41 protein-coding genes (2 of these 41 cut by a window edge) are annotated in these 57671 nt (G+C 60.3%); 14 read left to right on the forward strand and 27 right to left on the reverse strand.

The window, feature by feature from the left end; genetic code table 11:
* The 3 genes from F8N44_RS15720 to F8N44_RS15730 form a co-directional block, all read left to right on the forward strand.
* Nucleotides 1-634, forward strand: partial view of an NADP-dependent oxidoreductase gene (locus F8N44_RS15720; protein ID WP_150650941.1) — the 3' portion only. Its footprint begins 401 nt before the window's first position; only the last 634 of its 1035 coding nucleotides appear in the window; the start codon falls outside the window, past its left edge; its stop codon occupies nt 632-634.
* A gap of 66 nt (nt 635-700) precedes the next feature.
* Nucleotides 701-1303 (forward strand): recombination mediator RecR, encoded by a 603-nt coding sequence (gene recR / locus F8N44_RS15725; protein WP_150650942.1) that lies wholly within the window; start codon nt 701-703, stop codon nt 1301-1303.
* Nucleotides 1304-1495: 192 nt separating this feature from the next.
* Nucleotides 1496-2644: an acyl-CoA dehydrogenase family protein gene (locus tag F8N44_RS15730; protein WP_150650943.1), complete on the forward strand. Its 1149-nt coding sequence runs from the start codon at nt 1496-1498 to the stop codon at nt 2642-2644.
* A 110-nt stretch (nt 2645-2754) separates the two neighbouring features.
* On the opposite strand, the gene F8N44_RS15735 is transcribed toward F8N44_RS15730, so the two are convergent.
* Together F8N44_RS15735 and fnr are read right to left on the reverse strand one after the other, a co-directional pair.
* A complete protein-coding gene (locus tag F8N44_RS15735) occupies nt 2755-3303 on the reverse strand; it encodes an adenine phosphoribosyltransferase (protein ID WP_064116891.1) in 549 nt (182 codons plus the stop codon).
* A gap of 78 nt (nt 3304-3381) precedes the next feature.
* Nucleotides 3382-4116: a fumarate/nitrate reduction transcriptional regulator Fnr gene (gene fnr / locus F8N44_RS15740; protein ID WP_003223347.1), complete on the reverse strand. Its 735-nt coding sequence runs from the start codon at nt 4114-4116 to the stop codon at nt 3382-3384.
* Between the two features lie 154 nt (nt 4117-4270).
* Here fnr and F8N44_RS15745 point away from each other — a divergent pair, with 154 nt between their 5' ends.
* Entirely contained in the window at nt 4271-4753 is a 483-nt protein-coding gene (locus F8N44_RS15745) for a hypothetical protein (protein WP_150650944.1), read from the forward strand.
* On the opposite strand, the gene hemN is transcribed toward F8N44_RS15745, so the two are convergent.
* The 6 genes from hemN to ccoG form a co-directional block, all read right to left on the reverse strand.
* The gene (gene hemN / locus F8N44_RS15750; protein WP_150650945.1) at nt 4750-6132 is read right to left on the reverse strand and encodes an oxygen-independent coproporphyrinogen III oxidase; all 1383 of its coding nucleotides are present in this window, start codon (nt 6130-6132) and stop codon (nt 4750-4752) included. The two genes, F8N44_RS15745 and hemN, sit on opposite strands and share 4 nt — an antisense overlap.
* Before the next feature lie 201 nt (nt 6133-6333).
* Nucleotides 6334-7017: a sulfite exporter TauE/SafE family protein gene (locus F8N44_RS15755; protein WP_150650946.1), complete on the reverse strand. Its 684-nt coding sequence runs from the start codon at nt 7015-7017 to the stop codon at nt 6334-6336.
* Nucleotides 7010-7222, reverse strand: a complete 213-nt coding sequence (ccoS, locus tag F8N44_RS15760; protein ID WP_016984738.1) for a cbb3-type cytochrome oxidase assembly protein CcoS — start codon at nt 7220-7222, stop codon at nt 7010-7012. The genes F8N44_RS15755 and ccoS overlap by 8 nt, the downstream gene beginning before the upstream one ends.
* A gap of 22 nt (nt 7223-7244) precedes the next feature.
* On the reverse strand, nt 7245-9695 hold the full coding sequence (locus F8N44_RS15765) for a heavy metal translocating P-type ATPase (RefSeq protein WP_150650947.1): 2451 nt from the start codon (nt 9693-9695) through the stop codon (nt 7245-7247).
* Nucleotides 9696-9886: 191 nt separating this feature from the next.
* Nucleotides 9887-10426, reverse strand: a complete 540-nt coding sequence (locus F8N44_RS15770) for a FixH family protein (RefSeq protein WP_110719742.1) — start codon at nt 10424-10426, stop codon at nt 9887-9889.
* 11 nt (nt 10427-10437) lie between these two features.
* Complete coding sequence (gene ccoG / locus F8N44_RS15775; RefSeq protein WP_150650948.1) at nt 10438-11853, reverse strand: cytochrome c oxidase accessory protein CcoG; 1416 nt, start codon at nt 11851-11853, stop codon at nt 10438-10440.
* A 248-nt stretch (nt 11854-12101) separates the two neighbouring features.
* Here ccoG and F8N44_RS15780 point away from each other — a divergent pair, with 248 nt between their 5' ends.
* Nucleotides 12102-12308: a hypothetical protein gene (locus tag F8N44_RS15780; RefSeq protein WP_150650949.1), complete on the forward strand. Its 207-nt coding sequence runs from the start codon at nt 12102-12104 to the stop codon at nt 12306-12308.
* Between the two features lie 81 nt (nt 12309-12389).
* Entirely contained in the window at nt 12390-13394 is a 1005-nt protein-coding gene (locus F8N44_RS15785; protein ID WP_150650950.1) for a metallophosphoesterase family protein, read from the forward strand.
* A 37-nt stretch (nt 13395-13431) separates the two neighbouring features.
* On the opposite strand, the gene F8N44_RS15790 is transcribed toward F8N44_RS15785, so the two are convergent.
* The 10 genes from F8N44_RS15790 to ccoN (F8N44_RS15835) all read right to left on the reverse strand — a co-directional run bounded on the left by F8N44_RS15790 (nt 13432) and on the right by ccoN (F8N44_RS15835) (nt 21534).
* Nucleotides 13432-13851, reverse strand: coding sequence for a type II toxin-antitoxin system VapC family toxin (locus F8N44_RS15790; RefSeq protein WP_150650951.1), 420 nt, complete (start codon nt 13849-13851; stop codon nt 13432-13434).
* Nucleotides 13851-14105 (reverse strand): type II toxin-antitoxin system Phd/YefM family antitoxin, encoded by a 255-nt coding sequence (locus F8N44_RS15795; RefSeq protein WP_191630901.1) that lies wholly within the window; start codon nt 14103-14105, stop codon nt 13851-13853. Before F8N44_RS15795 ends, F8N44_RS15790 begins: the two co-directional genes overlap by 1 nt.
* A 528-nt stretch (nt 14106-14633) precedes the next feature.
* Nucleotides 14634-15617, reverse strand: coding sequence for a cytochrome-c oxidase, cbb3-type subunit III (ccoP, locus tag F8N44_RS15800; RefSeq protein ID WP_150650953.1), 984 nt, complete (start codon nt 15615-15617; stop codon nt 14634-14636).
* Nucleotides 15614-15799, reverse strand: a complete 186-nt coding sequence (locus tag F8N44_RS15805) for a CcoQ/FixQ family Cbb3-type cytochrome c oxidase assembly chaperone (protein WP_003175465.1) — start codon at nt 15797-15799, stop codon at nt 15614-15616. The genes ccoP (F8N44_RS15800) and F8N44_RS15805 overlap by 4 nt, the downstream gene beginning before the upstream one ends.
* A gap of 5 nt (nt 15800-15804) precedes the next feature.
* Nucleotides 15805-16413 (reverse strand): cytochrome-c oxidase, cbb3-type subunit II, encoded by a 609-nt coding sequence (ccoO, locus tag F8N44_RS15810; protein ID WP_007917161.1) that lies wholly within the window; start codon nt 16411-16413, stop codon nt 15805-15807.
* The gene (ccoN, locus tag F8N44_RS15815; protein WP_034152833.1) at nt 16413-17855 is read right to left on the reverse strand and encodes a cytochrome-c oxidase, cbb3-type subunit I; all 1443 of its coding nucleotides are present in this window, start codon (nt 17853-17855) and stop codon (nt 16413-16415) included. The genes ccoO (F8N44_RS15810) and ccoN (F8N44_RS15815) overlap by 1 nt, the downstream gene beginning before the upstream one ends.
* Before the next feature lie 482 nt (nt 17856-18337).
* Nucleotides 18338-19291 (reverse strand): cytochrome-c oxidase, cbb3-type subunit III, encoded by a 954-nt coding sequence (ccoP, locus tag F8N44_RS15820; protein WP_150650954.1) that lies wholly within the window; start codon nt 19289-19291, stop codon nt 18338-18340.
* Entirely contained in the window at nt 19288-19485 is a 198-nt protein-coding gene (locus F8N44_RS15825) for a cbb3-type cytochrome oxidase subunit 3 (RefSeq protein ID WP_123592872.1), read from the reverse strand. The genes ccoP (F8N44_RS15820) and F8N44_RS15825 overlap by 4 nt, the downstream gene beginning before the upstream one ends.
* Before the next feature lie 5 nt (nt 19486-19490).
* Nucleotides 19491-20099, reverse strand: coding sequence for a cytochrome-c oxidase, cbb3-type subunit II (gene ccoO / locus F8N44_RS15830; RefSeq protein WP_003223389.1), 609 nt, complete (start codon nt 20097-20099; stop codon nt 19491-19493).
* 10 nt (nt 20100-20109) lie between these two features.
* Nucleotides 20110-21534: a cytochrome-c oxidase, cbb3-type subunit I gene (ccoN, locus tag F8N44_RS15835; protein ID WP_008082029.1), complete on the reverse strand. Its 1425-nt coding sequence runs from the start codon at nt 21532-21534 to the stop codon at nt 20110-20112.
* A gap of 95 nt (nt 21535-21629) precedes the next feature.
* Between ccoN (F8N44_RS15835) and F8N44_RS15840 the strand changes: the two genes are divergently transcribed.
* From F8N44_RS15840 to F8N44_RS15850, 3 genes are all read left to right on the forward strand, one after another.
* Complete coding sequence (locus tag F8N44_RS15840; protein WP_150650955.1) at nt 21630-22310, forward strand: alpha/beta family hydrolase; 681 nt, start codon at nt 21630-21632, stop codon at nt 22308-22310.
* 1171 nt (nt 22311-23481) lie between these two features.
* On the forward strand, nt 23482-23850 hold the full coding sequence (locus F8N44_RS15845; RefSeq protein WP_150650956.1) for a DUF6124 family protein: 369 nt from the start codon (nt 23482-23484) through the stop codon (nt 23848-23850).
* A 605-nt stretch (nt 23851-24455) separates the two neighbouring features.
* Nucleotides 24456-24824, forward strand: coding sequence for a DUF6124 family protein (locus tag F8N44_RS15850; RefSeq protein ID WP_150650957.1), 369 nt, complete (start codon nt 24456-24458; stop codon nt 24822-24824).
* A gap of 208 nt (nt 24825-25032) precedes the next feature.
* Here F8N44_RS15850 and F8N44_RS15855 read toward each other — a convergent pair whose 3' ends face one another.
* From F8N44_RS15855 to inhA, 4 genes are all read right to left on the reverse strand, one after another.
* Entirely contained in the window at nt 25033-25503 is a 471-nt protein-coding gene (locus F8N44_RS15855; RefSeq protein WP_150650958.1) for a hypothetical protein, read from the reverse strand.
* Between the two features lie 331 nt (nt 25504-25834).
* Complete coding sequence (locus tag F8N44_RS15860; RefSeq protein ID WP_150650959.1) at nt 25835-27400, reverse strand: methyl-accepting chemotaxis protein; 1566 nt, start codon at nt 27398-27400, stop codon at nt 25835-25837.
* A 102-nt stretch (nt 27401-27502) separates the two neighbouring features.
* Nucleotides 27503-28294 carry a CPBP family intramembrane glutamic endopeptidase gene (locus F8N44_RS15865; RefSeq protein ID WP_150650960.1) on the reverse strand — a complete coding sequence of 264 codons (792 nt, stop codon included), beginning with the start codon at nt 28292-28294 and terminating at the stop codon, nt 27503-27505.
* Between the two features lie 253 nt (nt 28295-28547).
* Nucleotides 28548-29234, reverse strand: a complete 687-nt coding sequence (gene inhA / locus F8N44_RS15875; RefSeq protein ID WP_150650962.1) for an isonitrile hydratase — start codon at nt 29232-29234, stop codon at nt 28548-28550.
* Between the two features lie 89 nt (nt 29235-29323).
* On the opposite strand from inhA, the gene F8N44_RS15880 reads away from it, so the two are divergent.
* Nucleotides 29324-30307, forward strand: a complete 984-nt coding sequence (locus F8N44_RS15880; RefSeq protein WP_150650963.1) for a GlxA family transcriptional regulator — start codon at nt 29324-29326, stop codon at nt 30305-30307.
* Here F8N44_RS15880 and F8N44_RS15885 read toward each other — a convergent pair.
* From F8N44_RS15885 to F8N44_RS15900, 4 genes are all read right to left on the reverse strand, one after another.
* Nucleotides 30282-31175, reverse strand: a complete 894-nt coding sequence (locus F8N44_RS15885; RefSeq protein WP_150650964.1) for an alpha/beta fold hydrolase — start codon at nt 31173-31175, stop codon at nt 30282-30284. The genes F8N44_RS15880 and F8N44_RS15885 overlap by 26 nt on opposite strands.
* 68 nt (nt 31176-31243) lie before the next feature.
* Entirely contained in the window at nt 31244-31633 is a 390-nt protein-coding gene (locus F8N44_RS15890) for a hypothetical protein (RefSeq protein ID WP_150650965.1), read from the reverse strand.
* Nucleotides 31634-32027: 394 nt separating this feature from the next.
* On the reverse strand, nt 32028-33854 hold the full coding sequence (locus tag F8N44_RS15895; RefSeq protein ID WP_150650966.1) for a glycoside hydrolase family 15 protein: 1827 nt from the start codon (nt 33852-33854) through the stop codon (nt 32028-32030).
* Entirely contained in the window at nt 33847-34647 is an 801-nt protein-coding gene (locus F8N44_RS15900; RefSeq protein ID WP_150650967.1) for a glucose 1-dehydrogenase, read from the reverse strand. The genes F8N44_RS15895 and F8N44_RS15900 overlap by 8 nt, the downstream gene beginning before the upstream one ends.
* A 250-nt stretch (nt 34648-34897) precedes the next feature.
* Between F8N44_RS15900 and F8N44_RS15905 the strand changes: the two genes are divergently transcribed.
* On the forward strand, nt 34898-36070 hold the full coding sequence (locus F8N44_RS15905) for an MFS transporter (protein ID WP_150650968.1): 1173 nt from the start codon (nt 34898-34900) through the stop codon (nt 36068-36070).
* 111 nt (nt 36071-36181) lie between these two features.
* On the opposite strand, the gene F8N44_RS15910 is transcribed toward F8N44_RS15905, so the two are convergent.
* Nucleotides 36182-37315 carry a cupin-like domain-containing protein gene (locus F8N44_RS15910; RefSeq protein WP_150650969.1) on the reverse strand — a complete coding sequence of 378 codons (1134 nt, stop codon included), beginning with the start codon at nt 37313-37315 and terminating at the stop codon, nt 36182-36184.
* Between the two features lie 130 nt (nt 37316-37445).
* On the opposite strand from F8N44_RS15910, the gene F8N44_RS15915 reads away from it, so the two are divergent.
* The 3 genes from F8N44_RS15915 to F8N44_RS15925 all read left to right on the forward strand — a co-directional run.
* Nucleotides 37446-38183, forward strand: coding sequence for a thioesterase II family protein (locus F8N44_RS15915; RefSeq protein WP_150651051.1), 738 nt, complete (start codon nt 37446-37448; stop codon nt 38181-38183).
* A gap of 182 nt (nt 38184-38365) precedes the next feature.
* Nucleotides 38366-50779 carry a non-ribosomal peptide synthetase gene (locus tag F8N44_RS15920; RefSeq protein WP_150650970.1) on the forward strand — a complete coding sequence of 4138 codons (12414 nt, stop codon included), beginning with the start codon at nt 38366-38368 and terminating at the stop codon, nt 50777-50779.
* Nucleotides 50779-57671, forward strand: the 5' portion of a protein-coding gene (locus tag F8N44_RS15925; protein ID WP_150650971.1) for a non-ribosomal peptide synthase/polyketide synthase. The gene runs 6700 nt beyond the window's last position; only the first 6893 of its 13593 coding nucleotides appear in the window; the start codon lies at nt 50779-50781; its stop codon lies beyond the right edge, outside the window. The genes F8N44_RS15920 and F8N44_RS15925 overlap by 1 nt, the downstream gene beginning before the upstream one ends.

The raw sequence follows: 57671 nt of genomic DNA on the forward strand, positions 1-57671 counted from the left end.
GATGACCGCGTATATGGGCCTGATGGACATCGGTCAGCCGAAAGAGGGCGAGACACTGGTTGTTGCCGCCGCTTCCGGTGCGGTGGGCTCGGTGGTCGGCCAAGTGGCGAAGATCAAAGGCCTGCGCGCGGTCGGCGTGGCCGGCGGTGCCGAGAAGTGCAAATACGTGGTCGAGGAACTGGGCTTTGACGCCTGCATCGATCACAAGGCGGCGGATTTTGCTGAACAGTTGGCCAAGGCCTGTCCTGATGGCATCGACATCTATTACGAGAACGTCGGTGGTCATGTGTTCGATGCGGTGGTGCCGCTGCTCAATCCCAAGGCGCGCATTCCGTTGTGCGGTCTGATCGCCGGTTACAACGCCTCCGAGGCGCCGCAAGGCCCGGATCGTCTGCCGATGCTGCAACGTACTCTGCTGACCAAGCGCGTGCGGATCCAGGGTTTCATCGTGTTCGACGATTACGGCGATCGTCAGCCGGAGTTCATCAGCCACATGGTGCCGTGGGTGCGCGACGGCAAGGTCAAATTCCGCGAAGACGTGGTGGAAGGTCTGGAGCAGGCGCCCGAGGCGTTTATCGGTCTGCTCGAGGGGCGCAACTTCGGCAAACTGGTGGTGAAGGTCGCCCAGGACTGAGTATTTGACGCTGGCCAGAGGCGCGGGTATAAACCGCGTCTCGTTGTTTTGTCGGACTTTTTACCCATGAGCTTCAGCCCTTTGATTCGCCAACTGATCGACGCCTTGCGCACTTTGCCGGGCGTGGGTCAGAAAACCGCCCAGCGCATGGCGTTGCAGATGCTTGAGCGGGACCGCAGCGGCGGTTTGCGCTTGGCCCAGGCCCTGAGCCAGGCCATGGAAGGGGTCGGTCACTGCCGCCAGTGCCGCACGCTGACCGAAGACGATCTGTGCCCGCAATGCGCCGATACCCGCCGCGACGACACGCTGTTATGTGTAGTGGAAGGGCCGATGGACGTGTATGCGGTCGAGCAGACCGGTTTCCGTGGGCGCTACTTTGTGCTCAAGGGGCATTTGTCGCCTCTCGATGGCCTGGGGCCTGAGGCGATCGGTATTCCGCAGTTGATGACGCGGATCGAAGAAGCGGGGACGTTTACCGAGGTCATTCTGGCCACCAACCCGACCGTGGAAGGTGAGGCGACGGCGCATTACATCGCGCAGTTGCTGAACAACAAAGGCCTGATCGCCTCGCGGATTGCCCACGGCGTGCCGTTGGGTGGGGAGCTGGAGCTGGTGGATGGCGGCACGCTGGCGCATTCGTTTGCCGGGCGTAAACCGATCGCGCTCTGAATTTGCGGTGTCTGAAATGACGCCTTCGCGAGCAAGCTCGCTCCCACATTGGTTTTGTGTCTTTTACAAATCCCCTGTGGGAGCGAGCTTGCTCGCGAATGGTGCACCTCGGTCTATCTGATTCACACAATTGAGTTGAAAACCAAGCAAGCGCTCGGTTAACTTCGGCGAACCCTTCCGTGGAGCTTGCCGATGTCTGCCTTTCAGGAATACTTCGACCCCAGCCACCAATTGATCCGCGACAGCGTCAGACGTTTCGTCGAACGCGAGATCCTGCCGGACATTGATCAATGGGAAGAAGCCGAAAGCTTTCCCCGCGAGCTATACCTGAAGGCTGGCGCGGCAGGCATCCTTGGCATCGGTTACCCGGAAGCGCTGGGAGGTAGCCATGAAGGCGATCTGTTCGCCAAGGTCGCCGCCAGTGAGGAACTGATGCGCTGTGGCTCTGGCGGTCTGGTAGCGGGGCTGGGATCGCTGGATATCGGCCTGCCACCGATCGTCAAATGGGCGCGTCCCGAAGTCCGCGACCGCGTTGTGCCGTCAGTGCTCAGCGGGGAAAGGATCAGCGCCCTGGCGGTCACCGAACCCGGCGGCGGCTCCGACGTCGCCAATCTGCAAACCCGCGCCGTGCGCGACGGCGATTTCTATCGTGTCAGCGGCAGCAAAACCTTTATCACCAGTGGCGTGCGCGCCGACTTCTATACCGTTGCGGTGCGCACCGGTGCGCCGGGTTTCGGCGGTATCAGCCTGTTGTTGATCGAAAAGGGCACGCCGGGCTTCACCGTCGGCCGGCAGTTGAAGAAAATGGGTTGGTGGGCGTCGGACACTGCTGAATTGTTCTTCGACGATTGCCGCGTGCCTGTAGGAAACCTGATCGGCGCCGAGAACACGGGCTTCGCCTGCATCATGGGCAACTTTCAGAGTGAACGGCTGGCGTTGGCGCTGATGGCCAACATGACTTCACAGTTAGCGTTGGAAGAGAGCCTGAAGTGGGCGAGTGAGCGTGAGGCGTTTGGCAAGCCGATCGGCAAGTTTCAGGTGATCAAACATCGCCTCGCGGAGATGGCCACGGCGCTGGAGGTCTCGCGGGAATTCACTTACCGGCAAGCGGCGAAAATGGCGGCGGGGCAGAGTGTGATCAAAGAGATTTCCATGGCGAAGAACTTTGCCACGGACACCTCGGACCGGATCACCACCGAAGCGGTGCAGATTCTTGGCGGGCTTGGTTACATGCGCGAGAGTCCGGTGGAACGGCTGTATCGGGATAACCGCATCTTGTCGATTGGCGGCGGGACGCGAGAGGTGATGAACGAGATCATCAGTAAGCAGATGGGGCTCTAGGTTTTGCAGTCAGGCTGCCGGCCCCTTCGCGAGCAAGCTCGCTCCCACAGTTGGAATGCGTTCTCCTGTGGGAGCGAGCTTGCTCGCGAAAGCGGTTTAGCAGGCGCTACTTATTTATCAGTCAACGCAAACTGCGTCAGGCAGAAGGTAGGAATCCCCATGTCTTCCAAACGCTGCGACCCGTTCAACTCAGGCAAATCAATAATCGCCGCCGCCTCATGCACCCGCGCGCCCATGCGGCGAATCAGGTTGGCCGCTGCGATCAGCGTGCCGCCAGTGGCAATCAAGTCATCGAACATCACCACCGAGTCGCCTTCACACAGGCTGTCGGCGTGCACTTCCAGAAACGCTTCGCCGTACTCGGTCGCGTAACCTTCGGCCAGTACGTCCGCCGGTAGTTTGCCTTGTTTGCGAAACAGCACCAGCGGCTTGTTCAACTGATAGGCCAGTACCGAGCCGATCAGAAAACCGCGCGCATCCATCGCACCGATGTGGGTGAAATCGGCTTCCACATAGCGGTGGGCGAAGCTGTCCATCACCAGACGCAGGGCCTTTGGCGATTGAAACAGCGGGGTGATGTCGCGAAAGATCACGCCCGGTTTCGGGAAGTCGATCACTGGGCGGATAAGCGATTTGATGTCGAAGGAGTCGAAGACCATCGTCGAGGTGTCCTGGCAGGGCTGCAAACGGCGCAGTATACCCGCGGCTGAAACGGTTCGCTCAACCGCGGATCGACATTAACCTTCGAGTGAGCCACCGGCCAGCGCGCAGAGCTGGATCGGGTCGAGGATATGAATCTCTTTGCCCTCGGCGGCGATCAGTTCGTTCTGCTGGAAGCGGGTGAAGACCCGGGACACGGTTTCCACCGCCAGACCGAGGTAGTTGCCGATTTCATTGCGCGACATGCTCAGGCGGAACTGATTGGCCGAGAAGCCGCGAGCGCGGAAGCGTGCGGACAGGTTGACCAGGAAGGTAGCGATGCGCTCGTCGGCGGTTTTCTTCGACAGCAACAACATCATTTGTTGGTCATCACGGATTTCCCGGCTCATGACGCGCATCAACTGGCGGCGCAGCTGCGGCAGTTGCAGGGCCAGTTCATCGAGGCGTTCAAAGGGGATTTCGCAGACCGAGGTGGTTTCCAGCGCCTGGGCCGACACCGGATGTTTCTCGGTATCCATGCCGGACAGACCGACCAGTTCGCTCGGCAGGTGGAAACCGGTGAGCTGTTCTTCGCCGCTGTCGCTCAGGCTGAAGGTCTTCAGGGCGCCGGAGCGTACTGCATAAACGGAATCGAACGTGTCGCCCTGGCGGAACAGGAACTCGCCTTTTTTCAACGGGCGGCCGCGTTTAACGATTTCGTCCAGCGCATCCATGTCTTCCAGATTCAGAGAAAGTGGCAGGCAGAGAGGGGCCAGGCTGCAATCCTTGCAATGGGCCTGGTTGTGAGCGCGCAGTTTAACTGGCTCGGACATTTCTTTAATCCTTGTGGGAAAACACACATAAGCCGTAAGGGTAACCCACGGGAGGACATTCAGGCCAGTCTGGGGCGACTTTGCCCTACAGGCGTAAAGCCGCAGCGCCAGCAGCCGATAAACAGGTATCAGAACGCATACAAGGAACGCTTCGATGGCCGCCATTGGCACGCTGAACCCCGGTAGCAGCGACGTTGCCGCATTGCCGGAAACGTTTAAAGCTTCGTCGGGCAATGCACGCGAACCAGACTCGACCGAAGAGGCAACCCCGACCTTGGTCGAGGGCGTCAAAGTGTCGCTGTCCGGTGCATCGATTGAAAAGTCCGCCAGTGTCGGTGGCGAAAACAGCGACATCGAAGACAGCGGATTGCCGGAAAACATCCAGCAATTGCTGAAGATGATCCGCAAGTTGCAAAAACAGATTGCCGAGAAAAAGGCGCTTATCGAAGCGGTCATGGCCGATAAGCGCCTTTCCAACGAAGAAAAGATCAACAAGGTTGCCGCTCTGCGCGGTGCTATCGCCGCGTTGAATACAGGTTTGATCACGGCCAATCTGGCTTTGTCCAAAGTGGTCGGGCAGTCGGGTCTGACCGCGGATAAGAACTTTGAAGTCGGTTCGCTGCTGATGAAAAACTAGATCACCCGCGAAAAACGCTGGCGGTTCTGCTGTTCCAGATACGCATCGAACACCATGCACACCGAGCGCACCAGCAGACGCCCCGCCGGCAACACGGCGATCCGCTCGCGATCCAGCTCAATCAGGCCATCGCTGGCCATGCCTTGTAGCTGCGGCCACAGCGCGCCGAAGTAACCCTGAAAATCGATGTTGAACTGCTGCTCGATCTCGGCGAATTCCAGACTGAAGTTGCAGATCAGTTGCTGGATCACCGCGCGGCGCAAGCGATCATCGGCGTTGCACACCAAGCCACGGCTGGTCGCCAGTTGCGCGGCGGCAAGGGTGTTCTGGTATTCGTTGAGATCGCTGCTGTTCTGGCAATACAGGTCGCCGATCTGGCTGATGGCCGACACCCCCAGACCAATCAGATCGCAGTGACCGTGCGTGGTGTAACCCTGGAAGTTGCGTTGCAGGGTCTGCTCTTCCTGAGCAATCGCCAGCTCATCGTCGGGCAGGGCGAAGTGATCCATGCCGATGTAACGATAGCCCGCGGCGGTCAGTTGTTCGATGGTGCGTTCGAGCATTTCCAGTTTCTGCGCAGGCGCCGGCAACTCATTGCCATTGATCCGCCGCTGCGGCATGAAGCGCTCCGGCAGGTGCGCATAGTTGAACACCGAGAGCCGGTCCGGTTGCAGGCTGATGACTTCCTCGACCGTACGAGCGAAGTTTTCCGGGGTCTGCTTGGGTAAGCCGTAGATCAAATCGATATTGATCGAGCGGAACTGCAGGGTGCGCGCGGCATCGATGACCGCGCGGGTTTCTTCCAGGCTTTGCAGGCGATTGACCGCGCGCTGTACCGCCGGATCGAGGTCTTGCAGGCCAATGCTGACACGGTTGAAGCCCAGTTCACGCAGCAGGCCCATGGTCGACCAGTCGGCTTCGCGCGGGTCGATCTCGATGCCGTAATCGCCGGAGTCATCCTCCAGCAGATTGAAATGCTTGCGCAGGTGCGCCATCAACTGACGCAGTTCGTCGTGGCTGAGAAAGGTCGGCGTGCCGCCGCCAAAGTGCAGTTGCTCGACTTTTTGCGCGGGGTCGAGGTGGCAGGCAATCAACTGGATCTCCTGCTCCAGCCGTTGTAGATATGGCGCCGCGCGACCTCGGTCCTTGGTGATGACCTTGTTGCAGGCGCAGTAGTAGCAAATGTTCGCGCAAAACGGCACATGCACGTACAGCGACAACGGGCGCAGGGCTTTGCGGCTGTCGCGCAGGGCATGGAACAGGTCGAAGGTGCCGACCTGACCGTGAAATTGCACGGCCGTCGGATAGGAGGTGTAGCGCGGCCCCGCCAGGTCATAGCGGCGGATCAGATCAGAGTCCCAACGAATGGCGTCGAGCATGCGGGCGTTCCCCCGGATAGGCTGGCAGTGTGGGCGAGTCTATCGGGGGGCGGCGAAGGGCCTCTTGATTTGCATCAACGGGGAGGAGGTGTGTTGATCATGCAGGCCTCTTCGCGAGCAAGCTCGCTCCCACAAGGGATTTGTGTACCACCACCGATCCAGTGTGGGAGCAAGCTTGCTCGCGAAGGCCGCGCCGCCGATTTAATGGCCCATCAACCAATGCTGATGCGGACCAGGCAGGGTCCAGATGCCGAACAGAATCACCAGCAAACCACCGGCCATGCGCACGCTGCGTTTGCGCAAAATGGCGGTGACGCGTTCTGCCGCAAGCCCCGTGGCGAGCAATACCGGCCAGGTACCGAGGCCAAACGCAAGCATCAACAACGCGCTGTCCAGTGCATTGCCCTGACTCGCCGACCACAACAACGTGCTGTAAACCAGCCCACAGGGTAGCCAGCCCCACAATGCGCCAAGCAATAGCGCACGAGGCAGACTCGACACCGGCAACAAGCGATTGGCGACCGGCTGAATGTAGCGCCACAAACCGCGTCCGAGACTTTCAATGTGCGTCAGCCCGCTCCACCAGCCGGCCAGATACAAACCCATGGCAATCAGCAACAACCCGGCCAACACACGCATGAACAGCGCCGCCGGACTGTTCGCCACCGCCCACCCCGCGAGCCCGATCAGCAAGCCCGCCGTGGCATAACTGAGAATCCGCCCAAGGTTATACGCCAGCAGCAAACGAAAGCGCCGACTGCGCTGTTCCTTGGGGATCGCCAGGGTCAGCGCGCCCATCAAGCCGCCGCACATGCCCAGGCAGTGGCCGCCGCCGAGCAGGCCGAGGATCAATGCAGACACCAACAGGGGCGCCAGTTCAAGCATGGGGTGGGGCCTTGTCGTCCGGTTTGTTGGGGTTGGCTTCATCCACGGCGGCGGTGTGGTTCGGATCCTGATCATCGAACAGGATGCTGTGAGCCGGGCCGTCAAGGTCGTCGTACTGACCGCTGTCCACCGCCCAGAAGAAGATGTAAACGGCGATGGCCACGATCAGCAGGGCGGCCGGGATCATCACGTAGAGAGCTGGCATCTGTACTCCAGGCCCGCGCGGCTCAGGCCGGCAGCGGGCGGGTTTGCGAGCGGGTGCTGGCGGGCGGCGAACTCGGCAGGCGAGTCAGGCGCAGCGCGTTGAGCACCACGGTCAACGAACTGATCGACATACCGACGGCGGCCCACACCGGAGTTATCCAGCCGAGGGCGGCGAACGGCAACATGAGGCCATTGTACAGCGCCGCCCACAGCAGATTCTCGATGATTACCCGGCGGGTGCGCCGTGCGAGTGTGAAGGCTTGGACCAAGGCGTCGAGGCGGTTGGACAGCAGCACGGCATCGGCGCTGGTTTTTGCCAGATCGGTGGCCGAACCCATGGCCACGCTGATGTCCGCCGCTGCGAGTACTGGCACGTCATTGACGCCGTCGCCAAGCATCAACACCTTGCGACCTTCCTTGTGCAGTTGCTGCAACACTTGCAGTTTGTCGTCCGGGCGCAAGCCGCCACGGGCCTCGTCGATGCCCAATTCGGCGGCAACGCTGGCGACCATCGGTGAGCTGTCGCCGGACAACAGCAATGTGCGCCAGCCGCGTGCCTTGCAGGCAGCGAGCAGGGCGGGGGCGTCGTCACGCAAGCGGTCGTCGAGGACGAACCATGCCAGCGGGCCGTTTTCGTCCGCGAGCAGCAGCCATTGGCCGGCCTCGTTCGGCATTGTCGGCACGGGCGCACCGCTGAGAGCACAGACAAACGCTGCCTGGCCAATGCGCAAACGCTGTCCATCGACCAAGCCTTCAAGGCCAAGCCCCGGGCTGCTGTGGACTTCTTCGGCGGCAAGCGGCGCGCGGCCGAACGCGCGGGCGATCGGGTGTTCCGAACGGTTTTCCAGCGCGGCGGCAAGGCTCAGGCATTGATCACTGTCGAGCGCCGCGAGTGGACGAATCGAGCGCAGCACCAGTCGACCTTCGGTAAGGGTGCCGGTTTTGTCGAAGATCACTGTGTCGATCTGATTCAAGCCTTCCAGCACATGGCCGCGAGTCAGCAGCAAACCCAGTTTGTGCAAGGTGCCGGTGGCGGCCGTGAGCGCGGTCGGCGTCGCCAGCGACAGGGCGCACGGGCAGGTGGCGACGAGCATGGCGAGGACAATCCAGAACGCGCGCGACGAATCCAGTTGCCACCACAACAGACCGATGGCCGCTGCGGCGATCAGCGACAGCAGCAGGAACCATTGCGCGGCGCGGTCGGCGATTTCCGCCAGTCGCGGTTTTTCCGCCTGGGCGCGGTCGAGCAGGCGGACGATGGCCGACAGACGCGTGTCCTGGCCCAGCGCCTGAACTTCCACGGTCAACGCGCCTTCGACGTTGAGCGTACCGGCGGTGACCGTATCGCCTCGCGTGCGCGGTTGCGGCAGGTACTCGCCGGTGAGCAGCGATTCGTCGATGCTTGACTGGCCGTCAATGATTTTGCCGTCCGCTGGCAGGATGGAACCGGCTTGCACCAGAATCTGCTCGCCGAGACGCAGCTCGCTGAGCAGGATGCGTTCGCTCTGGCCGTTGTTGTCCAGCCGCAGACACGAGGCCGGCAATAGATTCACAAGTTGTGCCGTGGCGGCAGCGGTGCGCTCGCGGGCACGGCGTTCCAGATAACGCCCGGCAAGCAGGAACAGCGCAAACATGCCGACCGCATCGAAATACAACTCACCGACCCCGGTGATCGACGTCCAGATCCCGGCAATGTAGGCACTGCCGATCGCCAGCGACACCGAAACATCCATGGTCAGGTGGCGCGTGCGCAGATCGCGCATCGCGCCTTTGAAGAAGGGCGCGCAGCTGTAGAACACAATCGGCGTCGTCAGGAATAGCGCCACCCAGCGCAGGATCGTGTGCAGTTCGGGGCTGAGGTCGATATTGAATTCCGGCCAGGTGGCCATGGTCGCCATCATTGCCTGAAACCACAGCAGACCGGCGACGCCGAGCTGGCGCAGGGCCAGGCGGTTTTCGCTGGCCAGTTGTTCGCTGGCGCGGTCGGCCTGATAGGGGTGGGCGGCGTAGCCGATGTGGCGCAGTTCGGCGAGGATCTGGCTCAGTGGCAGTTGCGCGTCGGCCCAACTCACGTGCAAGCGATGGTTGGACAGGTTCAGCCGCGCCTCGGCCACGGCGGGCAAAGTGCGCAAATGTTTCTCGATCAGCCAGCCGCAGGCGGCGCAACTGATGCCTTCCATCAACAGCGTGGTTTCGGCCAGTTCGCCTTGGTGGCGTACGAAGGGTTGCTGGACATCGGCGCGGTCATACAGCGCCAGTTCGTCGGTCAGTTGCACCGGCAGCGCTTCGGGGTTGGCTGAGGCTTCGCTGCGATGTTGGTAATAGCTTTCCAGACCGCCGGCGACGATGGCTTCGGCCACGGCCTGACAGCCCGGGCAGCAGAATTCGCGGGACTCCCCGAGTACGACAGCGGTGAAGCGGCTGCCGGACGGGACGGGCAGGGCGCAGTGGTAGCAGGGTAGTGGGCTGGTCATGGCATCGTTGAGGGGGTAAGCCCTTGCATTGGGGTTGTCCGCTTGCCCTCACCCCAGCCCTCTCCCGGAGGGAGAGGGAGCCGATCGGTGTGAGCCTGGATTCTCACTGTCATACACAAAACGTGCAAACGCTCGAGATCAGTTCCCTCTCCTGGGGGAGAGGGCTAGGGTGAGGGGGCTTTTGAAGTTGTTTACTTCTTCAAGTCTTCGGCACCTTGCAGCGGTTCATCACCCAGCAGCAGATCCTTGTCATGGCTGACCAGTTCTTCTTCGAACATGCGCCACACATGGTCATCCTGACTGCCGAGCAATTCAACAAACCGGCGACCTTCAACCTTGTCGCCCAACTGGCCGATGTAACGGCCGGTTTCGCTTTCGCTGCGGGTCAACACGATCTTGCGATCCTTCTCCGGCTGCGTCGGCGAGATCAAATTCAATTCCAGCGTCTTCGGCTGACTGTCACCGCTCAAGCGCAGATCGACCTCGCCAGTGACGCCATCAAGATGCACAGCAGCGCGCATCTTCAGATTTTGCGCCAACAATTCACGGTCCAGCGAACGGTTGATGCCTTTACCCGCCTCGTAGTAGTTGTCGTTGACCAGGTTGTCCGGATTGTTCACCGCGATGGTCACCATCGACAGGGTCAGAGTCACCGAACAGGCCAGAATCCCGATGATGATCCATGGCCAGAGGTGCTTGTACCAGGGACTTGCGGCGTTTGCTGCGGGCATGTTCAGTTCTCTCAACGGATTTGTGGGCCGATGAATCGGCTCTTGGCTTCAACGTGGATGCTGTCGTCATCGGCATCCTTGAGGATGAATTTCACCTCGTTGGTGCTCGACGGCAGTTGTTCCGGCGCGCTCGACAACTCGACCGGCATGCTGACGATGTCGCCGGCCGCGACCTTGATCTCGCGCTTGCCCTGCAGGCGCAGGTCCGGCAAACCGCTGGCTTCCAGCACGTAGGTGTGGTCGCGCTGATCCTTGTTCATGATTTTCAGGCTGTAAACGTTTTCGATCCGGCCTTCGGCGTTTTCGCGGTACAGCACACGGTCCTTGCTGACATCGAAACCGACCAGCGAGCGCATGAAGAACGCGGTCACCAGCAGGCTGATCATCGCTAGCAGCACCACGGCGTAACCGATCAGGCGTGGCCGCAGTTTATGGGTTTTCTGCCCGGACAGGTTGTGTTCGGTGGTGTAGCTGATCAGCCCGCGCGGGTAGTCCATTTTGTCCATGATGCTGTCGCAGGCGTCGATGCACGCGGCGCAGCCGATGCACTCGATCTGCAGGCCGTCGCGGATGTCGATGCCGGTCGGGCAGACCTGCACGCACATCGTGCAATCGATGCAATCGCCCAGGCCCTGGGCTTTGTAGTCAATACCTTTCTTGCGCGGGCCACGGCTTTCGCCGCGACGCGGGTCGTAAGAGACGATCAGCGTGTCCTTGTCGAACATCACGCTCTGGAAGCGCGCATACGGACACATGTAGATGCACACCTGCTCGCGCAGCCAACCGGCGTTGCCGTAGGTGGCGAGGGTGAAGAAGCCCACCCAGAAGTACGACCAGCCATCGGCCTGGCCGGTGAAAAATTCGAAGACCAGTTCGCGGATCGGCGAGAAGTAGCCGACGAAGGTCATGCCGGTGACAAAACCGATCAACAGCCACATCGAGTGTTTGGCGGCTTTGCGCAGCAACTTGTTGGCGCTCATCGGCGCCTTGTCGAGCTTGATGCGCTGGTTACGGTCGCCTTCGGTGACCTTCTCGCACCACATGAAAATCCACGTCCAGACACTTTGCGGGCAGGTGTAGCCGCACCAGACGCGGCCGGCGTACACCGTGATGAAGAACAGGCCGAACGCGGCAATGATCAACAAGCCCGAGAGCAGAATGAAATCCTGTGGCCAGAAGGTCGCGCCGAAGATGAAGAACTTGCGCTCAGGCAGGTTCCACCACACGGCCTGATGGCCGCCCCAGTTCAGCCACACCGTGCCGAAATACAACAGGAACAAGGCCGCACCGCCCATCATCCGCAGATTGCGGAACAGGCCGGTGAAAGCACGGGTGTAGATTTTTTCTCGAGAGGCGTAAAGATCAACGCTGTTATTCGCGTTTTTGCTCGGTGGTGTGACGTCGTGTACCGGAATCTGGTTGCTCATCATTGCATCCCACGGCAGTGGAAAAATGCCTTGGTCGATACGTGCCAACCAAGGTCAGAAAGGGGCGTTGCAGTGGCGCAATGATACGCCGGTCGCTCTGGCTCAAGGGTGCGACCTTTGGTCGCGTTGGGTAAAAAACCTGAATGGTGTAGCGAATGCAGTAAAGCCTGATGCAGGTCAATTGACTTGTTGAGTATGGACGGTTTTGGCGTAGCGGCTAATCCATTGTTGTTCGGAGGATCGGTTCGATGCGATTGCCACTGCAAGCCTTGAAAAACCGGACTGAGTTGAGGGCGGCGAGCACGGACGATGTCATCTTCAGGTTTTCAAATGCAGAGTTGCCGAATGAATATTTCAAGGCGAAACTTCAAGCATTGCTTTTTGTATCAGACGTTGTTGTAAGTTTTTTTATTTCTGAAATATATCTACTTGATTGTTCTGGCTCGATGTTTTGATGTTTTCTGTTTTTTCTAATAAGTTCTGTTTTTGCAAAAAATTGTTCGCGTGTGATTGATTAAATTAAATGGAATTCAAGTATGGCTTTCAATAAGTTTACAAGCGTTGTGCTGGGGGTTTGTTTATGGGCTTCGGTTGCCTCCGCTCAGGCGATAACGGGAACGCCGAAACACATGGTTTTTGCCTCGGATACTCAATATCCCTGGACCGACAAGACCGATAGCCGGCATCCTGAATCCGACGCCGAATTCGATGTTCGTTCGAAATGGCTGGTTGATACTCAGCTTTCGAGCATTGCCGATTTCAGGCGGCAACATGGCTCGCAAGCCGAGGTGCCGTTGATGATTAATGGCGATATAACTGCCTTTGGTCATGGCTGGCAACGATCCTTTATGAAGGAGATGCTGAGCAAGCATTTCAAGGGTGAGTACTTGTACGGCTTGGGTAATCACGATTATGAAAATAATGTCGATGACTGTTTTACCAATAGCTGTGCGGCTGGAAGTATCGTCGACTTTAAAGAGCATCATGAAGGCAAGGTGGACAGCTTTGATCTGAACATCACTGACGGGTTTCTTGGTAAGACTTATTCTGGCAGCCTCGCTTATTCAAAAAAAATCGGCGAAGTTCACATGGTTCAACTTAATAACGAGCCGACGTATACCACCCGGATTTCTCACCCGTTGAACCCGACGACATTTGAAATCAACGATGCGCTGGATTGGCTTGAGAAGGACCTCAGACTGGCCCGGGTCGGTGGTTACGCCATCATCATCAATATGCATAAACCGTTCAGCGACAAAGTTAACCCAGCGCAGAATCAGCGTTTCCTTGACATGATCAGCAAATATCAAGTGACCGCCGTTTTTGCCGGCCATTTACATGAGGAAGGAGGTAATGCCTACTGGAAGGGGAAGGTGCCGATGTACCTGAGTGGCAGTACGTCTCAGCAAACTTATCTGATCGCCAGTTTTACCGAGGACCGCAAACAGTTGGAGGTCTATCTGGTGAAGGACAATCAGTGGCGCAATCGGACGCTGATCGAAACCACGCCGGTGCATTCGATCTTCGCCCGACGCCCATGAAAAAGCCCCGTCAGTGATCTGGCGGGGCTTTTTATGATCAATTGTTGGCAGCGATCCATGGGTTGATCAGATGAACGCCGCTGAGTTGAAAGTCAGCTACGTTTCGGGTGACCAGCGTCAGCCCATGTACCAGTGCAGTAGCGGCGATCAAAGCGTCGCATTCATTGCTGCGATCAGGGACGTGCAACTGAGCGCATCGGCTGGCGACGACGGTATCAACCGAGAGGATTCTTCCGGAGAATGCTGGTTTGACGTGACGCTCGAGCCAGTGACGCAGCATCCCGCCTTGTGGCGGATCACGGCGTTCGATGCGCAGAATGCCGGTTTCCAGCTCCAGCACCGTGATAGCCGATAAATAGAGACTGGCCGGGACGACGCTGTTTGCCCAAGTCACCACCTGCTTGTCCGCCTGAGGTTTTCGCAGTTCGGAGACCACATTGGTATCAAGTAGAAACATTAGGACAGATCCACGCTACGAGGGGTGATGACGGCGCGCTCGGGTTCGAATTCGATGTCCGGCGCATTCGGCATGACCAGCAGATCAACGATGCTGGTCTGGCTACCGGTCAGTTTCTGGTACTCCTCGATACTCAGCAGTACATGAGCAGGCTTGCCACGATCGGTAATGATGACAGGACCCTGATGCGCGGCTTTTTTTGCAGCACTGGTGTCCTGGTTGAATTCGCGGCTGGAAATGGTCGTGATGGCCATCATGTTTGGCCTCCAGATATTCGGGTGTAGAAACGTTACTACCTTGGAGTTTGCACGGCAATCGAAAAGGTGGATTGCGGACGATCGGTTTATTACTGTCATAACGGCACCGGCGAAAGCGCCCCTGCCAAACGGCAGGGGCGCAGGGTATTGGGCAAATGTTCGCTGTGTTTTGCTGCCCCGTGTCAGGGTAATCGCCCGCCGCCGAGACCGTCCAGACCGCCCCCGTTACCTGGATGGCTCACGGTGTCTGGCGATGTTGAGCGTGCGGGCGCAACAGGCGTTTTAACCGGCGTTGCGTGATCAGGGCGGGGCTGCAAACGTTCTGGCAGTGTGTTTTCGTCATTTTTTGACATGTAGGCTTCATCCTTGAAGGTTGCCCCGATGCTGCTCATCGGGGTGGGAAAAACCTACAGGGGACTACGGTTCAGGTCTATTGAGCAAACGTTTCAAGTCGTGAATGCCAGCATGAAAAAAGGCCCCGCCAATCAACATTGGCGGGGCCTTTTTTTGCTTCAGACGTTGGCTTTACTCGGCGTTCGCTTCCGGTGCTTTTTCACCGTGGGACAGGCTGTAAACATACGCCGCCAGCAGGTGCACCTTATCGTTGCCTTGCAGTTGTTCCTGCGCAGGCATCTGGCCCTGACGGCCGTAACGAATGGTCTGCTGCAGTTGCGCGAAGCTTGAACCGTAGATGAACGCACCCGGGTGGGTCAGGTCAGGCGCGCCCATGGCGGGAGTGCCTTTGCCGGCCGGACCGTGGCAGGCCACGCAGTTGGCGGCGAACAGTTTGCCGCCGTTGGCCGGATCAGCCTTGGTGCCTTCCGGCAGTTTGCGGCCATCCAGATTGGTCACGACAAACGCTGCCACGTCGGCAACGCCTTGCTCACCAATGACTTCAGCCCAGGCCGGCATCACCGCGTGACGACCGCCCATGATGGTGGTCTTGATGGTTTCCGGCTCGCCGCCCCAGCGCCAGTCGGCGTCGGTCAGGTTAGGGAAACCGTAAGCGCCCTTGGCGTCGGAACCGTGGCACACCGAGCAGTTGGAGGCGAACAGACGGCCACCCATTTTCAGTGCTTGCGGATCCTTGGCCACTTCTTCGATTGGCATCGCGGCGAACTTGGCGAAGATCGGACCGAACCTGGCGTCCGAACGGGCCATTTCCTTTTCCCACTCGTGCACGCCGGTCCAGCCGGTCTGGCCGTTGGCGAATGCGGTCTGCTTGTCGTTATCGAGGTAGTTGTAGCCCGGCAGCAGGCCTTTCCAGTTGCCCAGGCCCGGGTACAGCACCAGGTAACCCAGGGCAAAAATGATGGTGCCGACGAACAGCATGAACCACCATTTTGGCAGTGGGTTGTCGTACTCCTCGATCCCGTCGAAGGAGTGCCCGACCGTCTCGTCCGTCTGTTCGCTGCGCTGGCCCTTGCGGGTCGACAGCAACAGCCAGGTCAGGGCGAAGATCGTACCGAGACTGAGGACTGTGACGTACAGACTCCAGAATGTAGTCATTCTTTGTTACTCCTAGAAGCTTGCTCGACGTGCTTGATGGCTTCGGGATCATCCGCAAAAGGCAACAAGGTCGCGTCTTCAAACTCCGACTTGCGCTTGGGGCTGAACACCCACAGCGCCAGACCGATGAAGGCCACCATCACGACAACGGTGCCCAGGCCACGAATCATCCCGATATCCATCTAATTCACCGTTTGCTTTTGATGATGGTGCCCAGGCCTTGCAGATAGGCCACCAGCGCGTCCATTTCGGTTTTGCCCTTCACGGCATCCTGTGCACCGGCGATGTCTTCGTCGGTGTAAGGGACGCCGAGGGTGCGCAAAACCTCCATTTTCTTGGCGGTTTCCTTGCCGTCGAGCTTGTTTTCCACGAGGAACGGGTAAGCCGGCATTTTCGACTCAGGCACCACGTTGCGCGGGTTGTACAAGTGCGCACGTTGCCAGTCATCGGAGTAACGACCGCCGACACGGGCCAGATCCGGCCCGGTACGCTTGGAACCCCACAGGAACGGGTGATCCCAGACGCTTTCACCGGCGACGGAGTAGTGGCCATAGCGTTCGGTTTCGGCGCGGAACGGACGGATCATCTGCGAGTGGCAGCCGACACAGCCGTTGGCGATGTAGACGTCGCGGCCTTCCAGTTCCAGCGCCGAACGCGGCTTCATGCCTTCGACCGGCTTGTTGGTGACGTCCTGGAAAAACAGCGGAACGATTTGGGTCAGGCCGCCAACGCTGACGGCGATAACCATGAAGAAGGCCAGCAGGCCAATATTCTTCTCGACAGCTTCATGCTTCATCAGTGAGCTCCAACGACAGCGATCTGGGCAGCGGCTTCGGCTTCAACCGGGTTCGAGGCGCGCACCGTGCGCCAGACGTTGTAAGCCATCAGGAACATGCCGCTGGCGAAGAATGCACCGCCCAGCGCACGGACGATGTAGCCCGGGTGGCTGGCTTGCAGCGCTTCAACGAACGAGTAGGTGAGGGTGCCGTCGTCGTTGATGGCTCGCCACATCAGGCCCTGAGTGATGCCGTTGACCCACATCGACGCGATGTACAGCACGGTGCCGATGGTCGCGAGCCAGAAGTGTGCGTTGATCAGGCCGACACTGTGCATCTGCGCACGGCCAAACAGGCGCGGGATCATGTGATAGATCGCGCCGATCGAGATCATCGCCACCCAACCGAGAGCCCCGGCGTGTACGTGGCCGATGGTCCAGTCGGTGTAGTGCGAGAGCGAGTTGACGGTCTTGATCGCCATCATCGGACCTTCGAAGGTCGACATGCCGTAGAACGCCAGGGAGACCACGAGGAAGCGCAGGATCGGATCGGTGCGCAGCTTATGCCAGGCGCCGGACAGGGTCATCATGCCGTTGATCATGCCGCCCCAGCTTGGCGCCAGGAGAATGATCGACATTGCCATGCCCAGCGATTGTGCCCAGTCCGGCAGTGCGGTGTAGTGCAAGTGGTGCGGGCCGGCCCAGATGTATAGGGTGATCAGGGCCCAGAAGTGCACGATCGACAAGCGATAGGAGTAAATCGGACGCTCGGCCTGTTTCGGCACAAAGTAGTACATCATCCCGAGGAAACCGGTGGTCAGGAAGAAGCCGACCGCGTTGTGGCCGTACCACCACTGAATCATCGCATCGGTCGCGCCCGAATAGGCGGAGTACGACTTGAACAGGTTCACCGGCAGCGACATGTGGTTGACGATGTGCAGCATCGCCGTGACGACGATGAACGCGCCGTAGAACCAGTTACCCACGTAGATATGCTTGGTTTTGCGCTTGGTGATGGTGCCGAAGAACACCAGACCGTAGGTGACCCAGACAATGGCCAGCAAAATGGCGATCGGCCATTCCAGTTCCGCGTATTCCTTGGTGGTGGTGTAACCCAGCGGCAAGGTGATGATTGCGCCGACGATCACCGCTTGCCAGCCCCAGAAGGTGAAGGCGGCGAGGCTGTCGGAGATCAGTCGCGTCTGGCAGGTTCGCTGCACGACATAATAGGAAGTGGCAAATAGTGCACAACCACCGAAGGCGAAAATCACCAGGTTTGTGTGCAACGGGCGCAGGCGTCCAAAGCTCGTCCACGGCAGACCGAAGTTCAATTCCGGCCAGACCAGTTGCGAGGCGATGAAGACACCGAGCCCCATGCCAAGGATCCCCCAGACCACCGTCATGATGGCGAACTGGCGGACTACCTTATAGTTATAAGCAGTCGGACTGATTGCTGTGCTCATTCTAAGGTTCCACGGTTTGGGTGTTTTATTAGGATTAAAATCGGCCGCAAGTATGCAGAGAGCAGGGGGTCATTGCAACGCGCCATGACCTGGGTCAATGCTTTCCAACGCTGATTCTGCGGCCTTTCCATGCGCCGCGTAAGGACAAAATCGGCCTCGGACAAAATGTCGCAGCGGACGAAAAAAGCGAGGGGTTCAGGTCGCTTGTAACGGGGTGTGTTCAAACGCTCGGTTCGGGTGACGGACGGTAAATCGCACGACAGCCGGTATCTACCGGCGTTTGCGGCCACATCAGTCAGCCGGTTCGCAGAACACAGCAGTCAGCGTTGACCTGGAACCGGCACAAGCCAGTCCGCATCGAGCAAGCGTAGACCCGAATCAGAGGAACCGAAAGGAGAGGGTGTGAAGGGGTGCGACAATGCGTCGCAAAGGGGCTGGATGCTGCCGCACCGAGAATGGTGCGGCAGGGGTGTACGCAATGATTACTTCTTGCTGTCTTCAGTAATCAGTTTTTCTGTATTCAATCCGTGCGATAGGCTGTACACATAAGCGGCCAGCAATTGCACTTTATCGTTACCCAGCAGCTCGTTTTGCGCCGGCATATGACCCTGGCGACCATGGCGAATGGTCTGTTCCAGTTGCGTCAGGCTGGTGCCGTAGATAAACCCGGCCGGGTGCGTCAGATTCGGCGCGCCCATGGCTTCAGTGCCTTGGCCGGTTGCCCCATGACAGGCAACGCAAGTGGTGCTGAACGCTTGCTGTCCCGCTTGCAGGTCAGCCTTGTTGTCGGCAGGTAGTGGCAGACCGGCCAGCTCGTGACGCACATAAGCGGCCACGTTTTTCACTCCGGCCTCGCCGAGCACTTCGCCCCAGGCCGGCATCGCCGCCATCCGGCCACCCATGATGGTGGTCTTGATAGTGTCGGCGTCGCCGCCCCAGCGCCAGTCGCTGTCGGCAAGGTTAGGGAAGCCGAACGCACCTTTGGCGTCGGAGCCGTGGCACACCGAGCAGTTGGAGGCGAACAGACGGCCACCCATTTTCAGCGCCTGAGGGTCCTTCGCCACTTCTTCCACCGGCATGGCGGCGAACTTGGCGAAGATCGGGCCGAATTTGGCATCGGCTTTGTTCATCTCCTTTTCCCACTCGTGCACGCCGGTCCAGCCATCCTCGTAACCCGGCAGGATGCCTTTCCAGTTGCCCAGGCCAGGATAGAGGATCAGATAGCCCACGGAAAACACCAGCGTGCCGGCGAACAGCATGAACCACCACTGCGGCAGCGGGTTGTCGTACTCCTCGATGCCGTCGAAGCTGTGGCCCATGGTCTGGTCGACGCTGCCCTTGGTTTCGCCCCGGCGGGTGCCGATCAGCAGCCACGTCAGGCCGATCAGGCTGCCGATGGTCAGTACGCAGATCCACGTACTCCAGAAGGTGGTCATGGCCGGGTACTCCTTGTCTCATTTGCTTGGGTTATTTCGGCTTGCGGCTCGTCGGCGAACGGCAGCAGACGTGCTTCGGCGAATTCCGGAGTGCGCTTGCGGTTGAACACCCACAAGGTCAAACCGACGAAGGCGACGAACACCACGACCGTGCCGAGGCCACGAATCAGGCCTGCACTCATTTCAATGATCATCGTGCTCACCTCTTGCTCTTGATCGCAGTGCCGAGCACTTGCAGGTAGGAGACTAGGGCGTCCATTTCGGTCTTGCCCTTGAGGCTGGCCACCGCGCCGCTGATGTCGTCGTCGGTGTACGGCACGCCGAGGGTGCGCATGGTCTTGAGCTTGGTTTCGGTGTGGCTGCTGTCGACCGCCTGCGTGACCAACCACGGGTAGGCCGGCATTTTCGATTCCGGTACGACGTTGCGCGGGTTGTACAAGTGCGCGCGGTGCCAGTCATCCGAGTAGCGCGCGCCGACCCGGGCCAGATCCGGCCCGGTACGTTTCGAACCCCACAGGAACGGGTGATCCCACACGCTTTCACCGGCGACCGAGTAATGCCCGTAGCGCTCGGTTTCGGCGCGGAACGGCCGGATCATCTGCGAGTGGCAACCGACGCAGCCTTCGCGGATATAAATGTCGCGGCCTTCCAGTTGCAGCGCGGTGTAGGGCTTCATGCCTTCCACCGGTTTATTGGTGACGTCCTGGAAGAACAGCGGGACGATCTGGGTCAGGCCTCCGATGCTCACGGCAAAGACCATGAGCAACATCAGCAGGCCGACGTTCTTTTCAATTGTTTCGTGTTTCATGGCGGACTCCTCAGGCCATCTGCGCGGCAGCGACGACGTCAGCAGGCTGCGAGGCCCGCACGGTGCGCCAGGTGTTGTAAGCCATCAGGAACATGCCGCTGAGGAAGATCGCCCCACCAATCAGCCGCACGACGAAGCCTGGGTGGCTGGCCACCAGGGTTTCGACGAAGGAGTAGGTCAGCGTGCCGTCCTCGTTCACCGCGCGCCACATCAGGCCTTGGGCGATGCCGTTGACCCACATCGAAGCGATGTAGAGCACGGTGCCGATGGTCGCGAGCCAGAAGTGCGCGTTGATCAAACCGACGCTGTGCATCTGCGCCTTGCCGAAGATTTTCGGGATCATGTGGTACAGCGCGCCGATCGAGATCATCGCTACCCAACCGAGGGCGCCGGCGTGTACGTGGCCGATGGTCCAGTCGGTGTAGTGGGAGAGGGCGTTGACGGTTTTGATCGCCATCATCGGACCTTCGAAGGTCGACATGCCGTAGAACGCCAGCGAGACCACAAGGAAGCGCAGGATCGGGTCGCTGCGCAACTTATGCCAGGCGCCCGAGAGGGTCATCATGCCGTTGATCATGCCGCCCCAGCTCGGCGCCAGCAGAATCAGCGACATCACCATGCCCAGCGACTGTGCCCAGTCCGGCAGCGCGGTGTAGTGCAAGTGGTGCGGGCCGGCCCAGATGTACAGGGTGATCAAAGCCCAGAAGTGCACGATCGACAGGCGATACGAGTACACCGGGCGCTCGGCCTGTTTCGGCACGAAGTAGTACATCATCCCGAGGAAACCGGCGGTGAGGAAAAAGCCTACGGCGTTGTGGCCGTACCACCACTGCACCATCGCGTCGGTTGCACCGGCGTACACCGAGTACGACTTGGTGAAACTCACCGGCAACTCAAGGTTGTTGACGATGTGCAGAATCGCCACGGTGATGATGAACGCGCCGAAGAACCAGTTGCCCACATAAATGTGTTTGGTTTTGCGCTGCATGATCGTGCCGAAGAACACGATGGCGTAGGCGACCCAGACGATGGTGATCAGGATATCGATTGGCCATTCCAGCTCGGCGTATTCCTTGGAACTGGTGTAACCCAGTGGCAGGCTGATCGCCGCCAACAGGATCACCAGTTGCCAGCCCCAAAAACAGAACGCGGCGATTTTTGGTGCAAACAACTGGGTCTGGCAGGTGCGTTGCACCGAGTAGAACGAACTGGCGAACAGCGCACAGCCACCGAACGCGAAGATCACCGCGTTGGTGTGCAGCGGGCGCAGACGGCCGAAACTGGTCCAGGGCAAATTGAAGTTGAGTTCGGGCCAGACCAATTGGGCCGCGAGAAAAACCCCGAGCCCCATGCCGACGATGCCCCACACCACCGTCATAATGGCGAATTGGCGGACCACCTTGTAGTTGTAGGCGGTACTGATAGAAGTGTTCATGGTTCCCCATCCACGGTTCAGCCGAAGTGAGCGCGCGCAAGACACGCGGCGAATCCTTCGTCTGGAGTTATAGGCAGACTAAAAGCGAGGCAAGCATGGACAAACAGCACAAGGCCAGTATTGACGGGGATCAATGGGCGCAGTGCGTGCGTGATCGTGGGTGGTTTTGGGATGCCGCCTCGGGTGAGGTTTCGGCGACGTTGATCCTGGCCCATGGTGCCGGGGCGCCGATGGACAGTGACTGGATGAACGATATGGCTGCGCGCCTTGCCGGGCTTGGGGTGAATGTGTTGCGGTTTGAGTTTCCTTATATGGCGCAGCGGCGGGTGGATGGGGTGAAGCGGCCGCCGAATCCTGCTGCGAAATTGCAGGAATGTTGGCGTGAGGTTTATGCCGAGGTGCGGCGTCATGTCACTGGGGTTTTGGCCATTGGGGGCAAGTCCATGGGCGGGCGGATGGCTAGTCTTTTGGCTGACGAATTGGGTGCCGATGCGTTGGTGTGTTTGGGCTATCCGTTTTATGCAGTGGGTAAACCGGAGAAACCTCGGGTTGAGCATTTGGCTGGTTTGAAGACGCGGACGTTGATTGTGCAAGGCGAGCGGGATGCGCTGGGTAATCGTGAGGCTGTCGAGGCTTACACCTTGTCACCGAGTATTGAGGTGGCGTGGTTAGCTGCCGGCGATCATGATCTCAAGCCATTAAAGGTTTCCGGGTTTACCCATGAACAGCATTTGGCCAGCGCTGCGCAGAAAGTAGCCGAGTTTCTCAGCAGCTGACCGGGCTGGTCTGAGATTTTGAACTGCATGAAGATCTGCTCCCTTCCCCCTCGCCCCCATGGGGGAGAGGGTTGGGGTTGAGGGGGATGGATTTCAGCTACGACATATTTTTTTGGGTACATATCCGTCGCTGCGGTAACGGCCACTCAGGGTTCCGCCCTTACGGCGGGTCACTTTTTCCAGGCGCCGAAAAAGTAACCAAAAAGGCTTGCTCCTACGTGCGGCCCGCTCGCTGGGGCTCGGGGTTCCTTCGCTGCGGAATCGATCCGGGCGCAGCGCCTACGGTTTGCTTCGCTGCACCTACTCCCGCTGTGTTCGACTGCGTCGAACGGTCGCTGCGCTCCCACCCCCGGATCAATCCCTCCACTCAGCCTTCCGACGTCGCCCTCGAATCAAGATCAAAAGCAGGCGAGCTGACACTCGGCCTATTGAGTGGTGAAAAGCACGGTGTTTCAGCTTTTGATTTGTGTTGGATTTGCCCCTCATCGGAACGCCGCCCGCCCAGCCCTCTCCCGAGGGAGAGGGAGCCGATTTGTGGGCTTTTCAGAATTTGCGTTCAACGCGGTATCGCACGTCGGCGTACCTCATCCAAACACCTCGATCAGTCCCCTCTCCCTCTGGGAGAGGGCTAGGGTGAGGGGCTTTTGATCTGTTTCAGAATCTAAGTTCGACTTGGTATTGCACGTCGGCGTAGCTCTCCCAAACACCTCGGTTCAGTCCCCTCTCCCTCTGGGAGAGGGTTAGGGTGAGGGGCTATTTCGCTGACACGATAAAAAACTGGAAGCGCTCACTGCCCAGCATTTCCTGCGCGTAAACATGATTCCGTGAGCGCGTTTAAAGTACACGAACCGTTACGCCATAACGGCTACAACACCTTGCGCCGTTACCTACGCGTACGCCAGAATCCGCCGGCTTACACGACCATGGCTCGGGCTATATCGTTTCCCTGCCACTGCCCATCAGTGGTCGGGTTTAGTAGCCCGTATGGTTTTAGTAAGTGCATAGGTCCCATTAAGTCAGGCGTATTTGCCTGCACTCAATGGTGGCTGTGCTCAGGGCGCTTTCGAGCGCGCCGGTCTTGCTAATTCCTCCGGTCTACTAACCTGCGCACAGCCGCCACCCTTCTTTTAGTAGAGAACGGTCGCGGCCCTTGTTCAGGAATTAGATATTTATGTTCAAAGCCACACCAAACCCTCCGGGCACAGACCCAATCCCTCACGACCCAACGCTTGAGTCTCAAAAGACAAAAGAAGCAATCGACCGCGCCCTCGACTACTACCTCCGACCCGAAGCCCTGGGGGCTCCACCAAGCTCGCCAAAATTTCGCCCCGTCTATCTCGTCGACCCCACGCTGGACGACGAAACCCTGCTGGTCGAGGCGAGCGAGTCGCTTTCATACGCCCACGCTATGGCCGGTAACATCGCCAACTCAATCGGCGGCCCGGAACGCAAACCGCTGCTGGCGCTGCAACAGGTGATCATGCTCAACGAGCTGTTGGTCAATCGACTGCTGGATAAGCTGAAGTTGCCTCCTCAATAAAGTCGTTGGCCGTTTCGGCCGCATCGCGAGCAGGCTCACTCCTACAGGGGATTGTCGTCGGGCACATAATCGGTGACCACCGCAGATCCAATGTAGGAGTGAGCCTGCTCGCGATGACGGCCTGACGACTGACCAACCTCTTACTGATGCACCCGGTCCAAATGTGGGAGCGAGCTTGCTCGCGAAAGCGGCATCACAGACAACATTTAAATCACAGGCCGACTTCCCGCTTTTTCTGCCTGCAAACGCAATCCTGAGCGCTCGTTTAAATTACACAACCCGTTACGCCGCAGGGCCTACAACACCTTGCGCCGTTACCTACGCGTACGCCAGAATCCACCGGCTTACGCGGCTATGAGGTGGGTTGTATCGTTCCCTGTCACTGCAAATCAGTGATCGGGTTTGGTAGCCCGTCTGTAATGGCTGTGTGGCAACACCTTATGGAGCTTCTTTCTTGAGGCTCGGCTTTATGGTGGTCATGCGTGGGGCTCACTCGTGAGCGCCGGGTTCCTATTGCAGCCGGTCTACCAACCCGCGTATGGCCACCACCCACTCGTTTGGTAGCGAGGGTGATGGCTCCTTAAACTGCGATAGGAGTTTCATCCATGTTCAAAATCACGCCAAATCCACCGCCCACCGATCCAATCCCTCACGACCCCGCGCTTGACCCGCAAAAGGTCAAAGAGGCAACCAACCGCGCCCTCGACTACTACCTCCGACCCGAAGCCCTGGGGGCTCCACCAAGCTCGCCAAAATTTCGCCCCGTCTATCTCGTCGACCCCACGCTGGATGACGAAACCCTGCTGGTCGAGGCGAGCGAGTCGCTTTCATACGCCCATGCCATGGCCGGCAATATCGCCAACTCAATCGGCGGCCCGGAGCGCAAACCGCTGCTGGCGCTGCAACAGGTGATCATGCTCAACGAACTGTTGGTCAATCGACTGCTGGATAAGCTGAAGTTGCCTCCTCAATAAAGTCGTTGGCCGTTTCGGCCGCATCGCGAGCAGGCTCACTCCTACAGGGGATTGTCGTCGGGCACATAATCGGTGACCACCGCAGATCCAATGTAGGAGTGAGACTCTTCGCGAAAACGTTACACGGCTATAAGGTGTGCTATATCGATTGCCTGTCACTGAAGCATTTTTTTATGGCAGAGCGGGTCGAAGCGTTGTTCGAAGAAGATTACAAATCATCTCTTAACAAGTTGAAAGTTCCTTTCGGCTGTGTGCGGTACCCATGACTTTTAAACTTTGCTTCAAATGTACCTTTAGCAATCCCCTTGGTGGGATGGATGTCGATATTGACTGTGGCCTCATCAGCATCAACGTAGGTGAATCCATAAAATCCAGACGGCCCAGGCGATGAGTGGCCGTGCTGGAATCTCAGTCCATCGTTCAACGTATAGGTTTTATTGAACGGGGCGTCATTGGTATAGGGGATCGAGAAAAGGTAAAGAAAGATATTTTCGTCCTCCAGCGTTCCTGTCGATCCTGAGATTGACCAGTTCTTTTCGCCTGTCGGAATAAAATGGTGTAGATCAAAAAACGTTTTTACGGCCGTCGTTTCGGGATTGGTGCCGAATTGCCAAGTGAGGACATTTCCCTGCTTCTGAGTAAGATCTGTTTTCGGTATGTAAATAAGTTGTGCAGTCATCTTCAACTCCTTGGTCTTATCGTGTGAACAATTGCGAGTGTTTGTTCGACGATTTATAAATAAACCCATGAAAGTTGACTGTCTACTGTCAGGTCTGACAGTAGACAGTTGCAATATTTTGTGGGTTGATTTTGGAATGTCCAACACAGGATTTATTAAAGAAGTGCACCTTGGGTATTAGATTCCTCGGGTCGGCGGTTGTGGCGAAATGAGTGACTGAGCTCTTCATGCGCAGCTCAACTCAAACCGAACCCCGGGTTGGGTAATTTCACTGACACAACAAAAAACCCGGAAGCTCTCGCTGTCCGGGTTTTTGTCATCACCACATCAATCAGCGGTTAAACCGCTCCACCAACGAGTACTGCGTATTCGCCGTTTTCGTCAGCTCTTCACTCAACAACGCCGAGTTATGCGCTTGCTCCGACGTTTGATCCGCCAACTCCGAAATATTGCTGATGTTGCGGCTGATCTCTTCAGCCACCGCACTTTGCTCTTCCGTCGCCGCAGCGATCTGCGTGGTCATGTCGGTGATGTTGGCTACCGCTTGACTGATGCCGACCAATGCCTGATCCGCTTCCAGCACTCGCGCCACACCTTCCTCGGCCTGACGATGCCCGGCTTCCATGGTCTGCACGGCACTCGAAGCTGTCTGCTGCAACTTGGCGATCAGGGCGTGAATCTGCCCGGTCGATTCACTGGTGCGCTGTGCCAGTTGACGAACTTCATCAGCCACCACGGCAAATCCACGGCCCATCTCGCCGGCACGGGCCGCTTCGATGGCGGCGTTGAGTGCCAGCAGGTTGGTCTGGTCGGCGATACCTTTGATCACGTCGACCACGCCGCCGATTTCATCGCTGTCCTTGGCCAGTTGGGTGACGGTCAAACCGGTTTCCCCAACCACCACGGACAAACGCTGAATGGCTTCGCGGGTTTCCCCGGCGATGTCACGACCGCGACCGGTCAGACGATTGGCTTCCTGAGTGGCGTCAGCAGTGCGCTGTACGTGGCTCGCCACTTCCTGAGTGGTCGCGGCCATCTGGTTGACGGCGGTGGCGACCTGTTCGGTTTCCACGCGCTGACGTTCCAGACCGGTGGAGCTTTTGTGCGCCAGGGCGTCGGACTGTTTGGCCTGATCTGTCAGGTGTTCGGCGGTGTCCTGCAGGCGGGTCAGGCAGGTTTTCAGGCGTGCTTCCTGGCTGAGGATCGACATTTCCAGACGCGCCTGGGCGCCACGGCTGTCGGTGTACATCTGCGCGATCAGCGGGTCGGAGGTGGTCTGCTCGGCCAGGCGCAGCAGGCGTTTGAGCCCGCGTTGCTGCCATTGCAGGCCCATCAGGCCCAGCGGTACCGACAGACCGGCGGCGAGGGCGAAGCCCCACTGCGAGTTCAGGGTCACGCCGATCACGAAGCTCAGTTGGCTGACCAGAATGAACGGCAGCCAGTCTTGCAGCACCGGCAGCCATTTATCGCTGGAAGGGATCGCCGACTTGCCTTGGTTGATGCGTTGGTAGAGCGCTTCGGCACGGCGGATCTGTTCAGCGGTGGGTTTGATCCGCACCGACTCGTAACCGACCACCTGATTGCCGTCGAACACCGGTGTGACATAGGCGTTAACCCAGTAATGGTCACCGGTCTTGCAGCGATTCTTGACAATGCCCATCCATGGCAAGCCTTGTTTCAGTGTGCCCCACATATGCGAAAACACCGCCGCCGGTACGTCGGGGTGACGGACCAGGTTGTGCGGCGCACGGATCAGCTCTTCACGCGAAAACCCGCTGATTTCGACGAAAGCGTCGTTGCAGTAGGTGATCACGCCCTTGGCGTCGGTTGTGGAGATCAACCGCTGCTGAGCCGGGAAAGTCCGTTCGCGTTGTGTAATGGGCTGGTTGTTACGCATGGTTTTTCAATCCGCAAGGCTTTGAAAGGTTGTCGGCGGTGACAGCTTTTTATTGAAATTTTTTTTCAATAATCAGCACGCCGTCGCAAAACGGCGCTTGCTTCAGCCGGCGAGCATCGGATAGGTGAACAAACCGAAATGCAGCAGGTTCAGGCCGAAATGTGTGGCGATCGCCGCACCGAGCCCGCCAAAACGATAGGCCAGACCATAGCCGACCCCGGCCAGGCCTGCCAGCAACACCCAAGTCCAGCCCGCACCGGCGTGCACCAGACCAAACAGCAACGAGGCCAGCAGCAGGGCGAGGTTTTCACCGTACGGCAGGTGTTTGAAGCGTTGACTGAGGCCACCCTGTATATAGCCGCGAAACAAAGCTTCTTCGACCAAGGTCACCAGCAGCAGGTTGTTCAGCACCCACAGCCATGCCTGATCCGGCCACTTCGGCGCCCAGGCAATCACACCCAGCAACAGCGCGCCGCCGAGGGCCATAATCGCGCTCAGCGTCAGGGCGAGGGCGGTGGCGTACACGCTGAGGCGCAACGAACGTCGCCCGACAATCCATGGGCAAACCAGCAACAGCCAGAAGCCAACCAGCGGTTTATCAAGATTCAGGTACATCGCGAACGGCACGGCGTTGTCGGTAAAGCGCTGCGGATCGATGGCGCGCCCGTTGGCGAAACCCGGTAGCCAGTGCAGAGCCAGCGCCAAAGCCAGCACGATAAACAGGCCATGACCGAGAAAACGTGCGACCGGCACCTGTTGCTGGCGAACGGCAAAACCGGCGAACACCAGCAGCCCGATGGAAGTCAACGCCAGCCAGCCGAGGTGACCGTAGCTCAGCGCCCATCCATAACCGAGGCTGAGAAGCGCCAGATAGAGCCATGGCAATGCCTTCATCGAAAGTCCCTGTGCAGAATTTGTGGAAGGGCTTTCTACACGGGTGGGGGCGTGGGGACAAGTGAAGGTGTGGCGGCAAACCGGGACAACTCCAATACCGTTGGCCAAACATAAATCCCAATGTGGGAGCGAGCTTGCTCGCGAAAGCGGTGTGACAGGCAATAGTTGTTTCGACTGATACACCGCATTCGCGAGCAAGCTCGCTCCCACAGGGGATTAGTATTCCAGAAAGGGTTTTGCGTTTGGCGTGGGATCAACCCAAGTTCAGTTTGGCGGCAGCACGCTCGGTGATTTCCGTGCGCAGCTTCAGCGATGGCGCTGCACGTAAACGTGCTTCATCGACAATCGCACCCGGCGCAGTTTCCGGGCTGCCCGAGTTGAACGGCGGCGCCGGGGCATATTCCAATTGCAACTGGATCAGTTGTGCCGCGTCAGCACTCACCAACTCTTCAGCCAGTACCAAGGCAAAATCAATCCCCGCCGTTATCCCGCCACCGGTAAACAGATTGCCGTCACGCACCACCCGATCCTTCACCGCAATCGCCCCCAAGGTCGACAGCAAATCGTGATACGCCCAATGCGTGGTCGCGCGCTTGCCTTGCAGCAGGCCCGCCGCACCGAGCACCAGCGAGCCGGTGCATACCGATGTCACGTACTTCGCCTGCGCAGCCTGACGCTTGATGAAGTTCAGCGTCACCTCGTCTTCCATCAACGCGCCAACGCCACCACCGCCGGGCACACAGATCACATCCAGATCCGGGCAATCCTCGAACGTGGTGCTCGGTTTCAGCAGCAGACCGGTGCTGGCGGTCACCGGCATCAGATGCTTCCAGATCAGATGCACCTGCACGCCCGGCAGCGAGGCGAGCACGTCATAGGGCCCGGTCAAATCAAGTTGCTGAACTTGCGGAAACAACAGAAAACCGATCTGCAGCGTCATCGTGCTTACTCCATGAAAAGGGGTGGACGGCTTCACTGTAGGCGCGTAGGTTCTGGCGCATACGCCAATAACCCCACGAATTACGCCAAATGCCCAAAGCCATCCACGTACTTGCGTTCGCCAACATGCAGATTCTCGACGTCACCGGGCCGTTGCAAGTATTCGCTTCTGCCAACGACATCGCCCGTCAGCGCGGCATGGCGATCCCTTATGCGCCGAGCGTGATCGCCAGCGGTGGCGGGGCGGTGATGTCGTCGGCCGGGTTGGCAGTGTTGGCCGAGCCCTTGCCGAAAGCGGCCAGCGACACATTGATCATCGCCGGCGGCTGGGGCATTTATCCGGCGGCCGAAGATGTGCTGTTGGTGGATTGGGTGCGCGAGCATGCCGGCAAATGTCGGCGCGTGGCCTCGGTCTGCACCGGCGCATTTCTCCTCGCCGCCAGTGGCTGGCTCGATGGTCGCCGTGTGGTTACGCACTGGACCCGCTGCGAGCAACTGGCGCAGCAGCACCCGAATTTGCACGTCGAGGCCAATCCGATCTTCATCAATGACGGCCCGGTGTGGACCTCGGCAGGCGTCACCGCCGGCATCGACCTGGCATTGGCAATGGTCGAAGAAGATCTGGGCAGCGACATCGCACTGGACGTCGCCCGCCATCTGGTGGTGTTCCTCAAGCGCCCGGGTGGGCAATCGCAGTTCAGCGTGACTTTGTCGTTGCAGAATCAGGGCAATCGGTTTGATGAGTTGCACGCGTGGATCGCCGAAAACCTCACCTGCGACCTCGGCATCCCGACCCTCGCCGAACAAGCCGGGATGAGCGAACGCAGCTTCGTCCGCCACTACCGCGCCGACACCGGCCAGACCCCGGCGCGAGCGATTGAACTGATCCGCGTCGAGACGGCCCGCCGATTGCTCAGCGACACTGGTTTACCGGTCAAACGCATCGCCGCCAATTGCGGGTTTGGCAGCGAAGAAACCTTGCGCCGCAGTTTTCTGCGGGCGATTGGCGTGACACCGCAGGCCTATCGCGAGCGCTTTTCGGTCAGCGCTACAACAGATCCAGCAATGCCTTGAGGGTTTCCTGCGGCGCTTCTTCAGGAATGTTGTGGCCGACCCCGGCCAGCACGCGCCGCTCATAGAAACCGGTGAAGTGCTCTGCGTCTTCATCGTCTTCCGGTGCCGGGCCAACGCCGTCGTCAGCGCCGCACAGGGAAATGGTCGGCACGCTGATCGAGGGTTGCCGAGTCAGTGCCTTCTCCATCGATTCAAGCCCCGGATCGCCCGCGACATACATGAACCGATGTCGATAGGAGTGGGTCACCACGTCGACGAAATCAGGGTTGTCGAAGGCCGGCGCAGTCAGGGGATACCGCTCGGCATTGCGCGACCAGGTCGGTGACCACAGCTTCCAGAGCCACTCACAGAACTCCCGACGATTTTGCCTCAGGCCTGCAACGCCACGCGGCGTATGGAAGTAATACTGATACCAGAGCCGATGCTCAGTCTCTGGATCGAGCGGTCGCGTCGAGTTTGGGATGTCCTGCAGGTTGTAGCCATCGCCGGTCACCAGACCACGCACCCGCTCGGGAAACAACGCCGCAACGATGCACGCCGCGCGACCGCCCCAATCGTAACCGCAGAGGGTGGCCTGTTCGATGGACAGTGCATCCATCAAGTCCAGCAGATCCTGGGCCAACGCCGCTTGCTGGCCAGATCGCAATGTTTGTGGGTGGTTGAACCGGGTCGGCCCGTAGCCGCGCAAGTACGGCACGATGACGTGGTAACCCGCTGCGGCGAGCGCCGGGGCGATCTCGTCATACGCGCGAGGGGAGTAAGGAAAGCCGTGGAGCAAAATCACCGAACCGCCGCTGGCCGGGCCGTGCTGTTCGTAGGCAATGGTCAGACTGGCAGTTTTGCAGGACAGAATCGCTTTACCGCTCATACCGGGTTCCCTTTATTCGAACAGCACCTTCTGCCAGTGATCTTCACTGATGGCAATCGGCACGCCGCTTACGCCTCAGCTTCCGCCACCTGATTGAAATACTTGCTCCGATCCGGGGTAAACGTCACTACCATTTTCGTGTGTGAACAGGTCAGCGAACGCTCTTCACTCAGATCGATATTCAGATCCTCACCGCGCAGGCCTTGCCACTGCGCCAGATATTTCAGCGAGCCATATTTTTCGTTTTTCTTCAGGCTGCGGCTCACGCCACCTTTCCAGCCGAGCACGGGCAGTTCGCCGGCGAGACATTTTTGCGCGAGGTCGGGGAAGCGGTTCGCGCGCTGGCGGCCGATTTCCCAGCACTTGATCAGGCCTTTGTCCGCGGCTTCCCAGAGTTGGGTGCGGGTCAGGCCGCTGCGAAGGGGCGTTTCGATGGTGCGCTGGACGTGCTGGGACATTCTGGTTCCTTGAATTCGGGTTTTATTGGACAGCTCCGCTGTGCCCGTTGCGGTGGATGGTAGGGGGGGATGTAACAGCTGGCAACAGGGTATTTCCGGGTGTGACTGCGAGTTGCAGGGCAGGCACGGTTCAGGGGATGTTGACCATTTGTAGTCTTATGGCCGTTGAAAGCTGTGCTGAGGGAGTTTGCTCCCGCTTGGCTGCACAGCAGGCGCAAAGTCAGGCAATCCGGTGCTTCAATGGGATTGGAGAGTCAGGTTTCAGGGCTGCTTCGCGACCCGGCGGGAGCAAGCTCCCTCGCCATAGGGGGTAGAAGTGAGCCTGCTTTTGCGTAGGTGTCAGTCCTACAATTGGCTGTTGATGCGGACTATTTCCTACAGCCTTTGGTGACAATTACGGCTGCCACTCACTCTTTTCCCCGCTCAAGCGCCGATCCAGAAAACTCGCCGCACTGATCAGCGCCAGATGTGTCAGCGCTTGCGGCGTATTGCCCAGATGCCGCCCATGGCTGTCGAACTCCTCGGCGTACAGGCCCAGCGGATTGGCGTACCTCAGCAATTGTTCAAACTCCAGATGCGCTTTTTCCACCTGCCCGGCGCGGGCCAGGCATTCGACGTACCAGAACGAACACGCCGCAAACGCGCCTTCGGTGCCGGCCAGGCCATCGATATTGCTGTCGTCATTGCGATAGCGATAAACCATCCCATCACGGACCAAGGTCTTTTCGATGGCTTCGAGGGTCGAGAGCCAACGCGGATCCTTGGCACTGACGAAACGCACCAGCGGCATCAACAACATCGAGCCATCCAGCGCCGTGCCGCCCTTGTACTGGACGAAATGCCCGCGCTCCTCATTCCAGAAGTTGTTCCAGATGTCGGCGTAAATCGCTTGCCGAGTCTGGTCCCATTGCGCGAACGGTGCGGGCAGCGAACGTTTCGAGGCCAGTCGGATCGCCCGGTCCAGTGCCACCCAGCACATCAGCCGTGAGTGCAGAAAATGGTGCTGCTCACCGCGCATTTCCCAAATGCCGACATCGGTGGTCTGCCAGGTCTCACAGACTTGGTCGACCACTTCGCGCACGTGTTGCCAGCCTTCGTGAGAAATCGCATCGCCATACTTGTTGACCAGATACACCGCGTCCATCAGTTCGCCAAAGATGTCGAGCTGGATCTGGTCATACGCGCCATTGCCGATGCGCACCGGTTTTGCGCCGCCGTGGCCGGACAAATGAGCCAGTTCGGTTTCCGGCAATTCTTGCTGTCCATCGATGGCGTACAAAATATTCAACTTCATCGGCTTGCCGCAGCAATCGCTGACCCTGCCGCGCAGCCAGCCCATATAGGCATTGGCTTCGCCGACGAAACCCAGACGCATGAACGCGTACACGGTGAACGAGGCGTCGCGAATCCACGTGTAGCGGTAGTCCCAATTGCGCTCGCCGCCCGGCGTTTCCGGCAGACCGAAAGTGGCGGCGGCGAGAATGGCGCCGTGTTTGCGCGAGGTCAGCAGTTTGAGCGCGAGGGCCGAGCGGTTGACCATTTCGCGCCAGCGTCCGCGGTAAATCGACTGACCGATCCAGTCGCGCCAGAACTTCAGCGTGCGTTCCATGCACAAGTGTCCGGCGCCTTCGGCGAATCGCGGATCATCGGTCGCACCGAGCATGAACGCCGCCGTTTCATCTTGCTTGAGTGTGAATTGCGCCACCGCCGCTTGCGCGTCGATCTGCATCGGCTGGTCCGAAGCCAGGCGCAGTGTCGGTTGGCCAGAAGCGCTGAACGTCACGTCTTGTTGATCCATCTGTGCTCGGGTGTCGGCTCGGGCGTAATCGTGGCGCACGGCGCAGCGCATCGTGAAAGTCGCCGAGCCGCTCACTACGCGAACCCGACGCATCAGCAGCGGCAGGGCATCATCACTGTCTCCGATGGGCAGCAGATCGGTGACTTCCACCACCGCCCGCTCGCTCAGCCAGCGGGTTTGCAGGACATTGGTGTCAGGCAGGTAAATCTGCTCGCGGCGCGCGTCGGGCAAGTCCGGGGCCAGTTGGAAAATCCCCGCGTCGGGAGTATCCAGCAGCGAACAGAAAATTGACGGGCTGTCGAACTCCGGCCAGCAGAAAAAATCCACGCTGCCTCGGTCGTTGATCAGCGCCGCACTGCGCATGTCGCCGATGATGCCGTGGGCGTCGATCGGGCTTTGTCGTTCCAGGTGATGCTCAGCCATTGCCGCGAAACTCCGGATAGAGGCTCATGCCGCCGTCGATAAACAGGGTGGTGCCGACGATGTAATCGGAGGCGTCCGATGCGAGAAAGACCACCGCGTTGGCGACGTCCTCAGCATCGCCGATGCGCCCGTAGGGAATCAGTTCGAGGAGCTTTTCAGCGGCCGCGCCTTCGGTGGCGTCTTGATTGATCGCCGTGCGAATCGCCCCCGGCGCGATACCGTTGATGCGGATGCGTTGGTGGCTGACTTCCTGCGCGAGCGTCTGCATCAACTGATCGACGCCACCCTTGGATGCGGCGTAATTGACGTGCCCTGCCCAGGGGATGCGCTGGTGCACCGAACTCATGTGGATGATCTTGCCGGCCGCGCGGGACACGTCCTCGCGAATGCCCTGGCGATTGAAGATCCGCAGGGCGGCGCGGGCGCAGAGAAACTGGCCGGTGAGGTTGACGCCGATCACCGCGTTCCAGTCGTCCACGGTCATGTCCACGGCGGCCGCGTCTTTTTGCATACCCGAGTTGGCCACAAGAATATCCAGCGAGCCGAAGGCGTCGAGGGTTTCGGCGAACAGTCGTTCAACTTCGTCTTCCTTTGACACGTCGGCGCCGATGGCCAGCGCCTGACCGCCCTCGGCAATGATCTGCCGGGCCAGTGCTTCGGCCGGTTCGGCCTGGCGGTTGTAGTTGATGACCACCGCCGCGCCGGCTGCGGCCAGGGCTTTGGCGGCCGCGTGACCGATGCCGGAGCTGGCGCCGGTGATCAGGGCTACTTGTCCGGTGAGGGAGATGTGCATGCAATGGCGCGCCTTGAGTGGGGGCTTATTTAGCTGACCGGCGGCTGACGCTGAGAGTTCATTCGGGGGATGCGGTGATTGCGTTGGCCCCTTCGCGAGCAAGCTCGCTCCCACACTGGATCTGCGGCGTACACAAATCCTGTGGGAGCGAGCCTGCTCGCGAAAGGGCCTTCACATTCCACCAACAATTCCCCGCTTCCACGCCATCCGACCCTATGGCAACTTGGCGGCCCTTGATGAGGCTGCACCCATGGCAAACCCCTACCGCGAATTGTTCAACGCTCCCGGCGCACGAAATTTTGTGCTGGCCGGGATGATCGCGCGCATGCCGATCTCCATGACCGGTATCGGTGTGATCACCATGCTCTCGCAGTTGAAGGGCGGCTATGCCTTGGCCGGTGCGGTGGCGGCGACGTTCGCACTGGCAACGGCGTTTTGCGCGCCACAGGTGTCGCGGCTGGTTGACCGTTATGGCCAGCGAAGAATCCTCCCGGTATCGGCGTTGATCGGCGGCGGGGCGCTGTTGATGCTGCTGCTCTGCACGCGTTTGCAGGCGCCGACCTGGACGTTGTTTGTTTTCGCCGCGCTGGCCGGTTGCATGCCGAGCATGTCGGCGATGGTGCGGGCGCGCTGGACGGAAATCTATCGCGGCCAGCCGCAACTACAGACTGCTTATGCGCTGGAGTCGGTGCTGGATGAAGTCTGCTTTATCGTCGGTCCGCCGCTGTCGGTGGGGTTGTGTGTGGCGGTATTCCCCGAGGCCGGGCCGCTGGCGGCTTTGTTGGCGCTGGCGATTGGTGTGACGGCGTTCGTCGCCCAGCGCAGCACCGAACCCGCGGTGCATCCGCATGAGTCGCATCATCAGGGTTCGATCATTCGTTCGACCGATATTCAGTTACTGCTGGCGCTGATGATTGCCATGGGCATCATCGTCGGGGTGATCGATGTGGTCAGCGTTGCTTTTGCCCAGCAGCAGGGACAACCTGCCGCCGCCAGTATCGTCTTGTCGGTGTATGCCATCGGTTCGTGCCTGGCCGGGATCGCTTTCGGGGCGATGCGTTCGAAATTGCCATTGCCACGGTTGTTCTTGTACGGCGGGGTCGCGACGGCGGTGACGACGCTACCGCTGTTGCTGGCGAATAATATTCTGGGCTTGTCGCTGGCGGTGTTTATCGCCGGGTTGTTCTTCGCGCCGACGCTGATTGTGGCGATGGCGTTGATTGAACGCATTGTGCCACCGGCCAAACTCACCGAAGGCCTGACCTGGCTGGTGACCGGTTTGAGTATCGGTGTGGCCGTTGGGGCCGCCGGCTCCGGTTGGCTGGTGGACGCCTTCGGCGCTCGCAGCGGCTTCTGGCTGGCGATCGCGGCGGGGGCGGTGGTGCTGGGTTCGGCGGTACAGAGTTACCGCCACCTGAAATGAGATTGTTATTGTGGGAGCGAGCCTGCTCGCGAAAGCGGTGTGTCAGGCAACATTCAGATTGAATGTGAAATGGCTTTCGCGAGCAGGCTCGCTCCCACAGGATTTGCAGTGTTACCAACCCCGTCCCGAATTCACCCAGAAGTTCACCGACAATGAGGTCGATACCGACTCCACCTGATGGAACCAGCCCTCCGGCAAAAACAGCAAATCCCCAGCCTCCAGCGTCACGCGCAGGAATGTCACTGCACGCGCCGCCGGGAAACGCTCGTAGTCCGGCGCATCCGGGTTGAAATCGCAACCGTCCAGCCCACCGTCCGGCGCCGTCGACCAAGTGCCTAGTGCTTCCCGGTGATGCGGGGCGGCGAGGGTGAATTTTTTCTGCCCCCAGACCTGGGCGAACAAATTATCAGTGTCATCGCGGTGCAATGGCGTCAACGTACCCTTCGGCCCGATCCAGATTCGCGGCGGTATGAACAGTGAGCCATCGAAGTAGGCTGGGTACTGGATCTGTTGCATCAGCGCGGCCGGCAGGATGTTGTTGCCCATGTAGGCCGGCGGTTCACCGTCCGCACCTTTGACCGCCGGGCTGTCGAGCGAGGCGATGAAGTCGGCCATCGATGTCGAGCGGAAATCCCGTTCGGTGGAAAAGCTTTTCTTCACGTAATCACCGTGGCGGGTGATGCCTTGCAGCTCGGCGAAATGCACCAGTGATGCTTCGCGGCTGAGCTTGAACAATGGCCAGTCGTGCAGCGCATCACTGATGACCACTGGAATACCGTTCGGCAAATAATGCTGTTCGAACTCGGCCACTGACAACTCGCTGCGAGGGCGACGCTCGACAGTGAGCTGGGTCGGCAGAGCACGGGTCAGTTGTTCGCTGAAACGGGGCGGCGTCGGGTAGCGCTTGTTCATGTCGACCTTTTCCACCACCGCGCCTCCGTGGCGGGCATGGTCGATGATTTGCGGCAGCAGTGTCGCCAGGCCCATGTTGCCGCCGATCTTCAAGCGACCGCTGGCAAACAGCTCTTCGACGTTGGCCGTGCCATGCATGATCCCGACAAAGTCCTGTTGCGCAACTTCGATGGTCACGTCCGGGCTGGCGTGGTGGCCGGCCTCGGTGCGGCTGCTGGTCTTGACCTCGGACCAGTAAGCCTGCTGCGGGCCGAAAACGAATTGGAAAACCCCTTCGATACCGACGGCGCCGGCATTGGCGAACAGTTTGCCCAGGATGCTCTGCAGGTCCACGGCGAATCCTCATTATTGATTTTGGTCTGAACAGTTAACGAGCGCCCGGGTCGGGGATTTAGCCAGCGCCGACTAATTTGCCCGGGCAGTCATCCGTTTCTCTCTACAGATGAATTTTTTTGAGGAAAGTGTGGTGACCCAGCTGACTCTGCTGTGCCTGCCGTATTCCGGTGCCAGTGCGATGGTCTATAGCCGCTGGCGGCCGAAGTTGCCGCAATGGCTGCAACTCAAACCGGTCGAGTTGCCGGGACGCGGCGCGCGCTTTGATGAGCCGCTGCAGACCGACATGCGCGCTCTGGCGATGCAGTTGGCCAAGGAACTGCGCCCGACCCTCAAAACCCCGTATGCGCTGTTCGGTCATAGCCTCGGCGCATTATTGGCGTGCGAAATGGCCCACGCCCTGCGTGCGCTGGGTTGCCCGGAGCCGGTGGCACTGTTTGCCTCTGGCACCGCAGCGCCGACGATGCGCCTCGATTACGATCGCGGCTTTGCCGATCCCAAGACTGATGCCGAGTTGATCGATCAGTTGCGCACACTCAATGGCACTAGCGAGGAAGTGCTGGCCAATGCCGAATTGATGAGCCTGACCCTGCCGATCCTGCGCGCCGATTTTCTGTTGTGCGGCAAGTTCGAGCCGCTGCAGCGACCACTGCTCAATTGCCCGGTGCATGTGCTTGGCGGCAAGGCCGACCGCGCCACCACCGAACAGTTGATCGGCTGGAGCAAGGAAACCCGTGGCAGCTTTTCGGTGGACATGCTGGCCGGCGGGCACTTTTTCATCCATGAGCATGAGGCGAAAGTGCTCAAGGTGATCAAGGATCAGCTCGAAGTTCATCACCGCCGCCACGCCATGGTCGCCACCGCCTGAGCACCGCATAGCCTGTGGGAGCGAGCCTGCTCGCTCCCGCCTTTGATTTGTGGTGCCCGAAAAATCCCCGCTCTGCCTCCCGCCTGACAGTTGTTCTCAATCGCTAATTTTTCCGTGGTGCATTCGTTTTATAGGGATGACGTGCCTTTGTGCTTCCTGCCTACTGATCCGGATGCTAAGAAATGAATGCTGAAGACTCCCTGAAACTTGCTCGCCGGTTTATCGGGCTGCCCCTGGAAAAGCGCCAGATGTTCCTCGCGGCCTTGCAGAAGGAAGGGGTGGATTTTTCCCGGTTTCCGATTCCCGTTGGCGTCGAGGCCGAGGATCGTCAGGCGCTGTCCTATGCCCAGCAACGCATGTGGTTTCTCTGGCATCTGGATCCGCAAAGCGGTGCTTACAACTTGCCGGCGGCGGTGCGTCTGACCGGGCGCCTGAATCAGCCGGCGCTGGAGCAGGCGTTCGCCAGCCTGATCGAACGCCACGAAACCCTGCGCACGGTGTTCCAGCAACAACCCGATGACAGCTTGCTGCAAGTGCCGCTGCAACAACCGCTGGATATTCAGCGCATCGACCTCAGTGCTTTGCCGGCGGCCGAGCGCGAAGCACGTGTCGCGGCTGCGGCCGAAGAGCAATCGCTGCTGCCGTTCGATCTGGCCCACGGCCCGCTGTTGCGCGTGCGCCTGCTGCAACTGGCCGAACAGGAACACGTGCTGCTGTTGACCCTGCATCACATCGTTTCCGATGGCTGGTCGATGAACGTGTTGATCGACGAGTTCTGCCGTTTCTACGACGCCCATGATCAGGGGCGGGTCGCTGAACTGCTGGCGATGACTGTGCAGTACAGCGATTACGCGCTGTGGCAACGGCGTTGGCTGGAGGCTGGCGAGCAACAGCGTCAACTCGATTACTGGCTGGCGCAAATGGGCGATGAGCACCCGGTGCTGGAGTTGCCGGTCGATCGTCCGCGCCCGGTCATACCGAGCAATCGCGGGCGTCGCCACGAGCACGTGGTGGACGCGGCGCTGGTCGAGCAACTGCGCGGTGTGGCGCGCCAGCACGGCGTCACGCTGTTCATGCTGCTGCTGGGCACCTTCAATATTCTGCTGCACCGGTACACCGGTCAGAACGATCTGCGCGTCGGCGTGCCGATTGCCAACCGTAACCGCCGTGAGATCGAAGGCCTGATCGGTTTCTTCGTCAACACCCAGGTGCTGCGTGTACAGCTCGACGGTCAGACCGCATTCGCTGATCTGCTCAGTGCGCTCAAGGAAACCGCGCTTGGTGCTCAGGCGCATCAGGATCTGCCGTTCGAACGGCTGGTCGAGGCGCTGAAACTGGAGCGCAGCCTGAGTTACAACCCGCTGTTCCAGGTGATGTACAACCATCAGCCGGAAGTGGCCGACGTCACCACCCTCAAGGTTGGCAGTGGTCTGGAACTGGGCGTGATCGAATGGGAAAGTCGCAGCACCCAGTTCGACCTGAGCCTGGACACCTATGAAAAGGGCGGCCAGTTGCACGCCGCGTTCACCTATGCCAGCGACCTGTTCGACGGCGCAACCATCGAACGCATGGCGCAGCACTGGACGCATCTGCTGCACAGCATCGTCAACAATCCACAGCAACGGGTCGGCGAGATCGCTTTGCTGCAGGCGCAGGAGCTTGAGCAGCTGACGCAGGACTGGGGGCGTCACGACGCGACCTGGCCGAGCGAACGCCCGGTGCATGAGCTGTTTGAAGTGCAGACGGCGCAATCGCCGGATGCCATCGCGCTGATTTTCGACGGTCAGTCACTGACCTACGCTCAGCTCAATGCACGCGCCAATCGTCTGGCCCGCACATTGCTGGCGCAGGGCGTGGGCCCGGAAGTGCTGGTCGGCGTCGCGGTTGATCGGGGGCTGGAACTGATCGTTGCCCTACTTGCAGTGCTCAAGGCTGGCGGTGCCTATGTGCCGCTGGATCCGCAATACCCGCGTGACCGTTTGCTGTGCATGATCGAGGACAGTGGCAGTCGCTTGCTGCTGACCCAGAGCCATTTGCTTGAACGTCTGCCGGTGCCGCAAAACGTGCGCAGCCTGTGCCTGGATCAGGCCGAGGTTTGGCAGCACACGGACGAAAGCAATCCGCAGCGCGTGGTGTGGGCGGATAACCTTGCCTATGTGATGTTCACCTCCGGTTCCACCGGCCGCCCCAAAGGTGTCGGCATCAGCCACGGCGCGCTGAGCAAACACGCCTTTGCCTCGCAGCATTACTACGACTTGAGCGCCGCCGATTGCGCGCTGCAATTTGCCACGTTCAACTTCGATGCCTTTGGCGAGCAACTGTTCGGCCCACTGACCTGCGGCGCCTCGGTGCTGTTGCGCGGCAACGAGGTGTGGGACAGCGAAACCCTGTACCGCAACATCGTCGAATACGGCATCACGGTGATGGACTTGACCACCGCCTACTGGAACATGATCGCCAAGGAATTCGCCGCCGCCGGCCAACGTGATTACGCCGCGCTGCGTCAGGTGCACAGCGGTGGTGAAGCGATGCCGCCAGAAGGCGTGCAGGCCTGGCGACTGGCCGGGCTTGAGCACGTCAAACTGCTCAACACTTATGGCCCCACCGAAGCCACGGTCACGGCCACTACGCTCGATTGCAGCGATTACGTGTTCGGTCGTCAGCCGTTACCGCTGACCCTGCCCATCGGTCAGCCGTTGCCGGGACGTCATGCTTATCTGCTCGATGCCGATGGCCAACCGACGCCGATTGGCGTGGTCGGTGAGTTGCTGATCGGCGGCGAGCTGCTGGCGCGCGGATACTTCCAGCGTGCGGATTTGACCGCTGAACGTTTTATCCCTGATCCGTTTTCCACGGCGGGTGCGCGTCTTTACCGCACCGGCGACCTTGCGCGGTTCAATGCCCAAGGCCAGATCGAATACGTCGGTCGCGTGGATCATCAAGTAAAAATCCGTGGCTTCCGTATCGAGTTGGGCGAAGTCGAAGCGCGCCTGCTCGAACTCGAAGCAGTCAAAGAGGCCGTGGTGCTGGCGGTGCAGGGCGGCAGCAGTCTGCAATTGGTGGCCTATGTGGTGCCGACAGATGCCTCAGTGGTGGCAGCGTCGACCGAAGCCCAGGGCGCGGCACGCGAAACAATCAAGGCGCAGCTCAAGGACAGCCTGCCGGATTACATGGTGCCGACGCAGCTGCTGTTCCTTGACGCATTGCCACTGAGCCCCAACGGCAAGCTTGATCGCAAGGCCTTGCCGGCGCCGGACGCCAGTCAGATGCAGCAGGCGTTTGTGGCACCGCGCAGTGCGCTGGAACAGAAAATCGCTGGCATCTGGCAGGACGTACTCAAACTCGAACAGGTTGGTCTGAACGACAACTTCTTCGAGTTGGGCGGTGACTCGATCATCTCGATTCAAGTGGTCAGCCGTTCGCGTCAGGCCGGGATTCATTTCACCCCGCGCGATTTGTTCCAGCACCAGACCGTGCAAGGTCTGGCCAGCGTCGCCCAGCAAGGCAACGTCGGTGTGAGCATCGATCAGGGCCCGGTCAGCGGTGCGTTGCCGTTGCTGCCAATCCAGCAGGTTTTCTTCGCCGACGACATTCCCCAGCGTCATCACTGGAACCAGGCCGTGCTGCTGCGCAGTCATCAACCCCTGCAAGCCGATGCACTGTTGCAGGCGCTGAATGCCTTGTTGGCGCAGCATGATGTGTTGCGTTCGCGCTTCGTCGACAGCACTGACGGTTGGCGCGCAGACGTGGCGCCAGTGGCAGTCGAGCCTGAGTTGTTGTGGACGGCTGAGCCGTTGCCGACGGATGAACTGCAAGCGCTGTACGCCAAGGCCCAGCAGAGCCTGAGCCTGCAAAACGGTCCGCTGCTGCGCGCCGTCCTCGCCACCGTGGCCGATGGCAGTCAGCGTCTGCTGCTGGCAGTGCATCACCTGGCGGTGGACGGCGTGTCGTGGCGGATTCTGCTCGAAGACCTGCAACAGGCTTACCAGCAAGCGCTGCGAGGCGCGAGCATCCAATTGCCGGCCAAGACCAGTTCGTACAAGGCCTGGGGCGAGCGTCTGCAAGCCTATGCCGCCACCGACGCGGTGCAGGCCGAGTTGGGTTTCTGGCAGCAGCAACTAGAGGGCGCGGCGCTGGATCTGCCGTGCGATAACCCGCAGGGCAGTTTGCAAAGTCGCCACGCTCAGGTGCTGCACAGCCGTCTCGATAAAACGTTCACCCGGCAACTGCTGCAACAGGCACCGGCGGCGTACCGCACCCAGGTCAACGACCTGCTGCTGACCGCGCTGGCGCGGGTCATCTGCCGCTGGAGCGGGCACGCCGATACGTTGATTCAACTGGAAGGTCACGGGCGTGAAGACCTGTTCGACGACGTCGATCTGACCCGCACCGTCGGCTGGTTCACCAGCCTGTTCCCGGTGCGCCTGACCCCGGCCGATTCGCTGCCGGGGGCAATCAAGCAGATCAAGGAACAACTGCGCGCGATCCCCAACAAGGGCATCGGTTTTGGCGTGCTGCGTTACCTTGGCGACGAGTCAGTGCAGGCGAAACTCAAGGCGTTGCCAGTGCCGCGCATCACCTTCAACTACCTCGGCCAGTTCGACGGCAGTTTCGATGCCGAGGAGGGCGCGCTGTTCAGCCCGGCCGGTGAACGTGGCGGGCTGGAGCAAAGTCTCGAGGCGCCGCTGGACAACTGGCTGGGCGTCGAAGGTCAGGTCTACGACGGTGAGCTCGACCTGCGCTGGACCTTCAGCCGCGAGCAGTTCAACGAGGCGACCATCGCCCGTCTGGCCGACGAATATGCGGCTGAACTGCAAGCGCTGATCAGCCATTGCTGCGAGCCGCAATCGATGGGTGTTACGCCATCGGACTTCCCGCTGGCGCATATTGCCCAGGCACAACTGGATGCAATCCCGGTGGCCGCTGCCGGTATCGAAGACATCTATCCGCTGTCGCCAATGCAGCAAGGCATGTTGTTCCACACCTTGTACGAGCAGGGCACCGGCACCTACATCAACCAGCTCTGTGTGGATGTCGACGGGCTCGATCCCGAGCGTTTCCGCGCCGCGTGGCAGGCGACCATGGGCGCCCACGACATCCTGCGCAGTGGCTTTATCTGGCAGGGCGAACTGCAGGAACAACTGCAAATCATCCATCGCCGTCTCGAATTGCCGTACACGCTGCTCGACTGGCGCGCGCGTACCGACATCGCTCAGGCGCTCAAAGATTTCACCGCCGCCGATCTCGCTCAGGGTTTCGATCTGACCGAGGCCGGACTGCTGCGGGTGACGCTGATTCAAGTCGCCGATCAGCGCCATCACCTGATCTTCACCAACCACCACATCCTCATGGACGGCTGGAGCAGCGCGCAGATGCTCGGCGAGGTGCTGCAGCGTTATGCCGGGCAACAACCGCCACGTCCGCTGAGCCGCTACGCCGATTACATTCAGTGGCTGCAACGTCAGGACGGTGCCGTCAGCGAAGCGTTCTGGCTGGCGCAACTGGCCGACTTCCACGAACCGACCGTGCTGGCGCAAGCTGCGGCGGGTGGCGGGGAAGTGCGTGCCGAGCGCGGGCATTCCCTCAAGCATTACCAGCTCGATGCGGCGCGCACGCAACGCCTGAATGAGTTCGCCCGGAAGCAGAAAGTCACCGCCAATACCTTGGTGCAAGCCGCGTGGTTGCTGCTGTTGCAGCGTTACACCGGCAGTGCCTGCGTGGCCTTCGGCACCACCGTCGCCGGGCGTCCGGCGGAATTGGTTGGTATCGAGCAGCAAGTCGGCCTGTTCATCAACACGCTGCCGGTGATTGCCGGTTCGCGTCCGGATCAAACCGTTGCCGCCTGGCTGGCGGCGGTGCAGGCGCAGAACCTCAGCCTGCGCGAATTCGAACACACGCCGCTGGCGAATATTCAGCGTTGGGCCGGGCAGGGCGGCGAGTCGCTGTTCGACACGCTGCTGGTGTTCGAGAATTTCCCGATTTCCGAAGCGCTGCAACACGGCACCGCGCAAGGCGTGGTGTTCGGCGAAGTGGCCAATCAGGATCAGACTCACTATCCGCTGACCCTGGGCGTGACGCTGGGCGAAACCCTCGCGTTGCACATGAGTTTTGATCAGGCGCATTTCAGCGTTGCGACCATTGAGCGCCTGAGCGCGCAACTGCTGCACCTGCTGGAGCAATTCGCCGAATCCGCCGAGCGTCGTCTCGGTGAGATTGCCTTGGCAACGGCTGAGGAGCACACCCGGCAGATCCTCGAAAATCAACCGCAGGCCTACCCGGTCGATCTCGCTGTACATCAGCGTTATGCGCGCCTGGCGGCGCAACAGCCGGATCGCACCGCGGTGATTTTCGACGGCAAGCATTTCAGCTACGGCGAAATCGACACCCGTGCCAACCGCCTCGCCCATGAACTGGTGGCGCGTGGCGTTGGCGCCGAAGTGCGTGTCGGTGTTGCGCTGCCGCGCAGCGAAGGCCTGATTGTCGCGCTGCTGGCGGTGCTCAAGGCGGGCGGCGCGTATGTGCCGCTGGACACCAGTTACCCGCGTGAGCGTCTGGCGTATCTGATGCAGGATTCCGGCTTGGCGTTGTTGCTGAGCGATTCGCGGGTGACGGCGCAATTGCCGATCGCGGACACATTGACCGTGCTGGAACTCGATCACCTCGACCTCAGCGCGCATCCGGCGCAGGCGCCGATCGTTGCACTGGATCCGCATAACCTGGCGTACGTGATCTACACCTCCGGTTCCACTGGCAACCCGAAAGGCGTCAGCGTCACTCACGGCCCGCTGGCCATGCACTGCCTGGCCATCGGCGAGCGCTACGAAATGCGCGACAGCGATTGCGAGTTCCACTTCATGTCGTTCGCTTTCGACGGCGCCCACGAGCGCTGGCTGACCAGCCTGACCCACGGCGGCTCGCTGCTGATTCGCGACGACAGCCTGTGGACACCGGAGCAGACCTACAACGCAATGATCGAACACGGCGTGACCGTGGTCGCGTTCCCGCCGGTGTACCTGCAACAACTGGCCGAGCACGCCGAACGTGTCGGCAATCCACCGAAAGTGCGCATCTACTGCTTCGGCGGTGATGCGGTGCCGAATGCCAGTTTCGAACGGGTCAAGCGTGCGCTGAATCCCGAGTACATCATCAATGGTTACGGCCCGACCGAAACCGTGGTCACGCCGCTGATCTGGAAGGCCGGTCGCGATGAGCCATGTGGCGCCGCGTACGCGCCGATCGGCAGCCGCATCGGTGATCGCAGCGCTTACGTGCTGGACGCCGATCTGAACCTGTTGCCGCAAGGCATGGCCGGCGAGTTGTATCTGGGCGGCAGCGGCGTGGCGCGGGGTTATCTGAACCGTCCGGCAATGACCGCCGAACGTTTTGTCGCTGACCCGTTCAGCCGCAGCGGCGGTGTGCTGTATCGCACTGGCGACCTGGTGCGCCAGCGCGCCGATGGCACGTTCGACTACCTGGAACGGATCGACAATCAGGTAAAAATCCGTGGCTTCCGCATTGAACTGGGCGAGATCGAAGCCAGTCTGCAAGCCCTCGACGACGTGCGCGAAGCGGTGGTCGTGGCGCAGGAAAGCGCTGGCAGCAAACGCTTGGTCGCGTACGTGGTCAGCGATTCGCCGCGTGAGGATTTCGCCGAGCAATTGCGTGAGCAACTCAAAGCCACGTTGCCAGCGCACATGGTCCCGGCGTACGTGTTGCGTCTGGAGCGCATGCCACTGACACCGAACGGCAAGCTCGATCGCAAGAACCTGCCGAAACCGGATGTCAGCCAATTGCAGCAAGTCTATGTCGCGCCGCAAAGTGCGCTGGAGCAGCAACTGGCAACGATCTGGCAGGACGTGCTCAAGCTCGAACGAGTCGGCCTCAGCGACAACTTCTTCGAACTGGGCGGCGATTCGATCATCTCGATTCAAGTGGTCAGCCGTGCCCGTCAGGGCGGTTTGCGCTTCACCCCGAAAGATCTGTTCCAGCACCAGACCATTCAGGCGCTGGCCGCCGTGGTGCAAACCGGCGAGCCGCTGCAACTGATCGATCAGCAACCGGTGACCGGCGCAACCGCGCTGCTGCCGATTCATCAGTGGTTCTTCACCCAGCCGATTCCCGATCGTCACCACTGGAACCAGTCGGTGATGCTCAAACCGGCGCAGGCGCTGGATGCGCAGGTGCTGGAACAAGCGCTGGACGCGCTGGTGGTGCACCACGACAGCCTGCGGCTGAATTTTGCCGAGCAGACGCGGGGCTGGTCGGCGCAGTACCGCGATGTCGCGACGCAAGCAGGGGAAACCATTCTGTGGCAAGTCGAGGTCGCTGATCTGGCGGCGCTTGAGGTGTTGGGCAATCAGGCCCAGCGCAGCCTGCAACTGAGCGGCGGTTCGCTGATTCGCGCGGTGCTGGCGAACCTTGCCGACGGCACTCAACGACTGCTGCTGGTGGTTCACCACTTGGTGGTCGACGGCGTGTCGTGGCGGATTTTGTTCGAAGATCTGCAAAGCGCTTATCGGCAGATTCTGGCGGGTGCTGCCGTGCAATTGCCGGCCAAGACCAGTGCCGTCAAAGCCTGGGCCGAGGCGCTGCAAGGCTACGCCGCCAGCGCGCCGTTGCAGGCCGAACTGGGTTTCTGGCAGCAACAGCTGCAAGGTGCCTCGACTGCATTGCCGTGCGATAACCCGCAAGGTGCTCAGCAACACAATCAGGCGCAATCGATCCGCACGCAACTGGACAAAACCCTGACCCGTCAGCTGTTGCAGGAAGCCCCAGCGGCCTACCGCACGCAAGTCAACGACCTGCTGCTGACCGCACTGGCGCGAGTGATGGTGCGCTGGACCGGCGACGACAGTGTGCTGGTGCAACTCGAAGGCCATGGCCGCGAAGACTTGTTCGACAACGTCGACCTGACCCGCACCGTTGGCTGGTTCACCAGCGTGTTCCCGGCACGCTTGGTGCCGGTCGCTGATCTCGGCGCTTCGCTGAAACAGATCAAGGAACAACTGCGCGCGATCCCCAACAAAGGCATCGGCTTCGGCGCTCTCGCGCACCTTGGCGACGCCGCTGCACAGCAAGCGTTGCAAGCCCTGCCGAAACCGCGCCTGACCTTCAACTACCTCGGCCAGTTCGACGGCAGCTTCGATGCCGGCGACGACGCCTTGTTCGTGCCGACCAGCGAGTCGGGCGGTGAAGAGGTGAACATGGCCGGCCCGTTGGGCAGCCCGTTGGCGCTGGACGGTAAAGTGTTTGGCGGCGAGCTGGATCTGAGCTGGACATTCAGCAGCGAGATGTTCAACCCGGCGACGATCCAGCGTCTGGCCGACGATTACCTGCAAGAGCTCACCGCGCTGATCGCGCATTGCTGCGACAGCGCCAACCGAGGCGTGACCCCTTCGGACTTCCCGTTGGCCACGCTGACTCAGGCGCAACTGGACGTGCTGGTGCAACAACCGCAACGCGTCGATGACATCTACCCGTTGTCGCCGATGCAGCAAGGCATGTTGTTCCACACCTTGCTCGAACAGGGCGGTGGCGACTACATCAACCAGATGCGTCTGGACGTCGATGGCGTCGACCCGCAGCGTTTCCGCGCCGCGTGGCAAGCGGTGGTCGATGCCCATGACATTCTGCGCACCGGGTTCTTCTGGCAGGGCGATCTGCAGCAACCGGTGCAAGTGGTGCAGCGTCATCTCGACGTGCCGTTCCGTATCCTCGACTGGCGCGCGCAGCCGGATCTCGACGCTGCGCTGCAAACCCTCGCCGATGAGGAGCGTGCGCAAGGTCTGGATCTGACCGCTGCTCCACTGATGCGTCTGGTTCTGGTGCGTACCGCTACTGATCGTCATCACCTGATCTATACCAACCATCACATCCTCATGGACGGCTGGAGCAGCGCGCAGTTGCTCGGCGAAGTGCTGCAGCATTACAGCGGTGAAGCGGTGGCCCGGCCGAGTGGGCGTTATCGCGATTACATTGGCTGGTTGCAACGTCAGGATGCGGCGGTGGCACAAGTGTATTGGCAGACTGCGCTGGCTGATCTGCAAGAACCGACACGCCTGGCCCACGCTATCGCCAAGCCGCACGACGGCCTCGCGGTGGTCGGTTACGGCGATCATTTCCAGACGCTCAACGCTGATCTGACCCGACGTCTTGGCGAGTTCGCGCGCGCTTCGAAAGTTACCGTCAACACGCTGGTGCAGGCCGCATGGTTGCTGCTGTTGCAGCGCTACACCGGCAAGGACTGCGTGGCGTTCGGGGCAACGGTTGCCGGGCGTCCGGCGGATCTGCCGGGGGCCGAACAGCAGATCGGTCTGTTCATCAACACCCTGCCAGTGATTGCTGCGCCACAACCGCAACAAAGTCTGGCGGCGTGGCTGCAAGCGGTGCAGGCGCAGAACCTGCAACTGCGCGAATTCGAGCACACGCCATTGGCGGATATCCAGCGCTGGGCCGGGCAGGGCGGTGACGCACTGTTCGACAGCCTGATGGTGTTCGAGAACTACCCGATTGCCGAGGCACTGGCGCAGGGGGCGCCGCAAGGTCTGCGTTTCGGCCCGGTCATCAACCATGAACAGACCAACTACCCGCTGACGCTGCTGGTGCACATGGGCGCTGAGCTTTCGGTGCATTTCAGCTATCAGCGTGACTGCTTTGCAGATGCCAGTGTGGCGCAGCTGGGTGTGCACCTTGAGCACTTGCTGAGCCAGATGAGCGAGGCGGGTGAGCGCTCGCTCAGCGAGTTGCAGCTGATCGAGCAAGTGGCAACCGTTGCCGGCGAATTCGCCACGCCGCTGTGCATCCATCACGGTATCGCTCGCCAGGTGGCGGCGAGCCCGGATGCACTGGCGGTGACCTTCGGCACTGTGCAACTGACTTACGCGCAACTGGACGCGCAGGCCAACCGTCTGGCGCACAAACTGATCGAGTTGGGTGTCGGCCCGGAAGTGCGGGTGGGTGTGGCGATGCCGCGTTCCGAGCAATTGCTGATTGCCTTGCTGGCGGTGCTCAAGGCGGGCGCCGCTTACGTGCCGCTGGATCCGGATTACCCGGCCGATCGCGTCGCTTACATGCTCGAAGACAGTCGCGCGCGGGTACTCCTGACCGAGCAAGCCGTTGCCGAAACCCTGAGCGTGCCGGGCCAAACCCAAGTGTTGCTGATGGATCAGTTGTCGCTGAATGGCTATCCGACGCATGCGCCGCAAACGTTGGTGCAGCCAGACAACCTTGCCTACGTGATCTACACCTCCGGTTCCACCGGCAAACCAAAAGGCGTGGCCATCGCCCATCGCAACGTCATGGCGCTGATCGACTGGTCAGCCCAGGTCTACAGCTGCGACGATATTCAAGGCGTGCTGGCTTCGACCTCGGTGTGTTTCGACCTGTCGGTGTGGGAGCTGTTTGTAACGCTGGCCAACGGTGGTTCGCTGATCATCGCGCGCAACGCACTGGAGCTGCCGCAACTGCCGGCGCGTGATCAGGTTCGCCTGATCAACACCGTGCCGTCGGCCATCGCTGCACTGCAACGCGCCGGGCAGATTCCATCGAGCGTGCGCATCATCAATCTGGCAGGTGAGCCGCTCAAGCAAGGGCTGGTTGACGCTTTGTATGAGCAGTCGACCGTTGAGCACGTTTACGACCTGTATGGCCCGTCGGAAGACACCACCTATTCGACCTGGACTCGCCGCACTGTCGCTGGCCAGGCGCGCATCGGGCGTGCTCTCGACCACAGTGCCAGTCATCTGCTCGACGCCGATCTGCAGGTTGTCCCGCAAGGCGTTTCGGCGGAGCTGTACCTGTCCGGCGCCGGTATCACGCGCGGTTATCTGGGGCGTGCGGCGATGACCGCCGAGCGCTTTGTACCGAACTCGTTCGTCGGCAGTGGCCAGCGTATGTACCGCACTGGTGACCTGATCCGTGAACGCGAAAACGGTGATCTGGAGTACATGGGCCGGATCGACCATCAGGTGAAAATTCGTGGATTCCGCATCGAACTGGGCGAGATCGAGGCGCGATTGCTCGCTCAACCTGCGGTCACCGAAGCGGCGGTGCTGGCCGTCGACAGCGAGGCTGGCGCGCAACTGGTGGCCTACGTGGTCGCCCCGCAACTGGATCTTTACGACGGCGAAGCGCAACGGCAACTGCGCGACGGACTAAAGACTGGCCTCAAGTCTTCGTTACCTGACTACATGATTCCCGCGCACCTGCTGTTCCTTGAGCAGTTGCCACTGACCCCCAACGGCAAACTCGACCGCAAGGCCCTGCCGGCGGTGGATGCCAGCCAGATGCAGGCCGCGTACGTCGCGCCGCAGAGTGAGCTTGAGCAGCAGGTCGCGGCGATCTGGCAGCAAGTGCTCGACGTCGAACGCATCGGTCTCAACGATCATTTCTTCGAACTGGGCGGGCACTCGCTGCTGGCGGTCAACGTGGTGTCGCGCATCGCCCTCGAACTGGGCCTGACGCTGACCCCGCAACTGTTATTCCAGCACCCCGTCCTGAGCGACTTTGTCGCTCGACTCGATACAGGAGGCGGGGCAATCAACGAACAGAAACTGAGCAAGCTGGAAGCCCTGCTTGACGATATGGAGGAAGTCTGATGGACAAGAGTGTTGCTTTGAGGGTTGCCAAGCGCTTTATCACTCTGCCGCTGGACAAACGTAAGCTGTACCTGGAAAAGATGCTCGAAGAGGGCGTCTCACCGGCCAATCTGCCGATTCCAGAGACGCGCAGCGGCTTTGCGGCGATCCCGCTGTCCTACGCCCAGGAGCGCCAGTTGTTCCTGTGGCAGATGGATCCGCACAGCAGCGCTTATCACATCCCCAGCGCCCTGCGTCTGAAGGGCCGTCTCGATGTCGCGGCACTGGAGCGCAGCTTCAATGCTTTGGTCGCGCGGCATGAAAGCTTGCGTACGACATTCGCCGAGCAGGGCGAAACGTTCTGTCAGGTGATTCATCCGCAGATGCCGTTGCGCATCAGTGTCGAGCCGTTGCCGCAAGGTCTGGACGCCGAAGGTATCGTAGCCAGCATCAAGGCGTTCGTTGAAGCGCAAACCTCGCGTCCGTTCAATTTGCAGCAAGGGCCATTGCTGCGCGTGTCGCTGTTGAAAGTGGCGGAAGACGATCACGTGTTGGCGCTGATCCAGCACCACATCATTTCCGATGGCTGGTCGATGCAAGTATTGGTCGGTGAGCTGATCCAGCATTACGCCGCCGACACCAGTGGTCAGTCGCTGACCCTGCCGGAACTGGAGGTGCAATACGCGGACTACGCGATCTGGCAGCGTCATTGGCTGGAGGCCGGTGAGCGTGAGCGTCAGTTGGCCTACTGGGTCAAGACCTTGGGCCGCGAGCAACCGGTGCTGGAGTTGCCAATCGATCAGCCGCGCCCGGCGGTGCAAAGTTTCCGTGGTGCGCGCCTCGATCTGCAATTGCCGCCGGCGCTGGGCGATGCGCTCAAGCAACTGGCGCAGCGTGAAGGCGCGAGCCTGTTCATGGTCTTGCTGGCCTCGTTCCAGGCCTTGCTGCACCGCTACAGCGGTCAGTCGCAGATTCGTGTCGGCGTGCCGACGGCCAACCGTAATCGGGTGGAAACCGAAAGCCTGATCGGCTTTTTCGTCAACACCCAGGTGCTCAGCGCCGAGGTTCACGGGCAACTGCCGTTCAATCAGTTGCTGGCCCAGGTCAAGCAGTCGGCGATGGCGGCTCAGGCGCATCAGGATCTGCCGTTCGAGCAACTGATCGAAGCGCTGCAACCGGAGCGCAGCCTCAGCCACAGCCCGTTGTTCCAGGTGATGTACAACCATCAGGCGGTCAACGATCAAACGCAACGTCAGAGCCAGATGCAGTTGCCGCAACTGAGCGTCGAGGACATTGTCTGGGAAGGCCGTACTGCGCAATTCGACCTGACGCTGGGCACGTACGAGTCCAGCGAAGGCGTGGCGGCAGAGCTGACGTACGCCACCGATCTGTTCAAAGCTGAAACCATCGAGCGTCTGGCGCGGCACTGGCAGAACCTGCTGCAAGGCATCGTTGCCGCGCCAACCCGGCGCATTGGCGAACTGCCCTTGCTGGAAGAACGCGAGCACAGCGTGCTGCTGCAAGACTGGTTCCGCGTCGCTGATCACACCGCGCTCGCCGAATGCGTGCAACAGGCTTTTGCCTTGCAGGCGCAGCAAACTCCGGACGCCACCGCTCTGATCATCGGCGAAGACGTGCTGACTTATGGCGAGCTGGAGGCCCGCGCCAATCGACTCGCGCACAAGCTGATCGAAGAGGGCGTCGGCCCGGATCGACTGGTCGGGATCGCGGTCGAGCGCAGCGTGGAAATGATTGTCGGCCTGCTGGCGATCCTCAAGGCCGGTGGCGCTTATGTGCCGCTGGACCCGGCGTACCCGGAAGATCGTCTGGCCTACATGATCGAGGACAGCGGTCTGCAATTGCTGCTGACCCAGGCGCACCTGCAGACGCAATTGCCGATCCCGGCGGGCGTGCAAACGCTGCTGCTGGATCAGCCGCAAGACTGGCTGGCGGCTTATCCACTGACCGCGCCGAACGTTGCCGTCAATGGCGAGCATCTGGCCTACACGATCTACACCTCCGGCTCCACCGGTAAACCGAAAGGCGTGATGGTGCGCCATGCGGCGTTGAGCAACTTTGTCGCGAGCATGATCAAACAGCCGGGTATCGCGGCGTCCGATCGCATGCTGTCGCTGACCACGTTCTCGTTCGATATTTTCGGTCTGGAAATCTACGGGCCGCTGCTGGCCGGTGCCTGTGTGGTGCTGACCGGCAAGGATGTGCACCAGGACCCGCAAGCGGTACTGGAGCTGATCGAGCGTCACGCCGTGAGCCTTTTGCAAGCCACGCCTTCCACCTGGCGCATGCTGCTCGACAACGAGCATGCGGCGCTTCTCAATGGCCGCACGTTCCTGTGTGGCGGTGAAGCGCTGCCGCAGGAACTGGCCAAACGCATGCTGGCGCTGACGCCGAGCGTGTGGAACCTCTATGGCCCGACCGAAACCACCATCTGGTCGGCGCAGCATGCACTCAGTGCGGACAACAGCCGTCCGTTCCTCGGCACGCCGATCGATAACACGGCGTTGTACATTCTCGGCAGCGACCTTGAACTCAATCCGCTCGGCGCGCCGGGTGAATTGCTGATTGGTGGCGAGGGCCTGGCGCGCGGTTACTTCCAGCGTCCGAGCCTGACCGCCGAACGTTTTGTACCGGATCCGTTCTCGAAAAATGGCGCACGTCTGTACCGCACCGGCGACCTGAACCGCTATCGCGCCGAGGGCGTGATCGAGTACATCGGCCGTATCGACCATCAGGTGAAAATTCGCGGTTTCCGCATCGAGCTTGGCGAGATTGAAGCGCGTTTGCTCGCACTGGACAGCGTGCGCGAAACCGTTGTGGTCGCGCAGGACGGCCCGACCGGCCCGCAACTGGTGGGCTACGTTGTGCCATCCGCCAGCGATGTCCCGCAAGCCGATTTGCGTGCTGCACTCAAGGCCAGCCTCAAGGCCGAGTTGCCGGAGTACATGGTGCCCGCGCACTTGCTGTTCCTTGCGCAATTGCCGCTGACCCCCAACGGCAAAGTCGACCGCAAAGCCTTGCCCGCCCCGGACGCCAGCCAGTTGCAGTCGACCTATGTCGCCCCGCAAACCGCTACCCAGCACACGGTTGCCGAGATCTGGCAAGCGGTGCTCAAACTTGAGCAGGTTGGCCTGAGCGACAACTTCTTCGAACTGGGTGGTCATTCGTTGCTGGTCACGCAAGTGGTCTCGCGGGTGCGTCAGGCTCTCAACGTACAAGTGCCGCTGCGCACCTTGTTCGAACACAGCACGCTGATCGATTTCGTTGCGGCACTGGGCGTCGAGCAGGCGCAGCAGCAACCGCCGATTGTCGCGTTGCCACGCCTGCAACCGCTGGCGCTTTCGTATGCGCAGGAACGCCAATGGTTTCTCTGGCAACTGGAACCGACCAGCACCGCCTATCACGTCCCGGCCGCGCTGCGTCTGCGCGGCGAGCTGGATTTGCCGGCGTTGCAACGCAGCTTCGATGGCTTGATCGCGCGTCATGAATCCCTGCGCACCTGCTTCGTTGAAGAACAGGGCCAGACACTGCAAGTGATTCAGGCCGAGGCGACGCTGGATCTGCAGGTGCAGGATATCGGCAATGTCGATGAGTCTGCATTGCAGGCGCTGGTGGCTGAAGAAACCCTGCACCTGTTCAACCTGCAGCAGGGCCCGTTGCTGCGGGTCAAACTGTTGCGCCTGGCCGCTGATGACCATGCGCTGATCATCACCTTGCACCACATCGTTGCCGATGGCTGGTCGATGAGCATCATGGTCGACGAACTGGTCGCCCTGTATGCCGCGCATAGCCAGGGTCGGGCGGCGGCGTTGCCCGCGCTGCCGGTGCAATATGCCGATTACGCGGTGTGGCAGCGGCAGTGGATGGACGCCGGCGAGCGTGAGCGGCAATTGAATTACTGGACGGCGCAGTTGGGTGACGGCGACCAGCCGCTGCTGGAACTGCCGACGGACCGTCCGCGTCCGGCCGAGCAAAGCTATCGCGGCGCCCGTCAGGACATTGCGTTGAGCGCTGAACTGGCGGCAGGCCTCAAAGAACTGGCGCAGCGTGAAAACGTCACCTTGTTTGCGTTGTTGCTGGCGTCGTTCCAGACCGTTTTGCACCGTTACAGCGGTCAGGCTGACATCCGCGTCGGCGTGCCCGTGGCCAACCGCAACCGCGTCGAGACCGAAGGCCTGATCGGCTTCTTCGTCAACACGCAGGTGCTCAAGGCCGAATTCGACAGCCAACAGACGTTCCGCAGCCTGTTGCAGCAAGTGAAAAACACTGTGCTCGGCGCCCAGGCTCACCAGGATCTGCCGTTCGAGCAATTGGTCGATGCACTGCAACCGGAGCGCAGCCTGAGCCACAGCCCGTTGTTCCAGGTGTTGCACAACCATCAGAGCCAGACTCGCCAGGCGCAGGGCGCGACACGTCTGCCGAATATCGCCATCGAAGGCTTGAGCTGGGTCTCGCACACCGCGCAGTTCGATCTGACGCTGGACACCTTTGAGTCGGCCGATAATGTCTGGGCCGAGCTGACTTACGCCACCGATCTGTTCGACGCCGAAACCATGGCGCGTTTCGCCCGCCACTGGAGCAACCTGTTGCAAGCCGTCGTTGCTGATTGCGGGCAGCGTATTGCCGAACTGCCGTTGCAGGATCTGGCCGAGCGAGAAGCAACGTTGTTGCAGTGGAACCCGGCGGTGGTCGATTTCCACAGCGAACAATGCCTGCATCACTTGATCGAAGGGCAGGCGGCGCGAGCACCGCAAGCGATAGCCGTGACTTACGCCGAGCAATCGCTGAGCTACGGTGAACTCAACAGCCGCGCCAACCAACTGTCGCACAAGCTGATCGACAGCGGTGTCGGCCCGGACGTGCGCGTCGGTCTGGCGGTCGAGCGCAGCCTCGACATGCTGGTTGGCCTGTTGGCGATCCTCAAGGCCGGCGGCGCTTATGTGCCGCTGGACCCGAGCTACCCGGAAGAACGCCTGAGCTACATGATCGGCGACAGCGGCATTGGACTGTTGTTGACCCAAAGCCATTTGCTCGCGCGCCTGCCGATACCTGATTCGGTGCGCAGCCTGATGCTCGATCAGGATCGCGAAGACCTCGAAGGCTACAGCGACAGCAATCCGTCTGTGAGCATGAGCGCCGACAACCTGGCCTATGTGATCTACACCTCGGGTTCGACCGGTCAGCCCAAGGGCACGCTGCTCGCGCACCGCAATGTGCTGCGCCTGTTCGAAGCCACCGCTGCGTGGTTCGATTTCGGCGCACAGGATGTCTGGAGCCTGTTCCATTCGTACGCGTTCGACTTCTCCGTGTGGGAGATTTTTGGTGCGCTGCTATACGGCGGAAAACTGGTGGTGGTGCCTTACGAGGTCAGCCGCTCGCCGGAAGATTTCTTCGCCTTGCTCGGCCGCGAAGGCATCACTGTGCTCAATCAGACGCCGTCGGCGTTCAAGCAATTGATGCAAGTGGCCTGCGCCCCGGAGCACTCGGCGCAGTCCCTGGCATTGCGGCATGTGGTGTTCGGCGGTGAGGCGCTGGAGGTGAAAAGCCTGCGGCCGTGGTTCGAGCGTTTCGGCGATCAAACGCCGCAACTGATCAACATGTACGGCATCACTGAAACCACCGTGCACGTGACCTACCGGCCAATCTCGTTGGCTGATTTGCAGCGTGACGCCAGCAGTCCGATCGGCGAGCCGATCCCGGATCTGTCGTGGTACTTGCTCGACGGCGACCTGAACCCGGTGGCCAAGGGTTGCATCGGTGAGCTGTACGTCGGTCGCGCCGGTCTGGCGCGCGGCTATCTGAATCGTGCCGATCTGACGTCGTTGCGCTTCATTCCCGATCCGTTCGCCACTGATGGCGGTCGCCTGTACCGCACCGGTGACCTGGCGCGCTACCGCGCCGATGGTGTGATCGAGTACATCGGGCGGATCGACCATCAGGTGAAGATTCGCGGCTTCCGTATCGAGTTGGGCGAGATTGAAGCGCAATTGCTCGAACAAGCCGCCGTGCGTCAGGCCGTGGTGCTGGCGCAACCGGGCCTGAGCGGTCAGCAATTGGTTGCGTATCTGGTGCCGAGCGATGCGGGGTTACTCGAGGCGAGCCCTGCTGAACAGGCGCAGTGGCGCGACAGCGTGCGTGCCGAGCTCAAGGAAAACCTGCCGGATCACATGATCCCGGCGCACCTGTTGTTGCTGGCGCAATTGCCATTGACCGCCAACGGTAAACTCAACCGCAGCGCCTTGCCGTCCCCGGATGGCAGTCAGGCGCAGCAGGCTTATCAGGCGCCGCAAAGCGAACTGGAACAACGCCTGGCCGCGATCTGGCAAGAGGTGTTGAAGCTGCCGCAAGTGGGGCTCAACGATAACTTCTTCGAACTGGGCGGCGACTCGATCATCTCGATTCAGGTGGTCAGCCGTGCGCGTCAGGCCGGGATTCGCCTGAACCCCAAGGATCTGTTCCAGCACCAGACCGTGCAGCGTCTGGCACTGGTCGCGCAGTGGGGCGACGATGAGTCGCGCATCGATCAACACGCCGTGACCGGGCCGGCGCTGTTGCTGCCGATTCAACAGCAGTTCTTTGCAGACGAAATCCCTGAGCGTCACCACTGGAACCAGTCGGTGCTGCTGACGCCGCGTCAGCCGCTGCATGCGGACAAAGTCGAACAAGTGCTGCGTGCGCTGGTCGCTCATCACGACGCCTTGCGCTTGAGCTTCATTCAGCACAACGGTGTATGGCAAGCCGAGCACCGCGCGGTTGAAGATCAATCGCAAAGCCTGCTGTGGCAGGAAGACGTCGTCGATGCCGCCGGCCTTGAAGCCCTGGGCAACCGCGCCCAGCGCAGCCTCGATCTGCAAAACGGACCGTTGCTGCGTGCGACTGTGGCGAATCTGGCCGA

The organism is Pseudomonas fluorescens, from assembly GCF_902497745.1.
In the GTDB taxonomy this organism is placed as follows: Bacteria; Pseudomonadota; Gammaproteobacteria; order Pseudomonadales; family Pseudomonadaceae; genus Aquipseudomonas; species Aquipseudomonas fluorescens_BM.

What these genes read in the sequence shown, in the direction of transcription:
- recR (WP_150650942.1), top strand. Translation starts at nt 701, where the DNA reads ATGAGCTTCAGCCCTTTGATTCGCCAACTGATCGACGCCTTGCGCACT.
- F8N44_RS15730 (WP_150650943.1), top strand. Translation starts at nt 1,496, where the DNA reads ATGTCTGCCTTTCAGGAATACTTCGACCCCAGCCACCAATTGATCCGC.
- F8N44_RS15900 (WP_150650967.1), bottom strand. Translation starts at nt 34,647, where the DNA reads ATGCACATCTCCCTCACCGGACAAGTAGCCCTGATCACCGGCGCCAGC.
- F8N44_RS15865 (WP_150650960.1), bottom strand. Translation starts at nt 28,294, where the DNA reads ATGAAGGCATTGCCATGGCTCTATCTGGCGCTTCTCAGCCTCGGTTAT.
- F8N44_RS15795 (WP_191630901.1), bottom strand. Translation starts at nt 14,105, where the DNA reads ATGGCCATCACGACCATTTCCAGCCGCGAATTCAACCAGGACACCAGT.
- F8N44_RS15785 (WP_150650950.1), top strand. Translation starts at nt 12,390, where the DNA reads ATGGCTTTCAATAAGTTTACAAGCGTTGTGCTGGGGGTTTGTTTATGG.
- F8N44_RS15745 (WP_150650944.1), top strand. Translation starts at nt 4,271, where the DNA reads ATGGCCGCCATTGGCACGCTGAACCCCGGTAGCAGCGACGTTGCCGCA.
- F8N44_RS15735 (WP_064116891.1), bottom strand. Translation starts at nt 3,303, where the DNA reads ATGGTCTTCGACTCCTTCGACATCAAATCGCTTATCCGCCCAGTGATC.
- F8N44_RS15890 (WP_150650965.1), bottom strand. Translation starts at nt 31,633, where the DNA reads ATGTCCCAGCACGTCCAGCGCACCATCGAAACGCCCCTTCGCAGCGGC.
- F8N44_RS15895 (WP_150650966.1), bottom strand. Translation starts at nt 33,854, where the DNA reads ATGGCTGAGCATCACCTGGAACGACAAAGCCCGATCGACGCCCACGGC.
- F8N44_RS15920 (WP_150650970.1), top strand. Translation starts at nt 38,366, where the DNA reads ATGAATGCTGAAGACTCCCTGAAACTTGCTCGCCGGTTTATCGGGCTG.
- F8N44_RS15790 (WP_150650951.1), bottom strand. Translation starts at nt 13,851, where the DNA reads ATGTTTCTACTTGATACCAATGTGGTCTCCGAACTGCGAAAACCTCAG.
- F8N44_RS15770 (WP_110719742.1), bottom strand. Translation starts at nt 10,426, where the DNA reads ATGCCCGCAGCAAACGCCGCAAGTCCCTGGTACAAGCACCTCTGGCCA.
- F8N44_RS15905 (WP_150650968.1), top strand. Translation starts at nt 34,898, where the DNA reads ATGGCAAACCCCTACCGCGAATTGTTCAACGCTCCCGGCGCACGAAAT.
- F8N44_RS15765 (WP_150650947.1), bottom strand. Translation starts at nt 9,695, where the DNA reads ATGACCAGCCCACTACCCTGCTACCACTGCGCCCTGCCCGTCCCGTCC.
- F8N44_RS15805 (WP_003175465.1), bottom strand. Translation starts at nt 15,799, where the DNA reads ATGGATATCGGGATGATTCGTGGCCTGGGCACCGTTGTCGTGATGGTG.
- F8N44_RS15855 (WP_150650958.1), bottom strand. Translation starts at nt 25,503, where the DNA reads ATGACTGCACAACTTATTTACATACCGAAAACAGATCTTACTCAGAAG.
- ccoN (WP_034152833.1), bottom strand. Translation starts at nt 17,855, where the DNA reads ATGAGCACAGCAATCAGTCCGACTGCTTATAACTATAAGGTAGTCCGC.
- ccoP (WP_150650953.1), bottom strand. Translation starts at nt 15,617, where the DNA reads ATGACTACATTCTGGAGTCTGTACGTCACAGTCCTCAGTCTCGGTACG.
- F8N44_RS15860 (WP_150650959.1), bottom strand. Translation starts at nt 27,400, where the DNA reads ATGCGTAACAACCAGCCCATTACACAACGCGAACGGACTTTCCCGGCT.
- hemN (WP_150650945.1), bottom strand. Translation starts at nt 6,132, where the DNA reads ATGCTCGACGCCATTCGTTGGGACTCTGATCTGATCCGCCGCTATGAC.
- F8N44_RS15840 (WP_150650955.1), top strand. Translation starts at nt 21,630, where the DNA reads ATGGACAAACAGCACAAGGCCAGTATTGACGGGGATCAATGGGCGCAG.
- inhA (WP_150650962.1), bottom strand. Translation starts at nt 29,234, where the DNA reads ATGACGCTGCAGATCGGTTTTCTGTTGTTTCCGCAAGTTCAGCAACTT.
- ccoN (WP_008082029.1), bottom strand. Translation starts at nt 21,534, where the DNA reads ATGAACACTTCTATCAGTACCGCCTACAACTACAAGGTGGTCCGCCAA.
- ccoP (WP_150650954.1), bottom strand. Translation starts at nt 19,291, where the DNA reads ATGACCACCTTCTGGAGTACGTGGATCTGCGTACTGACCATCGGCAGC.
- ccoG (WP_150650948.1), bottom strand. Translation starts at nt 11,853, where the DNA reads ATGAGCAACCAGATTCCGGTACACGACGTCACACCACCGAGCAAAAAC.
- F8N44_RS15780 (WP_150650949.1), top strand. Translation starts at nt 12,102, where the DNA reads ATGCGATTGCCACTGCAAGCCTTGAAAAACCGGACTGAGTTGAGGGCG.
- F8N44_RS15885 (WP_150650964.1), bottom strand. Translation starts at nt 31,175, where the DNA reads ATGAGCGGTAAAGCGATTCTGTCCTGCAAAACTGCCAGTCTGACCATT.
- F8N44_RS15755 (WP_150650946.1), bottom strand. Translation starts at nt 7,017, where the DNA reads ATGCTTGAACTGGCGCCCCTGTTGGTGTCTGCATTGATCCTCGGCCTG.
- ccoO (WP_003223389.1), bottom strand. Translation starts at nt 20,099, where the DNA reads ATGAAACACGAAACAATTGAAAAGAACGTCGGCCTGCTGATGTTGCTC.
- fnr (WP_003223347.1), bottom strand. Translation starts at nt 4,116, where the DNA reads ATGTCCGAGCCAGTTAAACTGCGCGCTCACAACCAGGCCCATTGCAAG.
- F8N44_RS15825 (WP_123592872.1), bottom strand. Translation starts at nt 19,485, where the DNA reads ATGATCATTGAAATGAGTGCAGGCCTGATTCGTGGCCTCGGCACGGTC.
- ccoS (WP_016984738.1), bottom strand. Translation starts at nt 7,222, where the DNA reads ATGCCAGCTCTCTACGTGATGATCCCGGCCGCCCTGCTGATCGTGGCC.
- F8N44_RS15845 (WP_150650956.1), top strand. Translation starts at nt 23,482, where the DNA reads ATGTTCAAAGCCACACCAAACCCTCCGGGCACAGACCCAATCCCTCAC.
- F8N44_RS15880 (WP_150650963.1), top strand. Translation starts at nt 29,324, where the DNA reads ATGCCCAAAGCCATCCACGTACTTGCGTTCGCCAACATGCAGATTCTC.
- F8N44_RS15850 (WP_150650957.1), top strand. Translation starts at nt 24,456, where the DNA reads ATGTTCAAAATCACGCCAAATCCACCGCCCACCGATCCAATCCCTCAC.
- ccoO (WP_007917161.1), bottom strand. Translation starts at nt 16,413, where the DNA reads ATGAAGCATGAAGCTGTCGAGAAGAATATTGGCCTGCTGGCCTTCTTC.